This window comes from Spirosoma luteum DSM 19990 (assembly GCF_000374065.1).
Lineage (GTDB): Bacteria > Bacteroidota > Bacteroidia > Cytophagales > Spirosomataceae > Spirosoma > Spirosoma luteum.
This window is the reverse complement of record NZ_KB893248.1, coordinates 115,343-164,540: the sequence shown is the minus strand read 5'-3', so window position 1 is coordinate 164,540 and position 49,198 is coordinate 115,343. Positions and strand designations below refer to the sequence as shown.

38 protein-coding genes (1 of these 38 only partly in view) are annotated in these 49,198 nt (G+C 51.7%); 14 read left to right on the top strand and 24 right to left on the bottom strand.

What is annotated here, in order from left to right; translation table 11 throughout:
• Nucleotides 1–246: 246 nt before the first annotated feature.
• The 4 genes from B156_RS0108195 to B156_RS0108180 form a co-directional block, all read right to left on the bottom strand.
• Complete coding sequence (locus B156_RS0108195; RefSeq protein ID WP_026260692.1) at nt 247–648, bottom strand: Dabb family protein; 402 nt, start codon at nt 646–648, stop codon at nt 247–249.
• A gap of 83 nt (nt 649–731) precedes the next feature.
• Entirely contained in the window at nt 732–1,880 is a 1,149-nt protein-coding gene (locus B156_RS0108190) for a glycoside hydrolase 5 family protein (RefSeq protein ID WP_018619195.1), read from the bottom strand.
• A 202-nt stretch (nt 1,881–2,082) separates the two neighbouring features.
• On the bottom strand, nt 2,083–3,126 hold the full coding sequence (locus B156_RS0108185) for a glycoside hydrolase family 43 protein (protein WP_026260691.1): 1,044 nt from the start codon (nt 3,124–3,126) through the stop codon (nt 2,083–2,085).
• Between the two features lie 95 nt (nt 3,127–3,221).
• Nucleotides 3,222–7,904 carry a translocation/assembly module TamB domain-containing protein gene (locus tag B156_RS0108180; RefSeq protein ID WP_018619193.1) on the bottom strand — a complete coding sequence of 1,561 codons (4,683 nt, stop codon included), beginning with the start codon at nt 7,902–7,904 and terminating at the stop codon, nt 3,222–3,224.
• 133 nt (nt 7,905–8,037) lie between these two features.
• Here B156_RS0108180 and tsaD point away from each other — a divergent pair, with 133 nt between their 5' ends.
• The 3 genes from tsaD (at nt 8,038) to B156_RS0108165 (ending at nt 10,914) form a co-directional block, all read left to right on the top strand.
• On the top strand, nt 8,038–9,036 hold the full coding sequence (gene tsaD, locus B156_RS0108175) for a tRNA (adenosine(37)-N6)-threonylcarbamoyltransferase complex transferase subunit TsaD (RefSeq protein ID WP_018619192.1): 999 nt from the start codon (nt 8,038–8,040) through the stop codon (nt 9,034–9,036).
• 86 nt (nt 9,037–9,122) lie between these two features.
• Complete coding sequence (locus B156_RS0108170; RefSeq protein ID WP_018619191.1) at nt 9,123–9,992, top strand: MOSC domain-containing protein; 870 nt, start codon at nt 9,123–9,125, stop codon at nt 9,990–9,992.
• A 79-nt stretch (nt 9,993–10,071) separates the two neighbouring features.
• Nucleotides 10,072–10,914, top strand: coding sequence for a hypothetical protein (locus B156_RS0108165; protein WP_018619190.1), 843 nt, complete (start codon nt 10,072–10,074; stop codon nt 10,912–10,914).
• A gap of 348 nt (nt 10,915–11,262) precedes the next feature.
• On the opposite strand, the gene B156_RS0108160 is transcribed toward B156_RS0108165, so the two are convergent.
• From B156_RS0108160 to B156_RS0108125, 8 genes are all read right to left on the bottom strand, one after another.
• Nucleotides 11,263–12,774, bottom strand: coding sequence for a carboxypeptidase regulatory-like domain-containing protein (locus B156_RS0108160; RefSeq protein ID WP_018619189.1), 1,512 nt, complete (start codon nt 12,772–12,774; stop codon nt 11,263–11,265).
• 30 nt (nt 12,775–12,804) lie between these two features.
• The gene (locus tag B156_RS0108155) at nt 12,805–14,214 is read right to left on the bottom strand and encodes a CsgG/HfaB family protein (protein WP_018619188.1); all 1,410 of its coding nucleotides are present in this window, start codon (nt 14,212–14,214) and stop codon (nt 12,805–12,807) included.
• A 38-nt stretch (nt 14,215–14,252) separates the two neighbouring features.
• Nucleotides 14,253–14,690, bottom strand: a complete 438-nt coding sequence (locus B156_RS0108150; RefSeq protein ID WP_018619187.1) for a curli production assembly/transport component CsgF — start codon at nt 14,688–14,690, stop codon at nt 14,253–14,255.
• Between the two features lie 176 nt (nt 14,691–14,866).
• A complete protein-coding gene (locus tag B156_RS28915; RefSeq protein WP_018619186.1) occupies nt 14,867–15,358 on the bottom strand; it encodes a CsgE family curli-type amyloid fiber assembly protein in 492 nt (163 codons plus the stop codon).
• Between the two features lie 2 nt (nt 15,359–15,360).
• The gene (locus tag B156_RS0108140) at nt 15,361–15,804 is read right to left on the bottom strand and encodes a hypothetical protein (RefSeq protein ID WP_026260690.1); all 444 of its coding nucleotides are present in this window, start codon (nt 15,802–15,804) and stop codon (nt 15,361–15,363) included.
• A gap of 76 nt (nt 15,805–15,880) precedes the next feature.
• Nucleotides 15,881–17,053, bottom strand: a complete 1,173-nt coding sequence (locus tag B156_RS0108135; RefSeq protein WP_026260689.1) for a hypothetical protein — start codon at nt 17,051–17,053, stop codon at nt 15,881–15,883.
• 29 nt (nt 17,054–17,082) lie between these two features.
• Nucleotides 17,083–18,240 carry a hypothetical protein gene (locus B156_RS0108130; RefSeq protein WP_026260688.1) on the bottom strand — a complete coding sequence of 386 codons (1,158 nt, stop codon included), beginning with the start codon at nt 18,238–18,240 and terminating at the stop codon, nt 17,083–17,085.
• A 31-nt stretch (nt 18,241–18,271) separates the two neighbouring features.
• Nucleotides 18,272–19,234, bottom strand: a complete 963-nt coding sequence (locus tag B156_RS0108125; RefSeq protein WP_026260687.1) for a hypothetical protein — start codon at nt 19,232–19,234, stop codon at nt 18,272–18,274.
• A gap of 235 nt (nt 19,235–19,469) precedes the next feature.
• Here B156_RS0108125 and B156_RS0108120 point away from each other — a divergent pair, with 235 nt between their 5' ends.
• From B156_RS0108120 to B156_RS0108110, 3 genes are read left to right on the top strand one after another with little or no spacing between them, the layout of a single operon-like run.
• Nucleotides 19,470–20,150 (top strand): RNA polymerase sigma factor, encoded by a 681-nt coding sequence (locus B156_RS0108120; RefSeq protein ID WP_018619185.1) that lies wholly within the window; start codon nt 19,470–19,472, stop codon nt 20,148–20,150.
• Between the two features lie 2 nt (nt 20,151–20,152).
• Complete coding sequence (locus tag B156_RS0108115; protein ID WP_018619184.1) at nt 20,153–20,971, top strand: hypothetical protein; 819 nt, start codon at nt 20,153–20,155, stop codon at nt 20,969–20,971.
• Nucleotides 20,972–20,973: 2 nt separating this feature from the next.
• On the top strand, nt 20,974–21,807 hold the full coding sequence (locus B156_RS0108110; protein ID WP_018619183.1) for a C1 family peptidase: 834 nt from the start codon (nt 20,974–20,976) through the stop codon (nt 21,805–21,807).
• Here the strand turns inward: B156_RS0108110 and B156_RS0108105 are convergent.
• From B156_RS0108105 to B156_RS0108080, 6 genes are all read right to left on the bottom strand, one after another.
• Nucleotides 21,797–23,320: a hypothetical protein gene (locus B156_RS0108105; protein WP_157626946.1), complete on the bottom strand. Its 1,524-nt coding sequence runs from the start codon at nt 23,318–23,320 to the stop codon at nt 21,797–21,799. The genes B156_RS0108110 and B156_RS0108105 overlap by 11 nt on opposite strands.
• Nucleotides 23,321–23,367: 47 nt before the next feature.
• Complete coding sequence (locus tag B156_RS0108100; RefSeq protein WP_018619181.1) at nt 23,368–23,997, bottom strand: hypothetical protein; 630 nt, start codon at nt 23,995–23,997, stop codon at nt 23,368–23,370.
• 92 nt (nt 23,998–24,089) lie between these two features.
• Nucleotides 24,090–25,274: a caspase family protein gene (locus tag B156_RS0108095; protein WP_018619180.1), complete on the bottom strand. Its 1,185-nt coding sequence runs from the start codon at nt 25,272–25,274 to the stop codon at nt 24,090–24,092.
• A gap of 3 nt (nt 25,275–25,277) precedes the next feature.
• Nucleotides 25,278–26,408, bottom strand: a complete 1,131-nt coding sequence (locus B156_RS30225; protein WP_018619179.1) for a caspase family protein — start codon at nt 26,406–26,408, stop codon at nt 25,278–25,280.
• A gap of 7 nt (nt 26,409–26,415) precedes the next feature.
• Nucleotides 26,416–27,180: a hypothetical protein gene (locus B156_RS0108085; RefSeq protein WP_018619178.1), complete on the bottom strand. Its 765-nt coding sequence runs from the start codon at nt 27,178–27,180 to the stop codon at nt 26,416–26,418.
• On the bottom strand, nt 27,177–27,971 hold the full coding sequence (locus tag B156_RS0108080) for a LamG domain-containing protein (RefSeq protein ID WP_018619177.1): 795 nt from the start codon (nt 27,969–27,971) through the stop codon (nt 27,177–27,179). Before B156_RS0108080 ends, B156_RS0108085 begins: the two co-directional genes overlap by 4 nt.
• Nucleotides 27,972–28,243: 272 nt before the next feature.
• Between B156_RS0108080 and B156_RS32380 the strand changes: the two genes are divergently transcribed.
• On the top strand, nt 28,244–28,378 hold the full coding sequence (locus B156_RS32380; protein WP_281167494.1) for a hypothetical protein: 135 nt from the start codon (nt 28,244–28,246) through the stop codon (nt 28,376–28,378).
• A 15-nt stretch (nt 28,379–28,393) separates the two neighbouring features.
• Here B156_RS32380 and B156_RS0108070 read toward each other — a convergent pair whose 3' ends face one another.
• The 6 genes from B156_RS0108070 to B156_RS30220 form a co-directional block, all read right to left on the bottom strand.
• Nucleotides 28,394–29,359 (bottom strand): alpha/beta fold hydrolase, encoded by a 966-nt coding sequence (locus B156_RS0108070; protein WP_040585353.1) that lies wholly within the window; start codon nt 29,357–29,359, stop codon nt 28,394–28,396.
• A gap of 100 nt (nt 29,360–29,459) precedes the next feature.
• Nucleotides 29,460–32,036, bottom strand: a complete 2,577-nt coding sequence (locus B156_RS0108065; RefSeq protein WP_026260685.1) for a penicillin-binding protein 1A — start codon at nt 32,034–32,036, stop codon at nt 29,460–29,462.
• Between the two features lie 201 nt (nt 32,037–32,237).
• Nucleotides 32,238–32,738 carry a peptide-methionine (R)-S-oxide reductase MsrB gene (gene msrB, locus B156_RS0108060; protein ID WP_018619173.1) on the bottom strand — a complete coding sequence of 167 codons (501 nt, stop codon included), beginning with the start codon at nt 32,736–32,738 and terminating at the stop codon, nt 32,238–32,240.
• Between the two features lie 142 nt (nt 32,739–32,880).
• Nucleotides 32,881–33,717 (bottom strand): anti-sigma factor, encoded by an 837-nt coding sequence (locus tag B156_RS0108055; RefSeq protein WP_018619172.1) that lies wholly within the window; start codon nt 33,715–33,717, stop codon nt 32,881–32,883.
• Nucleotides 33,718–33,741: 24 nt separating this feature from the next.
• Complete coding sequence (locus B156_RS0108050) at nt 33,742–34,293, bottom strand: RNA polymerase sigma factor (protein ID WP_018619171.1); 552 nt, start codon at nt 34,291–34,293, stop codon at nt 33,742–33,744.
• 217 nt (nt 34,294–34,510) lie between these two features.
• Nucleotides 34,511–35,488, bottom strand: coding sequence for a fasciclin domain-containing protein (locus B156_RS30220; protein ID WP_018619170.1), 978 nt, complete (start codon nt 35,486–35,488; stop codon nt 34,511–34,513).
• Between the two features lie 138 nt (nt 35,489–35,626).
• On the opposite strand from B156_RS30220, the gene amaB reads away from it, so the two are divergent.
• The 7 genes from amaB to xylA all read left to right on the top strand — a co-directional run.
• Nucleotides 35,627–37,153, top strand: coding sequence for an L-piperidine-6-carboxylate dehydrogenase (amaB, locus tag B156_RS0108040; RefSeq protein ID WP_018619169.1), 1,527 nt, complete (start codon nt 35,627–35,629; stop codon nt 37,151–37,153).
• 843 nt (nt 37,154–37,996) lie between these two features.
• Nucleotides 37,997–41,125 carry a SusC/RagA family TonB-linked outer membrane protein gene (locus tag B156_RS0108035; protein WP_018619168.1) on the top strand — a complete coding sequence of 1,043 codons (3,129 nt, stop codon included), beginning with the start codon at nt 37,997–37,999 and terminating at the stop codon, nt 41,123–41,125.
• A 32-nt stretch (nt 41,126–41,157) separates the two neighbouring features.
• Complete coding sequence (locus tag B156_RS0108030) at nt 41,158–42,702, top strand: RagB/SusD family nutrient uptake outer membrane protein (RefSeq protein ID WP_018619167.1); 1,545 nt, start codon at nt 41,158–41,160, stop codon at nt 42,700–42,702.
• Nucleotides 42,703–42,830: 128 nt separating this feature from the next.
• A complete protein-coding gene (locus B156_RS0108025; RefSeq protein WP_018619166.1) occupies nt 42,831–46,202 on the top strand; it encodes a VCBS repeat-containing protein in 3,372 nt (1,123 codons plus the stop codon).
• 54 nt (nt 46,203–46,256) lie between these two features.
• Nucleotides 46,257–47,288: a LacI family DNA-binding transcriptional regulator gene (locus B156_RS0108020; protein WP_018619165.1), complete on the top strand. Its 1,032-nt coding sequence runs from the start codon at nt 46,257–46,259 to the stop codon at nt 47,286–47,288.
• Nucleotides 47,289–47,445: 157 nt separating this feature from the next.
• Nucleotides 47,446–48,147 (top strand): NUDIX hydrolase, encoded by a 702-nt coding sequence (locus B156_RS0108015; RefSeq protein ID WP_018619164.1) that lies wholly within the window; start codon nt 47,446–47,448, stop codon nt 48,145–48,147.
• Nucleotides 48,148–48,389: 242 nt separating this feature from the next.
• Nucleotides 48,390–49,198, top strand: the 5' portion of a protein-coding gene (gene xylA / locus B156_RS0108010) for a xylose isomerase (RefSeq protein WP_018619163.1). It continues 523 nt past the right edge of the window; the window shows 809 of its 1,332 coding nt (coding positions 1–809); its start codon is at nt 48,390–48,392; its stop codon lies beyond the right edge, outside the window.

The following is a 49,198-nucleotide window of genomic DNA, read 5'->3' as shown; positions in this document are numbered from 1 at the left end:
ACATACCCTGTGACCTAACCGAACAATGGGTACTTGGCTCTTGCTTGTACCTAAATTAACCACCCCAATCGGTGTAAATTGGTATATCATTACCATATATTATCCCCTGAGCATGCTTTTTACACCGAAGTACGTTTCAATTTCCGTTGACCTACTGACCACGAAAAAAATCTTGCCCCGGTTGAACATTAATCCAACTGGGGCAAGACCCATATTTATAGAGCGTGTACGGCTCTGTTGATTACATTATCGCTTTGGGCCAATGGAATCGTAAATAACTACCTTCTCCCACAGGTGGGCGTAGTTGTTACGGAAATCATCGTGGATGGGGTCTTTCTGATAGGCTTCCTCATCGGCGGGGCTATCGAAGAAACACAGCCAGGAGTAGGTGTACGTACGCTCGATAACGTCGCGGTTGGTGGTGGCGGGCTCGCCAATGTGAACCAGTTTGATAGTCCGGCATTTGGCCAGCATGTTCAGGCCTTCCAGCAATTTAGCTTTGTCGGCCGCGCTGTCGGCATTTTTCAGGTAAAAGAAAACGTGGTGTACAAACATGGTTTTTGGGGCGTTGGTAAAAGCGGGCAGGCTGGCACTCAGTCCGACTGCTACGCTGGTTTTGATGAACGTTCTTCTTGACGATTCAGGCATGTACTGGTTGGATTGTGGGGCAAAGTTGTTAAAGGATTCGTCGGTAGCCAAATTGAAACCCAAATCAATGGTTACCAGCTTCCCTATTTCCCGGTGGCCTGTTTAATAGCAGCTACTTCGGCCGGGTCAACGGGGGTACCGTCCTGTTTGAATACTTCATGGAACCAGATTGCTGGTTCACGCCCATTCACGTAGGGCTTCTGCCAGCTATCCCAGGGCAGAAAAGTCTGTGTTTTACCCGCCACAAAGCCCCAGTTAATCATACCAACTTTGGCCGCTTTGGCAATGGGCAGGTGAGTCTGAAACTTACTATCCACGCCCCGCGCCATGTATTCTGTACAGATAACGGGCCGTCCGAAGGATTTCAGGGCTGGTATTACCTTGGTCAACGCGTCGGCGGTTGAGTACTGGTGGAAGGTGATAATATCGGAGTTATTGAATTGTACGGTCTCCATCGGACTCCATTTTGCCGGGTTCTTCCAATCCTCCGGGCTGCGGTAAATCCATACGCCCGATGTGAGCGGCTGGGTAGCGCCTGCTGCCCGCGCCCACTGGAAAACGTAAGGCAGCAGGTTGGTGATAATGGCTATTTTTCGGGCTTTGGGCAGTTCCGTTTTGATGGTGTGATTCTGCCCGTAGCTATTGTCATTAGCGTTATCCGGCTCGTTCCAGATGTCCCAGGAAAGAATCCGTTTATCATTCTTGAACGCACTGACCACGCCCTTCACGTAGGTTTCCAGCCGGGGGTACTGCGACACATCCGTCAGGGCTTCGGCACCGGGACTTTGGAGCCAGCCGGAGTTATGGTAGCCCGGTGCGGGTTCGTGTTGCGTACCCAGTTTTGGCATCGGGTCCCAGCAGGAGTCGAATAGCACCAGCATAGGTCGGATTTTATGTTTGGCGCATAGGGTCAGAAACTGGTCCAGCCGTTTGGTGAAACCCGCGGGGTCCTGCCAGAGTAAATCGTGCAGAAAAACGCGCATGGTATTCATACCGATGCTTTCGGCCATTGCCAGCTCCTTGTCGATGGTAGCCGGATCGAAGGTGTCGGCCTGAAACATTTCCAGTTCATTGATGGCATTGGCAGGAGCGTAATTGGCGCCCACTAAAAACGGTTCTTTGGCATACCAGGCAGTGGCTTTAGCCGCCGACCAGCGTCCGGGCGCATCCTGTTGCTGCGCCAGTGTCAGGGTGGAAACAGAAAGGAGGAGGAGAAAAAATAATCGATTCATTGGTAAAAAATTAGGGTAAGCTGCGTAAAAAGGGTTTGGTTATCATTTTTAACATTCACTCAATGCACCGTAATACAGATCTTTAGCTATTATCTGTTATTACGACATACCATAAATCTCGAATTTCCCTGCTCATACGTTGATACGCCTGGGATTCCTTCTGCCTGCGTCGGAATGACAGAAAATTTTTATCACAGTACACTCAATCACCGGCGGGTACCGGCATGGGCTTCTTCGAGGCTGGGTTGCCAAAATTGGGTGAGCCATCGGTATTCCACGTAAAAGGCTGAATATGGGGAGCCCGTTTGTTGCCGCAGCCATCCGTAGCCGATGGATTGGCATGGTAAATCATCCAGTCCTGTCCGGCTTTGTCCCGGAAGAACCCACCATGACCTGGTGCCCATACATTATTCTCGGGCGCCTGAGTAAATACGGGGCCGTTGTGCTTGATCCAGCTTTTTGCATCGAGTAAATCACCTTTCCCGTTGTATGTCAGCAAGCCCAGACTATAGTCGAGCCAGCAGGCATTGGCCGAATAGACGATGAACAAACTATCGTTATGGGCCAGAAATTCCGGTCCTTCATTGACATAAATTTTGGGCACCTCACCATTCTTCTGCCACGCCTGCGGCACATCGCCATGCAGTTCCCAGGGCTGGTCGGGCTGGGAAATTTTCACCCGGTCACCGTCGAGGATCCAGGGATTTTTGAGCCGGGCTAGGTAAATATCCTGCCGGCCGTTGGTTTTGCCTTCCCAACCCGACCAGGCAGCATACAACTGCCCCTTGTAGTCAATAACCGACATATCTATTCCCCAATGATCGTCTTTGTCGCCGACTTTCCCTTTCATAGTCCACTCGCCCTGCATCGGATCGGGCGATGGGTTTTCGATGACCCAAACCCGGTGCGACAGATTATTGAGCGAATCGGCGGAGAAGTAGATATACCAGCGGTTATTGAAACTATGGATTTCGGGGGCCCACAATTCTTTGGAATAAGGTTGCCCGGCAGGGGGCGTATAAATGACTTTACTCTCCGCAGTGGCTAAATCGGCCATGTTCCGGGTTTTCCAGAGGGTCAGGTTCCGTCCCGTGGTGTTCATGTAATAATACCAGCCATCTTTTTGAACTACCCAGGGATCAGGACCGGAATCTTTGACTGGGTTCGTAAATGTGCGTTGGGCAAGTACTACCGGACCGGTCAGAATCAGCAAAACCAGCAAAGACAAACACCGTACTTGTTGCATAGGGACGGAAAAAGGGTACGAACAACAAAGAGTAAAAAAGTAATTTTTACCCTTCGCCGGTTGTTTGCCGGGACAGAAAGCAGGGAAGTGACGTATCAAAACGCTCCGCGTGCCGAACTACTGACAGTCGACACCGGTACCGGATCAGGTGTTGGAGTTACATCGTCCGGTCTGGCAGGGGTCAGGCCCGGCGTGGGGCGTTTGGTACTGAAAATATGATTAAAGGAGCGCGTATACAGCAAACTAACCCCACCGCCGGTGGTGATGGTGCTGGTCAGGTTGTACTGACTCAAAATACTTTGCTGATTTCGGTTGTATACCTTGGCGCGTAAACGGCCATCAGGCGTGAGAAAATACTCCAGCGTCCACTCGCCGAGTAAACTGGCGGCATTGTACTGGCTTTGCCCATAGGTGAATCCACCGTCTCGGCTGATGCGTAACCGGTCGTTCAGCAGGCGATACGAAAAGCGCAGTTGTAGGTTATTGAGCAGGTTTTCATTTTGCGTACCAGTGGTAAATCCGCCGAAGGATACGCCCACGTCCAGGTTTTCATTCAGGTTGGAAGCCAGTCGGCTAATCTGATTGGAAATCAGCTCACTGACACTGTTGGCTACGCCCGTGTTCACCTGCCCCTGGTCGAACAGGCTACTGCCTTCCGACAGTAACTGGTTAAACAGCAAAACACTGCTCACTTGCCGGGTCAGTTCCTGGTCATTGCTCTGAATGCGGGAGGCAAACGCAGTCACCGCCTGGCGAAAATCGGAGGTAGACGGGTAATCTTTGATGTCCAGATTGTAGTTAATCGTAGGTGTACCCAAATCGCCGGTTAGTTTGATAACCAGATCGACAGGGTACCGACGGGATTGATCGGCAGTAGCTTTCTGATTGATCAACAGCGGAGCCAGCGATGTATATTGTGTGTAAGCTGCCGTTACATCCAGAAGTGCTCCGTACGGGTCGCCGGTCCAGGTAATTCGGCTATTGGGCCGAATCAGGAAGCGTTTGTTAATAATGTTCTGGAACGTGAAGGTGTAATCTCCTCTCTGGATTTCGTAGTTGCCCGTCATGGAAAAATCGCCCCGGGTATCCACTTTCATGGCGATAAGCCCCTGCCCGTACGCTTTGATAATGTCACCCGTCTGGCGGTCCAGCTGGATTTCGCAGTACGCGTCGGGGGTAATATCGAAGTTAAAATCCATCTGAATCCGCGACAGGTCAATATCACCGGCGGCCGTACCCGATTTGTTGGCTGTTTGACTGGCCACGCCATCCAGTGTGGCACGGCTCAGATTAACGAACCGGATCTGTTCATCATTAGCGACCGTGGTGGCTCCATCCAGCGGAATGTAAATCCGGGTGCCTTTATTACTGGCTACATTAGCCCGGATTGTTAGGTTGTCCGTCGGCCCGTTCAACTCTGCTTTTCCCGTTATAACGGCCTGCCCATAGAACGCATCGTTGTCTTTAGCCGCCGTATTCATGATTCTGAAGTTCCTGAAATCGGCATCGAAAGCCAGGTTGAAATCCCGAAATCCATTATGGAATACGCCCCCTCTAAGTTGGGCTGTATTGCCCTGCGGATCACGCAGGGTTAGCTGGCGGGTAATAATCTCGTTTTCGCCGAAATAAATAGTATCATCAAAGGCAAAATCGGCCTTCAGGTAGTCGAACTGGCCACGCCCGCCCTGGATGGCGACTTCCCCTTTCAGCACCGGAGCCGCCGGTTTTCCCGTTATGTCAATCACCCCATTGGCCGTACCACCCAGGTTGGAAAAAAGCCCGGTTGTAAATGGCTCCAGTAAGTTCAGGTCGGCCTTGTTTACGCTGGCTTTCACGGCTAGTGGATCCGTTTTCAGCTGGGGCGTGTACGTACCAGCCAGGGTCACTACATCGGCCCCTTGCTGGTTAACGAGAGCATTCACGTTGAGTCGCTGGGTTTGCTGGTCCCAGATACCCTGTCCGCTAACATCCCCGAGTAGTATCTTCTCGTACGACAGCGCATTGACCGTTATCGAACTCTCCACAATGGGGGTATCATACAGGTTCCTAACCGTTAATGAACCGTTCAGCGTACCACCCAGATTGGTCTTCAGGACCGAATTGAGCGATGATAGCAGGAAATTGTGCGACTCCAGCGCCAGGCGTTCTACCGAGTCCGGCGAGATAATACCCGATGCCTGAATGAGTTGATTTTCGTTCAGTAATGATAGATTACGAATCGTATAGGTGTTGCCCACTTTCCGAATCAGGCTTTCGGGATTGAGGGTCCAGTCGCCGTCCAGCACCCGTACTTTCGATTTTCGGAAGGTGAGGTCAATGGCATCCCCTTTAAACTGTAGTTCGCCATTCAGTTCGGCGTGATTCGTGTACAACCCGCTGCTGTCGGCCTGGTCAATTTCACTCGTAAAATCAATATGGTCCACCGCCCACGACGCTTCTACCTGTAGGTTTCGGGTGGGTAGCAAGGCACTGAATAGCTGCCGCCTGGAGGAAACAATGGCCGACGCCAGTACATCTTTCGTAGTGGTAAACTTGGATGTAGTCAAATCAAGATCACTGGGACCAAAACCGACGGTACCGAATTTTACCGAATCTGTCTTAACGATTGCCGTCAGAAAAGCCGTGCTGCTTTCCGTAAAGCGACCTTCCAGCCGGGTAGATGGAGCTATATAAGCCGACGCGCCCAGGAAGGTCATTAACGGTACACTATTCTTGGTAATTATCTGATAGTCGATGCCGTAGCGCAGTGGCTGGGCATTTTTCCCGGCTCCGTATTCCAGCCAGCGCTGTTTCTGAGCATAGTAGGCTTCCATGCCAGCCGCGTCGCCCATAAAATAGAGCCGGTATTCCTGGGCCAGCTGGGTCAGATCATCAATGGTGCGTTTGGGCTCAAAGTTTCCCTGCAACCGGGTAGTCAGAAAATCAGAATCGAGGTAGAAGTACCGTTGCGTCGTGATAGAATCGACCGGTTGCTGAGCCAGTCTTTCCACAGATGACGTCAGGGTCAGTTTGTCTATTGGTAGCTCCCTGCCGTTTAAACGCAGGGTAGCATTACTAAAGGCGGCACTCCCCACAATATCATCCAGCTTACTACCCTCCAGCTGAACATCTAAATTTGTTTTAACCGTCAGTGAATCAGGCAGGTAGCCCAATGCCCGCAGGTCGGCGTGTTTCAGGATGCCACTCAGGTCATAGCGTTTCCGGGGGCCGCTCAGGTTAAACTCACCGTCGAGGTCAAAGGCAATGTTCGGGTCATTGATGTGCAGCTGCCCCTGGAAAACGGTTTTTTGCAGATTGCCGCGTGCCGCCACATTCCGGTAACAGTAATGCTGCCAGCCAAATCGGTTAAACGTACCGTCGAAGTCAATGACGGCCTGCTCCAGACTTGTTCCTTTTCCGGTAATTTTTCCTGCACCATCTAGTTTTCCGAATTGCTCAGGTTGATTTAGTAGTTGTCCCAGGTCCAGGTTATCAGCTTTTAGGTTGGCCGTATACGTGGTCTGATTCGCCTTATCGGATAGTTTCAGTGCCAGCTCGCCGGCTACGGTGCCGATGGCCGTTTTGAACGTCCCTTTTGTTTTGAAATCATCGAACGACCCCACAAAGGTGGCGGCAAAAGCAGCCGTCCCTACTTTCTGGATAGTCCCGTTGAAGGACGAATCGGGATAATACTGCCGAATATCGGCCATGTTGACAACGGACGGGGTAAACGCAAAATCAACCGTCGTTTTATCCATATCAGGCAGCCCTTTCCAGGCCATAGAACCTGCCAGGCGGCTGCGACCGTTGGCACCAAACCGAAGGTCTGTATTCCGAAGCCGGAAATCATTGACCGTCCCGCTGAAGTTGCTCGTTAGCAGCCAGGTTTCGTTCAATCCGCGGAGGTAGTCGGAAAAATACCCTAAGTCGGACGACTGTATTTTACTGTTCCGAAATTGCGCCTTTATTCGTACCCGGCTGTTAAAATCGCCAAAAGCCGAAGGTTTGTCGTAATAAAAAATCAGTTCGTCCCGGATAATGGAATTGCCGATATAGGCATAAAGCCCGCCCAACTCCATTTTGGTATTGCAATATAAAAAGCGGGTATCCAGTCGGCGGATTTTTATTCGTGAGTTCCGGTCGACGCCCGTCAGTCCCTTACCGTCAAACGCGATGGTATCACCCAAGACCATAAAATCGCTCACTTCGGCCGTCAGATGCTGGAGCGTGAAATGGTTATGGTCGAAGCTTTTCCGGTCGTTCATCAACGGCTCGCGGGGGTCTTCGAGCGTGTAGGCCCCATCCACCAGATGGATACGCCCAACTGTAAACGGAACATTTTGATTGGGAACACCCGGATGGAGTGGGTCCGTTGTTAGTTGCTCAATGCGGGCAATAAAGTCGTCAAGGTTCGTATCGCCGTTTTTGGGATTTTTAATCATCCTGACATCGGGCTTGTAAAGCACAATCTCGTCCAGATGAATATTATGAGCCGACGAATCGATCAGGTAGCGCAGGTTGTAGTCGACATCGAGCCGCCCGACCATAATCATCGGCCGACCCTCGTAATCCTTAATCGTAAGTTGTTTGAGGGAGAGCGAGTCGAACCATTTGATGGAAACGCCCTGAATGTCGACGGGAAATTTCAGTTTTTCCGAAAGCCACTCGGCTCCTTTCTTCGCCAGCTGTGTTTGCACGGCTGGCACCTGAAGACCCAATAAAATCGCCAACGACAGTGTCAATACCGTGATGCACAGGTAGAGCAGTGTTTTAAGGAGTATGGCGAAAAACTGACGCATCCAGGGTGGAAATGCCTAAGGTACAACGAATAATAGAAATAGAATGCCGATTAGACTACTAACTGAGTGAACGGTTTAGCGGCAACTTCCATTGTTTATTCTCAAAGAAATCATTATCCATTAATTTTGCGGTGTGAATATTCTAGCCATTGAATCATCCTGCGATGAAACATCGGCGGCTGTTTTGGCCAATGGCCATATGCTGTCGAACGTAATTGCTACCCAGTTAATTCACGAAAAGTACGGAGGAGTTGTGCCTGAATTAGCCTCGAGAGCGCATCAGCAACATATTCTACCCGTGGTTGAACGCGCATTAGCCGACGCAAATTTACCCAAAAATGCGTTATCGGCCATTGCCTTTACCCGAGGCCCCGGTTTGCTGGGATCGCTGCTGGTAGGGGCTTCCTTTGCAAAAGCACTAGCCCTGGGACTGAATATCCCGCTCATTGAGGTGAACCACATGCAGGCGCATGTACTGGCTCATTTCATTGAAGCCCCCAGACCCGCGTTTCCCTTTTTGTGCCTGACCGTGAGTGGCGGACATACGCAGCTTGTGCGCGTGGATAGCCCGTTGACCATGACCATTATTGGCCAGACGATGGACGACGCCGTGGGCGAAGCCTTCGATAAATCGGCCAAACTGCTGGGCCTGCCTTACCCCGGTGGGCCGCTGATTGATAAGTACGCCAAAGAAGGGAACCCATTGGCATTCAAGTTTCCCATGGGGGAAATGCCCAACCTGGATTTTTCGTTTAGCGGCATAAAAACGGCCATCCTTTATTTTCTGCGCGATAATAAAAAGGTTAATCCTGACTTTGTTGATCAGAACCTGCCGGATATTTGCGCGAGCATTCAGCATACCCTGATTCAGATGTTATTGACGAAATTAAAGCGGGCCGCCCGCGAAACGGGGATTCGTGATATTGCAATTGCCGGGGGCGTATCGGCCAACAGCGGCCTGCGAACGGCATTGACCCAACTGGGTACGGCACAGGGATGGAACGTTTATATTCCTTCCTTCGACTATTGTACCGACAATGCCGCTATGATTGCCATGGCCGCTCAGTTTAAATATGAACAGGGCGATTTTGCCGATCAAACCATAAGCCCACTACCCAGAATGAGTTTTTGAATCAGCTAATCAGTTGGAATCGGTTATTAGTTCGCTGATAATCACCCGCCAATCAACGAATTAACCACTCAGCTAATCAACTGCCCATGACCATTTCAGAACTATATATCTATCCCATTAAATCGCTGAGCGGCATCGCTGTGTCAGAGGCTGTTGTGGAAGAAAAAGGCTTCCGGTACGACCGGCGGTTTATGCTCGTTTCGCCCCCCACAAACAACGGTGTCTGGTCATTCATGACGCAGCGAACCAACCACCAGATGGCCTTACTCGATGTGGCCATTCGGGAGCAAAAACTACTCGTCTGGCATCGACATCACCCGGATAATGTACTGGAACTACCCCTGACGGTAGCGCCATCGTCATCGGCCGAAACGATGCTGGTGACTATCTGGGATAGCGAAAATGTACCGGCAATGCTCGTTAACGCCGAAGCGGATCAGTGGTTTACAAACGCGCTGGGAAAGCCCTGCCGCCTTGTTTTTATGCCCGAAACGACCCACCGGGCGGTTGACCCGAAATACGCACGGGCTGCCGATGCTGTTAGCTTCGCCGATGGGTATCCGTATTTGTTTATTGGGCAGGCTTCACTCAATACGCTCAATCAGCGATTAACCGAACCCGTGTCAATGCGTCGGTTCCGGCCAAGCGTGGTGGTTGAGGGGGGGTTGCCCAACGAGGAAGATGCCTGGGCTGAGTTCGCCATTGGTGACCTGCATTTTTACGGTGTCAAACCCTGCGCCCGCTGTGTGCTGACAACCATCGACCCGGCAACGGGCGAGTTAGGGAAAGAACCGCTCAAAACGCTGACTACCTACCGTAAGTGGAAGAAAAAAATTCTGTTCGGTCAGAATGTGCTGGTCAACCCGTTGGGTGCTACCCCGTTGGGCACAATACGCGTTGGGCAATCCATCGAGGTTAGAAGCCGTCAGGAACCCTGGCTGGCTCCGCCCATATAAGGTTGATTGACGAATTTTTTTCAGTAAAGTCCACCCCCGAACGACCAGACAGGTTTTACACGCCGTTACCCATTACACTTTGCTTACTTACATCCGTACCGTTTACTACCTGAGTTTTCCCGTTGTAATCGGGGCCGTTCTGTCGAACCGAATGGTTATCCGACTGTCTGGCGTTGATCCTGTTCACTGGACTACCTCACTGATGCTGGCGCTGGTGGTGTTTATCATTTATACCGTCGACCGGTTACTGGATGTCAGGAAATACGCAATGGACAGCACGGGGCAACGCTTGACCGAACGGCATCGATTCCATTACCAATACGCTTCCTTGTTATGGCGGCTGGTGGCTGGAGTCGCTGTTCTGGCGGTGATTTTACTGTTTTTTTTACCACCCGCTGTAATCAGATTCGGGCTTATACTGGGCGGCATCTGTGTAGCGTACGTAGGAGCCGTTTTTCGGCTTCCGGCGCGTCATCCGGCGTTATTATTAAAAGAACCGTTGGTAGCAGCCCTCTACGCAACGGGCGTGTGGGGCAGCGTGTGGGTACAACGTCCGGTTATCACCTATGTTGACCTGACGGAATACCTAATGTTTGTGGGAATTGCCTTCCAGAACCTGCTCCTTTTTGCGGTGATGGAGCAACTCGAAACCCCCGATCAATCTCTTTTTTCGCTGGCTACTCAGTGGGGTAGCGAACGATGCAATATGATACTACGCTGGCTTACAATCGCCATCGTTGTGGCTGGACTGCTACTTTGTTTTCTGGCTAAAGACCGGTTTGCCCAACGGTCGGCCCTGGTGCTGGTCCTGATGAGCATCGCCCTGTACGGCATTCAGCGGTACCCCGCTTACTTCTTAAAAAACGAACGGTACAGATGGCTGGGTGACGGCGTATTCTGGATGCCGGGGCTGGTGTTGTGAAGCATTTCAGTTGTTGTCCCGTACTTGTTATCCAATACGAGTACTACTGCGGCCAATGATAGATCATCAACTCCCATAAGGGCTTTTTTTCTGTTTCATCGCTTTTCCCGACGGTGAACCGCACTTGACACTCAAGCAGATGCCGGTCGGAGCGGCTAGATGGAGCAACGAGACTGGTCAGTTTATCGGGCTAACCCATCTGGCCTTTTCGGTAAGCAGGGCGGAGCGGTTTTAGGATTGGTTACGCCTTAGAAGAGAACAACAAAAAAAACGCGGCCAGTCGGCTGCGTTTTTTCCTGACTACTTATTTTCGCCTGTATATACCGGTGTTGGTTTAGCCAACTTGGTTTAGCGCCAGGAGGGCATCTCGGCTCCTTTTATGAGCGCAGTGCGGTTTTGCCCTTTCGTTCCATCAAAATCAGCGGTCATGACTGTACATTCGCCCGTTCCGGTGTTGCTAGTATTGATGAAGATGATTTTCGAGCCGTTTGTCGAGAAACGGGGATCCAGGTCGTTGGTGCCGATGGGTTTATTGGAGCGGGCATCCGTGCCGGTCGTGCCCATCACTATCCACGGCATCCGCGTGGCAATTGTCAACATGGTTATCTGCGCGTTCAGCTGGCGGCCCTCCTCATTCTGAAAGCTGTCTTTATCGGAGGTATAGAGAGCTTCTTTCCCCGTAATCGAAAAAACCGGATTGCCTACCCGACTCGCTGGTTTGTTGAGCACGGTAGTGGTATCCCTGCCCTGCGGAGACATAACCATAAACCGATTGTCGTAGATACTGGCTCCTGTGGTGCGGGCAATGATGCGGTCGCCCTGCCCTGTCCAGTCGCAACCCGCAAAACTGCGTCCGTAGGGAGCCTGTGCCACCACCCGCAGGCCATTGCCCGACCCATCGGCATTGACGACGTACAATTTGTTAGTACCAGGATAGAGCAGTTGCGTACCATCGGGCGACCAGCAGAACGACAGGTCGGTTGGCATCAGGCCTGCCACCGGCACGGTGGTGGCCCGGTGCAGATTGCTACCGTCGTAGTTCATCACAAAGAGGTGAAGGTCGGTCTCGGCGTTTGAGATAAAGGCGATCTGCTGCCGGTTAGGGCTGACCACGGGCCGCCAGTTGTTACCCGACTGCGTTAGCTGAATGGCCGTGGTTCCATCCGTCGATACGAAAATCTGGTAGCGGCTGCCCATGCGCCGGGCAAATGTGTATGCTATATTGGGAAATGGAACGGTACGGAAACTCCATGTTTTACCCGTCACGGTGTTTACTCCATCCGACACGGTCACCTGCCAGTAATAGGTGGTTCCGTAGGCCAGGTCGTTGAGCACGAGTGAATCGGCAGTGAGTCCCGTCAGGGTCTGGGTGGGCAGCGTACTGCCTTCGCGGGTGATAACTACATCGTAGGTGAGGGGGTCATTGCCGGGGTCGGTGGCTTTCCACTTCAGCACGGCGGTGGTCGACACGGCCGTGAGGCCGGTGGTGGGCGAAATCAGGGCGGGCTCGGTAGGCAACGGGTTTTCGTTGACCATATACAGCACCGTAGCGGTTCCATACATACCGGATACCTCAACCGTCGTCAGTTCGTCGCGAAAGGATTCCCGGCTGGCCTGTAGTGTGTACTTACCAGCCAGCACCGTATCGAAGCGGAACCGGCCGGTGGTGTCGGTCTGTACCGTCCGGCCCGAAGGACTCAGCCGAACGGCGGCCTTCTGAATGGGTTTGCCATCTTTCTTGTTCAGCACCTGACCGTTGACCGATCCATATTGCTGGGGTTCGACAAATACTTCTTCGTTACAGCCCCACAGGCTGGCCAGCAGCGCAATAAGCAGGATACTATTTAGTAGGTTTTTCATGGCTTTAGGTAATTTGTGTGTGATTCCTGTTTATTGATGAATGGGAACAGACCGGCGCACGGAGCGCCCGAGATGAAAAGATAGGCCCACGGACCCGCGCAGGTAGTAATCGTTATGACTGCCGGCTGCGACACCGTCGAGGATATCGGTCATGGGTTGCTGGTAATCGACCGTTGTGCGAATCCCCATAAGCTGATTCAGGGTATATTCGGCTCCGACACCACCCGATAACGAGGCATACCGTTTCCCGCCGACATCGACGGGCGACGTTCCCATGCGGTAAGCGATGACGCCAGCGCCGACATACACCAGCGGGGTGATGCGCCGGAAGGGCAGCGAGCGATACACGAGGTTTGCCTGGAGGGTGCTGACCGGGCAACTGAATTTCTGGTCGCTGGCGAGTGTACCGACGGAGCCATTGATCTGAATACCGAAGGAGCTGGACAGGTATACGTCGGCGGTCAGCCCGTAGCCGGTTCGGATACCACGGGTGGGCATATCGCCGTGGTACTGCCAGACCGATGCGTAGGGCTGGATGGTCAGCCGCGACGGCTCCACCGTGTTGCGGGCCCCGTGGAGATCGGTTTGGCTCATGGCTGTTTTCTCCTGGTTATACTCCGCCAGCATTTTCTGGGTCTTCTCGGCAGCCTGCTCGTCGGCGGTCCAGAGGTTGTCCTGAATACCTTCCAGAATGAGCGCTTTAACGGCTTTTTCAATCGCTTCCGTAACGGCCATCTGGGCGGGCTCGTTGGTGGCGTAGCCGGTTTCTACTTCCAGCAGGCGTTTGAAACTCACATACCGGAATGTGCCCGCATCAATAGCCTGCGACAGAATGGTTTTGGAGGTGTACACCGTTTTGAGAATCTTGCCCGATTTGGTGGCTACCGCCCGCAGGTAAACCGTTACCCGATCCTGGCGGTACTGGCTGGAACCGCCGGTGCCGAAGAACCGAAGCCCCGCTCCACCCGTAATGGTGTTGGCATCGTAGGAAACGATACCACCCTCCAGAATGACGCCCGCAAACAACAGCGGAGGGAGTTTTTCACCCGCTTTATAATGGGCCACGCTCTGGTTAATAAACTGCCGTTCATTCAGGAGGTTGGCTATATTTTCCCGCTCGATGGGTACAAACCAGCCGCTTTCTTCCAGCGCTTTCAGGAGTATGTTGGTGGTGCCCTGCGATACAGCGGTCGAGAACCCCGAGCCGGTTTCGGTATGTTTGTACTGACCGGTCTGGTCCCGGAATTTGTAGACGGCGGCCACTATTTTCTCGTGGGGCGTGGGCAGCTTGCGCAGCTCGGCGGTGATGGCAGTTTCTTCGCCCAGGCGGGCCGACTGGGTGCGGGTAGGCTGGTTGAAGTAGGCGCTACAGCCGGTCAGTAGCCAGGCGAGGCCAATGAGTACCGGAATCGTGAGACTGATTTTTAAGGACTGGTTCATGGCGAAAAAGTGTATTGCGTGAAGAGATAAAGACGAATTCAGAAGTAGGGAACGGTAATGGAACTTTCACCGCCTTTGCCGTCGGTAATGCGGATAATGACCCCGTCGGCGGCATTGCTAATAACAACCTGCATGTCGCCGATGGTGAACGTACCTTCCTTGAGTCCATCCTCGCCAAACTGTTTGCCGAGAATGTTCTGCGAGAGTCGGCTGAGCAGTTGCCGCTGCAGGTTGTCGGAAAAACTCTGGAGCGACGAGCTGTTGCCCAGCCCGCTCAGGCTACCGGCGGTATTACTTTTGGCCGTCGGGTCTTTGTGGGTGTCCTGCGCCTGGGCCGAACTGAGCATCCACTGGTAGTTGAAGGTGTTGCCGCCAAACGCCGGGTTGTTGGGCCGGTACGTTAAGCCCTGCGCCCGAAGTTGATTGAGGGCTGCGGGGGCCAGCAGCAGGAATCCGAGGGTGAATAATGTTTTCATATACAGTTAGCCATTTAAGGTGATCTGACTGTATATCGCCGGAATCAGGAAAGGTTAACAGCCGGTGGCTGATTCGTTAAAAAAAGGCGTGCTCCCAACGTCTGAACGGACATTAGGGGCACGCCTTTCCAGGTGGCCGATCTTCGTACTGATTCGATCACAGGAGCATTGGGGTGCTAGTACACCCCCGACCCTTTCTGGTCCTGACTGCCGAGTAGCTGAAGCATTTCCTGATAACTTTTCAGGTAGTCCCGAACGGTTTCCACCGCATAGAGAGCGTCGGTTTCCAGCAAATCGTAGCGGGCCTGGACAAACTGCTGCCAGACGGGTTGATCGCTGATGCTGATCAGTACCTGGCTGGCGGTGCCGGGGGCTGGAATTTCTTCCACCATAATCACTACCAACCCCATTATGTGTTGCTGAGTGCTGTCGGCCGGGGGCGTTCCCGGCTGAGCCGATTCGGCAGTCAGGTACTTGTAGAACAGGTCGTAAAAGTCCTTACCGACTTTAGTGCGGGTATTGTCCAGTATTAACCGGGTGCCGTTGGGTTCATCGGGCAGGCTTTCCTCCACCTGGCGATTCAGCCCTGAATCAGTAGCTGGGGTTGCGTTCTGGGCCGCTCCCACTAGTGGAAGCATTGCCAGCAATAAGAGCAGGAAGGCGTTCATGGTCAGGGATTGTTTTTAATGATTAACTGCATACCGCCGGTCTGCTCAATGCGCATGGGTACCCCTGCAGCCGGGCTGCCACCCTCCTGAACCAGCAGGTTGTTATTGCCCCGCTGTAGTACGTCCAGTTGGCCATTGTTCTGCCGCGCCCGCCACAGGGTCGCGTTATTGTCGCCCTGTTGGGCAAACGAATACCGGTTGTTGGACCCATCAACGTCGACATCCAGCAGGTTGTTTGTGCCCTGCTGCGACAGGCTGACGGCATTGAAACGGCCGGTTTCTTTGTATTGCAGCTGGTTGAGTTGCCCCGACTGGACCAGCGTGACCTCACCGGACGTCAACCCGGCCAGATTTCGGTCGGCCATCGGCTGGCGGAAATACACCTCCGACTGGGCCGATACCAGCAACGGAAGGCTGACGAACAGGAAACTCAGGAGTCGTTTCATGATGCAGGCGCTTTGTTTGTTGAATGGGAGTTGATTGAACCGCAAGCCCGAAGTGTTTCCGGGCTGGCGGTTCCGCTTAGTTCGGTGATTGCGTAACGGTAGCCGTGTTGTTATTGCCGGTCTGACCGAAGCGAAGCAAATTACTATCGCCAGTTTGAGTAAGGGTTAGCACGTTACTATTACCATACTGAGTAGCAGCCCCTTCCAGCCCTCGCAATGCATTATCACTGCCATTCTGGGTGGCATTAATAGCGTTAAATGAGCCAAACTGGAAGGTAGATACGCCCGAATCATAGTGTATGCCTTCGCCTTCCTGCGAGACTATAACCGTATTGGAGTTTCCGCCCTGATAGCTATTTACCTGAAGGTTACGGCCAGTTTGCGTAGCCTGAACCGTATTATTATTTCCCGACTGAAGAAGCCGAAGGTCATTTGCGTAACCGGTTTGGGCCGATACCAGTGAATTGTCGTTGCCATTCTGGTAAGCATGACCAATGTCCAGGTAATCGCCAATACCTCTTACCCGGTTGCCATTACCCTCCTGCGTAACCATACTGGTGTTGTTGTCACCGTTTTGCTGCCAGAAATAAGCCATATTAGCTTCTCCGGTTTGGGAGAGCGTTATCTGATTTACATGGCCATAAGCCTGAGAGGAAAGGGCATTGTTATAATCGCCAATCTGGGTGAAACTGGTCTGGTTCGAACTTCCATTGCTTATACGGGCCGTGCCCTGATTATAATCGCCGGTTTGTACCAGATTAAACTGATTGACGTTGCCATTATAAATAGAGCTATAACTATGGTTGCTTTGACCAGTCTGACTCATGAAGACCTGGTTATTGAGACCAGTTGACAGAAAAATATCGGCATTATTGTTGATTCCGGTCTGAGCAATGTTGGTGTTGCCTTGGCTACCCCCATCGTCTATTAAATTTTTTGCCACGTTATCATCGCCGGTAATAGATACGGTTCCGTTGTTAGTGTTCCCATATTGGCCAAAATAAACCTGGTTGTTATTCCCGCTTGCGCTGATGGTACCTGTATTACCCATTCCTGCCTGTACAGCGGGCCCATACAAAATGCCATTACTATTACCAGCCTGACTTAGCGATAAGGTGTTCCCACTCCCAAATTGGTTAACCGGTGCATTGTTTCCATCGCCCTGCTGGCTAAGGGATAAGGTGTTGGACTGGGCCTGGGCGGCATACACCGATGCCAGCGCCAAGGCGGATAAGATGAGCTTTTTCATGAGTGCTAAAAAGTAAAAAAGATGATTGTTTAGTTTGGCGATTGCGTAACGGTAGCGGTGTTGTTGTTGCCCTGCTGACTGAAACGCATCAGGTTGCCGTCGCCCGTTTGGGTCAGGGTAAAGGCGTTGCCTATGCCGCTCTGGACCGCCGAAGTTCCCGCCTGCAAACCTTCCAGCACGTTGCGGTTACCGTCCTGCCGGATGGTAGCTGAATGGTCGCTGCCGCTTTGGGTAAACTTCATCAGGTTATCGTTGCCGGATTGGTCTAACAAGGCCGTACTAAAGTCAGCCGTTTGCACAAGCTGAATCGCGTTGTTGTCACCAGTCTGGCTGGCCGTGGCCGTTGAGAAATCTGTATACTCCTGGCTGAACGTGATCTTGTTATTATCGCCGGCCTGCGTCAGTGTTGCCACGCTTTGATTGGCCATCTGAACAAATTGAATTTCGTTATTGTCTCCACTTTGGCCTGCATGGAGCGTATTGTCATTTCCTCCCTGATACGCAATTCCACCTAATGTGGGTGCTCCGCCCCCATAATTTATACTCCCTGGGCCATTCAGTCTATTGTTGGTACCATACTGATCGATGGTCGCGGAGTTTCGGTTTCCCTCCTGGTTAAAGTTCGATACGGCGTTAGACTGCCCTTCCTGTGTAATTGATAGTTTATTACCCTCCAGGTTGCCCCCGAAGTAACGAAACCATCCGAGTGTGCCGCCATCGGCCCTGTTGTTATCGCCAATCTGCCTGATGCTGTATTCACCCCCGGTGGAACGGCTGGTCGAACTGAAAATCGAGGACTGGTTACCCGATCCCGTTTGCGACATACGACTCAGATTCTGATCGCCCGTCAAAGAGATAGAACTAACGTTACCATCGCCTGACACGAGCAGTTCGCTGGTGTTATTGCTACCCAACTGCCTGAAAGTTTGTTGATTACTGTTACCATTTACTGTAATGGATCCGGTATTGGCACTCCCCATCTGCGACACCGGGTCGTATAGCCATGATTCGGTATTCAGCCGGTTGTCGTTTCCCGACTGGCTAACCGTTAGCGCGTTGTTACTTCCACGCTGGCCAGTTCGAGCATTATTGCCATCGCCCTGCTGGCTAAGCGAGAGGGTGTTGGACTGGGCCTGGGCGGCATATACCGATACCAGCGCCAAGGCGGATAAAAGGATATTTTTCATAAGTGATAAAAGTTAAATGTATGATTTGGGATTAGTTGGGCCGTTGTGAGACAGTAGCCGTGTTGTTATTGCCGGTCTGGCCAAAGTGCAGGGTGTTGCCATCGCCGGCTTGGGTTAGGGCAAAGCTGTTACCATACCCTTGCTGGACAGCGCCAAAGTAGCGAGTACGATAACGAACATTAGGATCTCGCTCTAAGTCTGTCAGTGTGTTATTATCACCATCCTGCACAACTGAACTTGTGTTTAGGTAACCTACTTGTGAAAGCTGAGCGTTATTATCACTCCCTGTCTGGCTGATGTGCCCCTGGTTGTAACTACCATCATTGGCCGTTATTAAACCAATATTGTTATCGCCATTTTGGGCTAGATCAATCTGATTCCGGTCACTACTTGCCGCAATAGCAAGACCCGTATTTCTATCTCCGGCTTGAGTAAGGCTAATTTGATTTCGATCACTATTATAGGTATAGGCCGTACCCGTATTCCCGTCTCCGCTTTGACTTATGTTGATACTATTATGTGTACTATGGTACGCAGAATAAGCTTCTGCGGTGTTGCTGTTCCCGCTTTGGTTAACGCCAATATGGTTATCGTCACTATGATCCGTAGCATATACATAGCCAGAATTTCCATCGCCAGCCTGATTGAGCGTAACCTGGTTATGGTCGCTGCGGTACGTAGTCAATACTATACCCGAGTTATCATTCCCCATTTGCGTAATGGTGGTTTCATTCAAATAATGATCAGCTTGACTAAATGCACGGTTTCGGCTACCAGCAATTGAGATAGTGCCAGTCAGGCTGTTCCCTAACTGCTCGAAGGACGTGTAGTTATTATCACCAGCTACGGTAATCGCACCTACATTCCCATTCCCACGCTGGGTAACTGGGGCGCTGTTCCCATCGCCCTGCTGGCTGAGCGACAAGGTGTTGGACTGGGCCTGGGCGGCACAGATAGACGCGGCCGCCAATGCGGATAAGATGAATTTTTTCATGAGTGACATTCGGTTTAAGGTGAATTAATTGTGCATTTGTTTTCCTGTGTATCGCAGGAATAGAGGTGGGTTATCAAACTGGTGAAATAAATTTTGGGGAAACGGATAACGAAGCGTTGAAACCGCGATAGTTAAGCGTACTGAGTCGTGGCTAACTATCTGACTCACTGATTGATTTTCGCGATATAAATCACTAACTATGCCCTGCGCACGGTTGCGTTTAACGCCGGCTTGTATGACCACAGATGTGAATAACCCTTGTCTTGATTTCGAACAGCAGGGGCACCTGGCGTTCTATCAGGCGCTGCTGGCCGACTACAAACTGGCCTGGGAATGCCTGTACATCCGGGCTGCCCACAGTTTCGTACCGTATGCCCGACAGCGCAGTGCCGTATCTACAGACGATGCGTTGGACATTTTACAGGATGGTATGGCCGAATTTGCCCTTAACCTGAAGACCGGCAAATTCGTTTTTCAGGGAAAACCCGTAGCAGCCTATGTGTTCACCATTTGCCGGAATCAGTGGGTTAGCTTTCTGCGAAAAAACAACATCCGTAAGGTTGATGTCTTTCAGGAAACGGACGACGATGGCACCTACACTGGCCGAGAAACGGTATCAACCAGTGAACTAACTGACGGCCAGACCGGTACTCTGGCCCATGAAGAACCCAACCGCCCGGATGTCAGCGCCGATTCAATCTGGGAGAGCAGCGAAGTAGACTGGAAAGCCGTTGGCCGCGCATTTGCCGAAGTAGGTGCCGACTGCCAGGCCATGCTGCACTGCTTTTACGTAGAAGAAAAAACGCTGGGGGAGTGCGGAAGTCGTATCGGCCTGCAGGAAAATTCGGCCAAGGTAAAGCGGTTTCGGTGCGCCCAGCGCCTTAAAGCCTTATATAGCCAGTACAAAACAGCGTAACGATGGAGCTATCCGACGAACTTCTGGAACAGATTGGGGCCTACCTGTCAGGAACGCTCTCAGCCGATGAAAAAGACCGGTTCGAGACCCAATTGCGGCAGAACGAGCCACTGCGACAGGAGGTAGCCCTGCAACGTGAACTGAAACAGGGCCTGACCTTCCTGGCCCAGAAAGAGCGATTCCGACACATGCACGCTGACCTCGACAAGCGGGGCCTTCTGGCCGATCTTGACAAACCAACGGCAGAACAGGAAACACCGAAATCCCTGTTTCCGGAGCCAGTTGTCGTGCCGTTCCCAACGAATTCCCCACTTGAAGAAAGCCGCCCGGCTGTTCAGTTCGTTCGGGCGAGTTGGGTTATGGCCGCTTCGGTGGCTATGCTGCTGGGCGTAGGCTGGGTATTATACCAGAATCAGCAGGAAAAGCGGGCCTTGCTGGCGCAGGAGCAGTTATTTACCGATTTCTACTCCACAACGCTGAAAGCGGCCCCGTCCCGGCCAACCGACCCCGACCGGGTGGCGGCACCTATCCCCAACAGTCAGTCATTTACGGACTCGGTGCGTCTGCAAGCGGCCATCGCTGGTTTGCAGCGCCCCAACCGCCAACCTGCCATCAACGACCTGGTTGCGCTTTCGGCCGGACAACCGGGGCACTGGCGCGCTAGTGCACAGTGGTATCTGGCACTAGCCTACCTGCAGAATAATCAAATCGCCGAAGCGCAGGCACTGCTGCAAACCATTGCCCGGCTCAATGGCCATCCCTATCAGCAGGAAGCCCGGCAGCTTCTTACCCGGCTGCCTGGTTCCACAACCGCACACTGACCATGAAAGGCGCATGGCTCATCGGATTGCTACTCTGCCTGCGGGCCGCTTCAGCTTTGGCCCAGGTAGACATTAAGACGGGTTTACTGCTGGAAGATGACCAATACGAGCAGGTATCCTATCTGACCATTTTGACCAAAGAACCGCTCCCGCCCCGCGTTTCGTTCGAGCAATTCTGTCCATCGGTGCAGGCCCAGGGAGACTATGGCACCTGCGTGGGCTTTGCCTGCGGCTATTACCTCCGCACGATTCTGGAGGCCAGGGCCCGAAAGCTGACCAATAAAAGTGCCATCAATAAACTGGCGTTCTCGCCAAGCTACCTGTACGAAAAAGCCAAAACCAACGGCGACTACGCCTGCACCGAAGGCGCATACCTGACTAAAGCGTTTGGCGTGCTGAAAAGCGTGGGGGTGGTACCTTTCCATCGTTTTCCATATCCGGCCTGCGGCCAGCAGACCGGCACCGTCGATGCGCTGGCGTCCCGCTACCGTATACCAGCCTTCGAGCGGCTATTTAGTGTGCAGGATGACAACCAGAAAATTGAGAATATCAAAAAAGCCCTAGCTGGAGGTAGTCCCGTGGTGGTTGGCATGGTTGTGCCAGCGTCGTTCTTCGTAGCCGGGAAAGTCTGGGAACCGTGGCCGCAGGACGACCCAAAGGATACCCAGCTGCGGGGCCACGCGCTGTGCATCGTCGGCTACGATGACGGGCAGTTTGGGGGTGCCTTTCGGGTTGTCAACAGCTTTGGCAAAGGCTGGGGTGACAATGGTTTTTGCTGGATCAGCTACGGGGTGATGGCCCGCTTTACGCGCTATGGTTACCGCATTAGTTCCTGAGGCTGCGGGTGGTGATCTGAAGTCGGTCCTGGGCTACCTCGCGCTGGTTTTTGGTACAGGTAACGGCCTCGATCATGGCCAGCATTGAGCCAACAAAAAGCATGTTGCCAGCCTCTTTTCGAATGTAAAGCGTTGGGTTGGGGGTAGTTGGTAAGGGGCAGAAGGCTTCGTCGGCCGCATAGGCCAGCAAATGCTCCATGCCAAAGGGAGCGGCACACTCGAAGGAGTCATTGGGTGCAATGCGGACGTACTGGTTCTCCTGGCCGGGTTTAATTTCGAAATCATTTTCGAGCAGGGTCTTTGAGCCATCGGCCTGCAGATAGACCACCCGCACATGGCAGGGCCGGTTCGCTTTTGCTTCCAGAATAAGGATATTTCCTTCCCAATACTCGACGCTCGACCGGCCCCGATCCGTCCTGACCGATACGCTCAGGGCCGTTTGAGGGGCCGGGGGCTTTTGCCGGAGAGTATCGCGTATGGCCGTAATCTGCTGGTAGTTGTCGGGTTTCAGGGTTAGGTTTTGCTGACTAAGCCACGTCAGTGGCAGGTCGGCATTAACAAATGTTTTGAATACCATGCCGGTACGCGGCTCATACAGATCGACCACTAGTCGCAGATTATTGAGTGTCTGCTGGTATGAGCCCCGCAATGCCAGCGCGTTTTCCCGGCTTTGAGCAGGCGACAGCACGTTGACCCTTGTCTGCTTCTGTAGACAACGGCTGAGGGTAGCAAAAATCCGGTCCGACAGGGCATCCTGTACCCCGCAGCCCTGGTAGGTAAACACCTCAACAGTCAGTTCCCTTGCGTTGACCGGTAGTTGACTGTTTACCTGGTCTGCCAGTGCGGTCAGTACGGCCGGTAGGTCTTTCTGCCCATTTGCCGCCTGCTCCACTTCGGCAGCCGTAATGGTAAAGGCCGTTGATGGCCAGCTATCGGCTTTGCCGATGCCCGCTATCCGATAATTGTGGTAGGTGTTCAGTTTCCGGTCGAACAGGAAGGAAATTCGAAATTCGGCCAGGTATTGAAACTGAAAGGGCCGTCCCTGCCGATCAGTTCCCTCCATCTGTTTTTGCAGGTACAGGTTGATAAACGACTGTCCGTCCTTTGTTTGCTGAAGATCATACCGGCCATCGTTCAGGCTCATGGTATTAACAATGGGCTTACCCCCCGTGTAAATGCGGCTGTCTTTTACATACTCATCAACAGTCGTATAGTTCGCTCCCGTCTGCCTGAATTCGTTGAACACCAGCACATTCCGGCTCCGAAAGGCATCCCGTATCAGCCCCCGAATGTGATTTTGCAACGCTTCGGGGGGTTGATGGGCTTCGTAGTGCGTCAGGATTTCCAGGTTCGTCAGGTACTTTTCTTCCACCAGCCGACGAGCGTCGTCGGCAATTCGTAGCCGGTCCTGCTGCGTGTAGACCTGCGCTGTAGCCGGGAAAGCAACACCCAATAACACCCCTGACAGCAGGAACAGGGGTATTAGGGTGTTTAAGCGGGTGCATCCAATCATAACAAAGGCCTGCCAACAGGCAAAAAATAAGGAAAGCAATGATTGCCTTACCGCCCAGTAGCGGGTGCCGTTTCGGAGAGCCGGACGTTGCCCAGAAGCACCGTCCAGCGGTTTTCATCGTAAAACGGGTCTTTTCGGTTGCGCAGGTCTACCGCCATTTGTTTGGCAGTTTTAGCCCTGTATACCGGCTGTCCTTTGCGATTAAAAGCCTGAAACCGCTGAAAATAGGTCGCCGTAGTCAGGTAGCCCTGATTCGTTTTGGCCCAGTCGCCCACCAGTGCCAGGTCGTAAAAGGTGATGGTAATGTCGGCGTATTTTTTTTCCATGTTTTTCAATCGGCGCAGATAAATAGCCAGGGGATATTCCCGGACCACGTTGTTCGAACCAACCTCCATGGTGGCACCGGGCAGAAACAATAGCAGTGTATTCTCGATGGCCAGTTCGCGAATGTTACTCTGCTGATCGGGATCGGCCACAACGGTCAGATACCGTTGAAACTCGGCCACTTTCTGTTTAGTCAACTGCCGGAAGTCGCGCAGTTGATTCTCGCTCAGCCGACTCTCTATCACCACCTGATTATCGTCGAGTGGCAGGGGGCACTCCTGTCCCTGCACCCCGGAAGCAAGCGCGCACACACCCGTCAGTATACAGTAAATTATTGTTAGTCTGTTGTTCATGGGAATATACTGCGGATACGGTTAACCCCTTACCAAGAAGTAATTCGGTCGTCAGGGCTTGGTGCACGTGGGCAGCTCACCGGTCCGTCGTTTCACCACACCTCCTGAATAGCCGCTCGTTTATAGTGTTTACCATCGGCGGACACTTCCGAGAGCCGTTCGATGAAGTTGATTTGCTGGATATGATTGGCATTAACATACAACCGCCGAACAAAGGTTTCAATGGGTTGCACCTCAACCAAGGTCGAATTAACGTAAATATCGATCCGTGCCTGCTTCGAGAAGAAAGCTCTCAACCGTGTCATGGCAGCCCGTCGCTGCTGGTCGGACAAGGTTGTGTCGGTCAACTCGTTCAACTGCCGGTTAATTAAGTCGAAACTAAGCCCAGAATCGGTGACCGTGGTCACGGCGGTTTCCGGGCGGTCAGTCCGTTCGTCCGTTGCCCGTATCTGGCCGGTTGCCTGTACCGGCGCTACCGCTACGTCGTAAATAGACTGCTTGAATCGGGTTGCCTCGTGCCGTACTAGCCGGGTCTGAGTATCCCGGAGCAGGGTTTCCCAACTAATGGTTTTGTTGTACCGACTAGCCAGATCGAGGGCTTCATCGAACGAGCGGGTGTAAAAACTACCGGAATCGGGATGCGCACAGGACTGCTCCGGGGGACGGCTACTGGCAATGAGGGCATCCCCGGAAACGTTCAGAAAAAGCTGCCGGTAAGCGGCCTTCACCGAGTCGGTGGCCAACGGTAGAGCATCAGGCGAACTCGTTTTCTTGACCATACCGCGCATAGTACTCACGGCTTTATTACAACAGTCGCCCAGGGTAATACACAGCCGGGCGCGCTTCGCCCTGAGGGTAGTGTGAATGGCCATCAGGCCGGGATTTTGCCCGCTGGTAGCCGCTGCTTTTTCGAGCCACAGCACCGGGAAACGGCCAGCGCGCGCGTGGGCGTTGTAGCCATGTCCGGTATAGTACAAGAAGATAATATCTTCCGAGCCGGGTGTTAACCTGTTCAGTACCGCATCGAGTTGCTGATGGCGGAACGAATCTCCCGCAATGATCTGTTCGCTCAGCTGGAAATCAATAGCTCTGGTAACCTGAACAATCCGGCGGTGCATGATATCGATATCCCGTTTGCACACCGATGCCAGCACCGGATCGTTGGTGTCCGCCACCAGAATAGCGTGAACTGTCTGAGCGTATCCCGACCCTCCCCACGGGGTCAGCCCCAGGACTAACCCCATCAGCAACACCAGGTATTGGCGGAGCGCAGGCATGACCTAGTTGATATTAAAAACGAAGCGGCCTTTCAATCGACCCTCGTAGTAGGGTGGTTGTACAAAGCCACGATCTTCCAGGCCCTGGTCAATGCGGTTAACCAGCTCAATTACATCGACGTCGGGCTGGCTGATGTGCTTCACCAGCTCGCTGGTAAACAACCCGTTTTCCTGATCGCCGTCGTACGCCTGCTTACCCGGTTCGGTTGCATACACAATCATGGTTCCAACGGCGGGATTAACGGGAGGAAACATCCGCTCTCCAGCCCCCCGACGCCACGACCGATAGGGATTGTTGCGGCAGGCATCCCAGAAAACCAGGTTAGCACCTTTAGGGTTGGCATACGCCATTTTCTCGACAATCTGCCGCAGGGGGTAACACACGTAACTAACGTCGGGCTCAGTTTTAGGCTCTGCATCAATGGGTTGCACGAAGGTTTCGCCACTTACCATTAGCCCGTGCCCGGCATAGTAGAAGAGACCAACATTGTGGGTGCCGAGGGCCTCCATAAAGGCATCGAGGGTTTGTGTGAACTCCGGCCGCGACAGATTTTCCTTAAAGATCACCTCAAAGCCTAACGTTTCCAGTTGCTGCTTAACCGCCCGACCATCATTAGAGGGATTCATGAGCTTGTACTGTTTATAATTGCCGTTGGCAACAATCAGGGCCAGCCGCTTCTGGCCCTGAACTCCTTTGCTGGCTATAGCAGGAGGGGCGTTTTCGGGCTGGCAGATGATGACCCGCAACTCGGAGGTGGTACTACCGGCGGCATTGGTTGCTTTTACCTGAATTTCGTTGCGTCCCGCAACCAGCAAGATGACATCTGAGAACTCTGCCCCGTTATTAACGCGTTTGAAGCCCCGCATTTGTCGGTTCAATTCCTTACCATTGGCAAAAAACTGTACCTGGGTGGCAGCATCGCCCGATTGAACATGAACGGTTACGCTGGTCGTGAGCCTGTATTGCGTTACCTGCTCGGTCTGGGGGATTTTCCAGGTAATGACCGGAACAGTAACGGCCTGTTTTTTCGGGAAGACCCAGTCGCTACTGGCCGTAATCGTTGTAGGGGGCTGAGCCACCAGCGGGCCCGTAGCCAGGCAAATCAGAAGAAGGAGAAATAAACTGTTTTTCATGGCTATATCAAAAACGGAATTGAAAACCAATGGATGGAATAGTGCCCGCATACGCCATGACGACACCTGTTTGGGCAAACTGCTTTTGCTTCTCGTTTTTTCTGCCTTTCAGAAACGTGTACGTTACATCCGTTAACAACAAGGCCACGGCCGTCCAGGTAGCCGCCAGATAGTAATGATTTAACCGGTTGGCCTCCGCATAGTCGGAATCGTTCAGCAGAACGACGTATTCGTCATAAGCGCGGTTCGACCGGGCGTTTTGCACCAACCCATAAATGAGTAGCCCGGCATACGCCCCCGTTAGCAGGGGGCGCAGCCCGACTTTATGGTTAGGCTGCACAAAAATGTTTCCGATGCCGGGTGCCACCACCGACAACAGCGCGTAGGCAGGCCCTCCCCCCAGAGCCAACCGTTGATAGGGGCGTTTCAGCCGGATGCTTACCTGGATACCATCGTCGATTCGCAGACCATCCAGCCGGTAATCCCAATAGATCGTTTTGTTTTTGCCCGGCACCACCGACAGGCCAAGGTCGCCAGTTACGGTAACGACGTTCAGCAGACCCCGACTCTGGCTTTCCACCAGTAGGTAAATTGAATCGCGACTGGTTATACCCACGGCATCATACAGCACTTTCACCCGCTCACTGTCGAGTTCAACCCGAATGTTTGTAATCGGGCCACTACCTGCTGACTGACCCTGAGCTGTGCTCAAAGAGAACAGAACGACCAGCAGCCAGGCAAGGCCGTGGGTATGATAAACGAGGGGCTTCATCGATTGTATAGTCTTCTTATTTCCACCTCCGTCAGGCCCCGGTTGTAAATACGAATTTCATCCATTTGGCCACCAAAATTGTTTGGATCATAATCAGCCTGTGCACCAAAGCGCAGATTCCCCCCGGCACACCTGTCAATCGGGTTTACGGAGGGCTCTTTCTGCACTTTTCTTAATTCGCCGTTGATGTAGAGCCGATGGGTCTGTCCGACAAAAACGCTGACAAAGTGGTACCATCGACTTAGCGCGTAAGCAGGGTCGTAATAAACCACTGCATTCTGAATGGGTTGCTCAATGGTACAAAGGCCATCGTTATTGATGTCGATAACGAATTCGTATCCCGGCGTGGGAGGATTAGGGGTCTTGGGAGGCCTTACAAATGCACTGTACTGCTGATTTTCGTGACTCTGATAATTGCTTTTATTATAAATATGACTCGTGCTGACCAGTCGACTTACCTGCAACCAGAGACTTATGGAGATCGAATCGGGGCGTAATTTGACATTATCGGGTATTTCGAAGTAGTCATCTACCCCATCCAGCAACAAAGCCGCCTGATTGACATCCCGACGGTCCGGCCCAAACGTTGCACCATTTATCAGTTGTCCGTTCAGGTTGTTACCGCTTGCATCAAACACACTTCCATTGAATGGATAGTACGCAATTAACCCATTCAGCAAACTATCAGCCTGAACCGGCAAATCCCACTTTTTACAACTTAGAAGCAGCGTCAAGCTTAAAAACCAGGCGTAGCTTCTGAGGATACGCGCACCAACCCATTCCCTGTTCATAGTCCAGTTCTTTTAGTAGCCTACTCGGGAAAATCAAATGAAATTAACTATTTTTTCTTAAAAAAAGCTAATTTTGCAGGCGGATATAGTGAGCTTATGAAATATTAGCCAGAGAAGAGAATCTTTCTTATTAAACGGCAAACCGCTGATAGTCATTTGGATTAGACAGTATGTCTCCCAATTATGTCACTGCTCTCACTGAAGTACCTAAGATTCGTAAGAATATTACGGCCATTATAGCCTTTCAAAGATGCTTCTCAAACTACTTGCCAATGCACTTTTGTAACCAATTGGTCATGGAGTTGACGGACCAAATTCTGTTTGGCCCACTGGTAGAAACACCAGTACGGGCGACGGCTATTACGAAAGTGTGGTGCTGGACCCCGAAGAAAACCAACTGGAACTGACGGCCTGAGCCCGCTCTACAGTTTAACCGGCTCGTCCGTTAATTTGACAGCCATCGTCTTCGTTTTTGTTTCCTCCTTTCGCTCGCGCCGATTAAGAATATCAAGGATTATCTGCGTCATGTATTCACGCTTGTTGAACACGATATCGTGGCGATTCTCGGGCAGCAAAAACTGCTTCACCCGGGCATTGACCAAATGATGCTCGGCAAATGATACATTGGTGGGATAAACCAGCTCATCGCGCTGGCCGTGTAACATCGTGATATTTGCCCGAATCTTGGGCCAGTCGGGTAATATGGCTTCCAGCGCTTCCCGGTGCGCCAGCTTCTCATCATTAGCCAGGCGGAGGAGCGGGGAGACACACCAGTAAATTAAGGGGCTGTCGGCCAGATAACTGATTGAATACGTCCGCTCCAGACCCGGACCCAGGGCCGAAGAAACAAAAACGACATGATCAACCAAATCGGGGTTATTCATGGCCAACCGGGCCGAAACGGACCCTCCGTACGACGAGCCGACAATCATTAAAAAAGGCGCTTTCCGAAACCGGTCGATGAGGGGTTGCAGGAACTTAGCCTGATTGATAATTGAGGTTTCGACCCGACCGAAATCGGAGTAACCATATCCTGGTCGATCTACGGCCACCAACTGCGCCTTATTCAGCAACAGGGTATCCTTAAAAAACTTGTCGAAAAAGGACAGGGAACTGGGAGCACCGTGTACGAATAGAATAACGGGCTGGGCCGAATCGCCTTTCAGCGCAGGAGTTTCCAGAAACCGAATGGTACGTGGCTTTTCTCCCGGTTCGCCAGCAATGTGGTAGTAGTGTACGGTGGGCCGAATGCGTTGATTTCTGAATTCTTCCGCTAACTCTTCGTCCGTTTTTCGGGAATCGACAAACCAGGCTGCTCCTACCACGCAAATGACCAGACCAAATGCACTGAGTAAACTCCAGCAGGCGATTCGTAAAAAGCGTTTCATACCAAACATCATCTGTAAACTTCTTCAAGCAACCTATTCGCCAAAGACTCATTTTTCGTCAGTGTATAAGCGAACAACTCCCCGACTGACGTGCACCTACCTACTGTCTCTTCGTTGTGTCGATTGGCACTGGTGGAGCAAAGGGCAACATCTCGATAAAGGTTGAGTCTGCTGGCTCTTCGGAGGAACTGGTAGAGTCAGACTCTTCAATGACTTCTTCGTCGCCGGAAGGACCGCAGTTTAAGTAATTTTTTGCGATGCCTTCGGGTTTGGGAAAGGGCGCCTGTAGATTCTTAAACTTCGGGTCGGCATACACCTTCTCCAGAAATCGACCGACCAGTGGCAGCGCGGTCTTAGCCCCTTCGCCCAGGTCAGTTGACCGGAAGTGAATACTTCGATCATCACCCCCTACCCAGGCGCCTACCACCAGGTTGTTGGAAACACCCACGAACCAGCCATCGGAGTTGTTCGACGTGGTACCGGTTTTGGCTCCCATCTCGTTATGATTCTTAAACAAATTATAAGACCATAAGCTTTGCGATGTGCCGCCGGATTCCTGCAAACCGCCCTGCAGCATATAGCGCATCAGGAAGGCCGTTTCGGAACTGATGGCCCGTTTATGCTGACTCGTAAACGTTTCAATAACGTTACCATCCCGATCTTCGATGCGCTGCACAATGATAGGCTGGGTCGATTCGCCGTCGTTGACAAACGTGCAGTAAGCACTTACCAGCTCGTATAACGACACGTCAGATGAGCCCAGCCCAATGGATGGAACGGGGTCCAGGCGACTCTGAATACCCATCCGGTGGGCATACTCGGCCACCCGTTCGGGGCCAACGTCATCCGTCAGGCGAGCCGTTATGGAGTTGACCGAGCGGGCCATAGCCCGGCGCAGCGTCATGTTCGCGTATGTGTAATATCCCGTTGAATTGCGGGGTTCCCACACTTTGTCCTCCTTATTCTCGCGATATTCCTTACGAAACGGGCGGTCCTGAATCCGGTCGCAGGGGCTAAGGTTAATCAGGGTATCGTCAATGGCGGTGGTATATACAAACGGCTTGAAGGTTGATCCAGGCTGTCGTTTGCCCTGCTTCACGTGGTCGTACTTGAAGTAGTCGTAATCCAGCCCCCCTACCCACGCCCTGATGTAACCCGAGCGCGGGTCCATGGCAACCATGCCCGATTGCAGAAAATGTTTATAATAAGCGATTGAATCGTAAGGGGTCATGGTGGTGGAGTCGTACCCGCGTTTACTGTTCCAGCTAAACACCCGCATCTTGTACTTCTTGTTCTTCATGTAGTACATGATTGAGTCCGGGTACAGCGGCAAAAAACGCTTGCTCAGGGTCTTATAACGTTCGGTACGCCGGGCCACCGAGTCGATGAAGCCGGGCAATTCGTTCCCATTTTCATCCGTCCAGGGGTTACGCCCCTGCCAGTGATCATCGAACGTGCGCTGCAACTGCTTCATTTTCTCACTTGTCGCTTCCTCCGCGTACCGCTGCATCCGGGAGTCTACTGTTGTAATGATACGCAGGCCATCCGTGTATAAATTATACCCGTCTTCATTCTTGTCAGCCCATTTCTTCACGAAATCCTCGACGGCGTTTTTGAGGTAGCTGGCCGGGCCTGAGTACGGATTCTCGGGTGTGAATTCCGTTTTAAGCGGCAAGGAGCTGACAGAGTCTGCCTCTTTTTGGGTCAGGAAATCATACTTGGCCATTTGCCCCAGCACAATGTTTCGGCGCTTAAGGGCGTTTTTAGGATTTTTTAACGGGTTATAATAGGTAGTCGCTTTTTGCAACCCGACCAGAACGGCTCCCTCCTGCACACTCAGGCTATCGGTATCCTTGTTGAAAAATATACGGGAAGCTGTTTTCAGCCCAAACGCATTACTACCGAAATCAACCGTATTGAAGTAGTAGGTGATAATTTCGTTCTTGGTAAAGTTGCGCTCCAGCTTCAGGGCCATCAGCCACTCCTTTGATTTGTAAATAACCTTCCGAATGACCGGAATTCGCGTTAGTACGCCACTTTGTGATTTTCGACGCGTTTTAAAAAGATTTTTGGCTAACTGCTGCGTAATAGTTGATCCTCCCCCATCGCGTCCCATACTGATAACTGCCCGGCCAATGGCCCGGGGGTCAATCCCCACGTGGGAATAAAACCGGGCATCTTCCGTCGCAATCAGCGCATTAATAATGGACTTCGGAATGTTTTCAAATTTTATCGGGGTTCGGTTTTCTTCGTAGAACTTCCCGATCATTACCCCATCCTGCGAATAAATTTCGGAAGACTGATTGAGTTTGGGATTTTTAAGCTCCTCAACGCTAGGCATCTCTCCTGTCAGATATAGGAAATTGTTGTTGAGGATGAAAACGTAGATACCTGTCAGCAGAAATACCCAAAAAATGAGCTTGGTGGCATTTTTGAGGTAAGGGTAATATCCCGAATCAGGATCGATGTACTGAAAAACAAACGAGCGCAGGCGATTGCGGTACGCCTGATACGTGCTAAGCAAGGCACCAACCCGTTCTTCACCAGCAACCCGTACGATTTGTCGGCTCACTCCGCGTCTGACATTGCCAAGTTGTATACGGCGTTGTCGAATTCGTTGTCGGAATGTCCCAAAGGCGTGCCGAACAGCGCGGAATCGCTTCCTATGTTGACTCATGCGTATTTTTCTAAAAGACTCTCATTTATTTCTCAATGGACTGCCGAAGGATACACGATTACCCCCCGAAAGAAGGGTAACGACATGCATCCGGTACGGGTGCCAAAGATACTAATTTTCAGCCGATGTGACGTACAAAAGCCGGACTGCTACAGGCGGTCCGGCTTCTATATAACGGCTCTGACGCCGTTTTGTGTTAGTTTATTTCTTTTCAAATGTCATAGCTGCACCATTCATACAGTACCGGAGTCCTGTTGGTTTAGGACCATCCTCAAAAACGTGACCCAGATGACCGCTGCATACACTACATAGTATTTCGGTACGGACCATTCCGTACGCTCTGTCCTTTTTTTCGCTCACTGCATTCTTGGCAATGGGCGTGTAAAAGCTTGGCCAGCCGGTTCCAGAATCAAATTTAGTATCGGCCGAAAACAGTGGATTATGACAACCCGCACAGTAGAACGTACCTTTTTGGTGGATGTCATTCAGCGGGCTCGAGAAAGCCCGTTCAGTACCATGATCGCGCAAAATAGCGTATTGATCGGATGTCAACAGCTTCTTCCATTCCGCTTCGGTTTTAACAACTTTGCGGGGCTGGTCGTCGTCTGAGCTGCTTTTGGGTTTATCGTCATACCGTGCATACGTAAATGCAAGACTGACGAGTATCAAAACGGGCAGGGTAATAAAAAGGATGTATTTCATACGTTTGTTGGTGAAAGTTAATAATCGTTCGTTGAGCTATCGGCCTAAAACACTGAGGGTGTTTAACCACATAAAAAAATGTCAGCACAGGCCATATATGGAGGCTGTGCTGACTAAATAACAAAAAAGAAGCATAGCTCGTTCAGGCCTTCACCGGCGATATGGCCAACAGCGTAGACATAGTTGGCGCCGGACTACCACCCCGTTTCTCAACGGTTACCGCAAAGGCATCAGCCCGGGCAATCGAGCGATTCAGGGGCTGCGTAGCCGAATTAGTACTACCTGCGTCAAATACCCCTGCATCAACTGGCTTACCATCAACCAGTGCCCAAAGCTGATACTGTTTATCAGTAGGCAGGACCGGTAATGACTTGACAGTGACCGCAACCTGCTTCGTATCAGCATTCCAGAAAACAAACAGATCACCTTCCGGAGCCTGCTTATTGCCTTTTAGTTCGATCCTCTTCAACGCTGGCTGACTTAACAGGGCAACAACCTGCTCGGACTGTGCCTGATCTGCCTGTAATTGGCTGGCTACTGTTTTCAGGCTATCGTTTCTACTGCGAACGGAGGCCAGTGCATTCTGATTGGTGCGCAGTTTCGAGATCAGAAAAAACGAGAAGAGCAACATAGCAAGTCCCATACAGGCTGCTACAATCCAGGTAGTCCGGTGGGCGTGGGACGAAGACATATCCACCGGCATTGGCCGAACAATGGCATCACTCTCCTGTTCGTCGTCCTCTTCTTCATGGTTGCTAAAGCTAAGCTGCTGAAGCAGTTTAGCCTTAATGGAGGCCGGCGGCTCAACACTATGCAGCATGGCATACTGTTCAATGGCCTCTGACAGTTGGTCAAGTTCCCGCCCTACCTCTGGATAAATAGACGAAAGGCACTCGACCTCGCGCCGTTCCTGGTCGCTTACCGCCCCCATGACGTAAGACTCCAGTATTCCCGACGCTATATACTCAGTAACGTTCATATTCAGATTGTTCAAGTACAGTTGTTATCGAAACAACTGCTTCAGTTCCTGCAACGCGGCCCGCACCCGGGTTTTCACTGTTCCAAGGGGCAGATTAAGTTTTTCGGCAGCCTCTTCGTGGGTATATCCCCCAAAGTAAACCAGGTCAATAAGTTCTTTACGTTCAGGTCTTAGTTGGTTTACTACATCCTTAAGACCGATATGCTCGGGTTTGGGTTGCTCCGTGTTGTGTTCCTGATCGACAATATGTACGGTGTCAGCGTCTGTTCGGATTTCGGCGTAGGGTTGTGTTTTACGGGCTCTTAGTGAATCGATGGCTGTGTTACGGGCAACGTTCAGCATCCAGGTAAACAAACGGCCTTTAGTAGCGTCGTAGGCATCCAGGTTTTTCCAAATTTTGATGAAGATGTCCTGCAGGAGGTCAGCCGCCTGATCGTCGTCACGCACGATGCGTAACACGACGCCATACAGAGCGGGTGAGTATTGATCATAAAGCCATTGGAACGCCTGCTGATCGCGCTGGATAAGCTTTTCGATCAGAACGCTTTCTGATACTAAAGAGGATTGGCGTTTCACGCAGTGAAGGTTAAGGTGGTCAAATATAGAGAGAATTTAAAAAAGTAGGAATTTATACGGGCCAATAAGCTGTATAAATCAGCATTGTAGTCGGCTTGTGGCCGTAAACCGGGCCAGCCATTAACGATAGCTGGCCCGGTTTACGGCATAAAAAAAGACTGCTGAATCGTTAGCAGCAAAATAACTCTCTGCCCTATACGATCGCACTGTGTTTCTTTTACCTGAAAGCAGCCGCTCCTTCTTTCGTCAGCAGAACGGCATCAATTTCGTAAACAACCCCATTCTGCTGGCGACTTCCTTTGTCGGCCACATGGACTACACCGCCGTGTTCATCTGTTAGCTGAATACGGCCATTTGAACCGAGTTGAGCAGTAAGGGTACTACCCGACAGCGTTTTGAGCTGCGCCTTGCCGTCACCTGCTTTTATCTTCTGCGCTAAGTCATCCGAATTCATTAACCCGCTTACCACATGTCCGGATAGTAATTGCTTCAGGGCATCCCGATTACTACCATCCAGCAAACCACCCTGCACGGCAGTAGGCAGTTTTTTGAACGCATCATTAGTAGGTGCAAACATGGTATAAGGGCCGGTTCCTTTCAATACATCGGACAAATCTGACGACTGAAGGGCGTTTTGGAGCGTAATGTAGTTAGGTGACGAAGCCACAAAGTCGCCAATACTCGTATTCCGAACGGTGCTGCCCGATTTTACAGCAGGCTCTTCGGTCGTTTTTGCTCCCTTAATAGCCTCAATGGTGCCCGCTCCGGAATTGGTCGTGCCCGTTGTTGATTTTGAGCCGGTTGATTCCGTCTGAGATTGCAGCGCCTTATCCGTGTTCGGGTTACTACCTACGCCCGTAGGCGCATTCATCACGTTGTTGCTGTTATAATTCGTTACGTTACTGTTATTGACCGCTGTGCCATCACTGGCCGAACTCTCCCGGTAACGGGCGTTCTGTACCGACGTGTTGGCGGGTGTGTCCTGAGCATTAGCCCGCTGGGCTTTCCGGTTCCGTTTCATGGATCGTTTTTGCTTACGTGTCGATTCGTTGGCAGCCCCGGAATCGGGTGCCACAGCGCCCTGGGGCCGGGTGGTCCGGGAAACCGTTCCGGTGGGCGTTGTCTGTGCCATCCCCGGCGTAGTGATCAGCGCAATTCCCAGCGCGAGCAGGCCATAAATTGGGTTGATTTTCATAACGTTGTCGTTTATTATAACCTTATCTGAGTATTATTTCCTAACCGTTGTTTACCCAAAAAGTTTGTTGACCGATGCATATGTTTACGCAAAGCCCGGTAGATTTGCCTCCGTCTCAACAAACCAAAAACCAGGTTTATGCAATCCATCCTGCCCTTACCGACGCAACCGCTCAAGCCTGGCACCAGCACCGGGCAGCAATTCTGGCACGCCGACGCGGCCAAAACCATCGACTCTTATTCCCCCGCCGATGGTCAACTGATTGCCCGCGTAACCGAAACGACCCGCGCCGATTACGACCGGGTTGTGGAAACGGCACAGGCCGCTTTTGCCGAATGGCGGCAGGTTCCGGCACCCCGCCGGGGCGAAATAGTACGACAGATGGGCGAACAGTTCCGGCACTACAAACGCGAACTGGGTACGCTGGTTAGCTACGAAATGGGCAAATCATTGCAGGAAGGGCTGGGCGAAGTGCAGGAAATAATTGATATCTGCGACTTTGCCGTAGGCCAGTCGCGTCAGTTATATGGCTTGTCCATGCACTCCGAACGCCCCGCGCACCGGATGCTCGAACAATGGCATCCATTAGGCGTAGTCGGCATTATATCAGCGTTTAACTTTCCGGTGGCTGTCTGGTCCTGGAATGCCATGCTGGCCTGGGTGTGTGGTGATGTGTGCATCTGGAAACCTTCCGAAAAAACGCCCCTCACGGCACTGGCCTGTCAGCAAATTATCGGGGAGGTGCTCCGGAACAACAATGTGCCGGAAGGCGTATCGTGCGTGATCACCGGTGGACGAACCACGGGTGAATGGCTGGCCCGCGACCCGCGCATTGCATTGCTATCGGCTACGGGCAGCACCCGCATGGGCAAAGCCGTGGCCGAAGCCGTAGCCGGACGCCTAGGCAAGAGCCTGCTCGAACTGGGCGGCAATAACGCCATCATTGTATCCGAACACGCCGACCTCAATCTGGCGATTCCGGCTATTGTGTTCGGAGCAGTCGGCACAGCCGGACAGCGGTGTACCAGCACCCGCCGGATTATAGTACAGGAGAGCATTTACGATGATGTGAAAAATCGGCTCAAAAACGCCTATAGCCAGCTGCGTATAGGAAACCCGTTAGACGAATCGTTTCATGTTGGCCCCCTCATTGACAAGGTGGCTGTACAGGGCTACAAGGCAGCCATTCAGGAAATTAAGGAGGCAGGTGGCCGTTTTGTGATGGAACCAGGCGTTGTTGACGGACTTGGGTTTGAATCCGGCTGCTACGTAAAACCCTGCATTGCCGAAGCGGAGAACAACTGGCCCATTGTGCAGCGCGAAACCTTCGCGCCCATTCTATACCTGCTTAAGTACACCACACTGGAGGATGCAATTCAGCAACAGAACGGCGTGCCACAAGGTCTATCTTCCGCTATTTTCACCCTGAACCTCCGCGAAGCCGAGCAATTCCTGTCGGTGGCCGGGTCGGACTGTGGCATTGCCAACGTGAATATCGGCACGTCGGGCGCCGAAATAGGCGGGGCCTTTGGGGGCGAAAAAGAAACGGGCGGTGGTCGCGAATCCGGCTCCGACGCCTGGAAAGCCTACATGCGCCGACAAACCAATACCATCAATTACGGCACTACCATGCCCCTGGCGCAGGGCATTACGTTTGAGTTGTGAGAACAGGGATGTGTAGGGTATGAATAGCCAGTAACTCCATTTCATTACAGGCAAATAAGCTGTCACTATGCCAGATCACTGGCATAACTGAGGACGGGCAGACAGGGGCCAGTTAATACTATTTAATAACCCATAATCTCATATTTTTGAATACTTTGAGTTAATCTCAGCTCAGAGCATTCTCAAATACCTCCTTTGTATTTTTATGGCTGTCAGTTTTATCTAGCTAAGGCCTACCCTAAGACGATTCATGCAGTGACTGAAGCTGGATTTTTGAGCAAGATCGTACTGTTTTTGTTGGCCTACTCACTCAAAACAAACTTGTAACATACAACTTAGATTAATTACAAAAAAAATAATTGCAACCGATTGCAACTATGGAACTCATACTGTTAATTTGTCCCAGTATTAAATTCTTCAAAGAATAAATAGTATTCATCTACAGCTAAACGATAGTAACTATCCTGTTTTCAAGGTATCGAACCTTCATCTGGTTATAAGCTGCATTACTCATGAAAATGATAAGAGCAAAGCATCAGTTGCTTGTCGATGACGCCCGATACAAGGCCTCATCGATTCCAAATCGGTACTAATGCTTACAAACAGACTAGTTGAAACATATTTCACCTTTTTGTTTCGTCAATTCCTTCCACCAAATGCCATCAATTAGCTTATGCCTGATTCAGCCTCACTTTCGCAAATGAAGTAGTAGTATTACTCTTACCATCTATACACTATTGCCTCCCATTCACCCGCAGAAAAAGAAATCCAGAAATGGAGGGGAGAACCCATTGCCCTGTATAAACAAATAACCTGACAACCAACTCTTTAAACCCTACATTTATGTCAAATCAACTACAGTTAAAATCCTTTTTACCTAAAATTCTGCATCCATTGTGTTGCCAGCTACTGGTGTGTATTCTGTTAACGACTACCCTATGGGCAAAAGCACCCGCCGACCAATCCGTAACTGGTACCGTACTTGATGAAACAGGTAGCGCGCTGGTGGGTGTCAATATCCAGATCAAAGGCACAACGCGCGGTACCACCAGCGACAGTCGGGGTGCGTACCGGATTGATGTACCTAACGGTAATGCCGTATTGGTATATAGTTTCATCGGCTATAAGAGAAAAGAGGTTACGGTAGGTAATCAAAGCACCATCAACGTATCGCTGGAAGCCGATGCGGGCTCCCTGGACGAGGTCGTGGTGGTAGGGTATGGTACCCAGAAACGTTCATCACTCACGGGTGCCGTATCGACGGTAACGACCAAAGAACTTACGGCCTTACCTGTACCGAACGTATCAGCTGCCCTTCAGGGACGGGTTCCCGGCGTATCGGTTGTCAATAACGGTGGGCCTGGTACGGCACCAACCGTACAAATCCGGGGTGTTGGTTCAATCAACTACGGGTCTGGCCCATTATACGTGATTGACGGTGTACCAACTGGTGACCTCAACAGCTTTAATACCAATGACATCGAGTCGTTGGAGGTGTTGAAGGATGCCAGTTCAGCCGCTATTTATGGTTCACGGGCAGCTAATGGCGTCGTGCTCATTACCACCAAAAAAGGAAGCCGGGATAACCGGGTGCGGATTACCATCGACTCGTACGTGGGTACGCAAAGTGCCTGGAAAAAGATCGACGTGCTTAACCGCGATCAGTACGTTCAGTATGCCACGGCACTGACATCGAACGCTGGTTTTCCGCTGCCAAGTCGTCTAGGCAACCTGAACACGCCTATCTATCCTGGTGCTACCCAAACGTTTGCCCAGACAGAAACCAACTGGCAAAACGAGCTGTTCCGCAATGCGCCTATTCAGCAGCAGCAGCTATCGCTTTCGGGCGGTAATACTGTTTCCCGGTTCTTTGCCTCCGGAAACTATTTCAACCAACAGGGTATTCAGCAGGGTACCAGCTTCGAGCGGGGGTCGCTGCGACTTAATTCGGATCACCAGGTAGCCAAGTTCCTGACGATTGGCCAGACACTGACCGCATCTTACAGCAACCAGCGCCCTGAAACCACGGGGAACCGTTCCCAGTTGATGAACGCCCTGCGGATGGTGCCTTACTTTCCGGCAACAGACCCAACGAAAATGGGCGGCTTTAGCGCGCCAACCGCGCTGGATGGAACCGACCCTGAAAATCCGCTCCGCGCTCCCGCATTGGATATCACCAGAAACAAGTTCCTGAAAGCGTTTGCAACCGTATATGCCGAAGTGAAGCTGACCAGCAATCTCCGCTACCGCTTCAACTACGGAGCTGATCTGGGCTTCGGAACAACAACCGGATTTTTGCCGATTTATAATGATGGGTATAGCGGCCGCACGTCGGCTACTATTACCGATAACCGCAGCACCAATATCTCGCAGATATTTACCAACCAGCTTACATTCGATAAGACATTTGGTAAGCACGAGTTTAATGTGCTGGCAGTGGCCGAAAACCAAAAGTCAACATTTACCAATTTGAACGGTTCCGGCACCCGGCCAAACAATGACCTGAACGTGATTCAGGGCGTAAGCAATCCATCGGTAAACAGTGCTCGCTTTGTGACGGAATTAATTTCGTATGTAGGCCGTATCAACTACGAATATGCCGGTAAGTACCTGCTTAGTGCCTCCATTCGACGCGACGGTTCTTCGTTGTTTGCTCCCGGTAACAAGTGGGGTAACTTCCCATCCGCATCGGTCGGCTGGCGCATTAATCAGGAAGGATTCATGAAAGGATTGCCCCAATTTTCTGAACTGAAATTACGAGCCAGCTATGGCAAAACCGGCTTTAATGGCATTGGTAACTATGCCTGGCAGTCGCTGGTAAATGCCGATGCAACGGCTTATCCCTTCGGCTCAGCCAATAGCCTGGGTTCGTATTTCAATGGGCTGGGAAATACAGACCTGAAATGGGAAACGACCGACATGGTCAACCTGGGAATAGATGGCGGCTTGTTTAATAACCGTATCACCTTCTCGGCTGAAGTATACAATCGGAACACAAATGGTTTGATTCTGGCCGTGCCAATTCCGAACTCCATTGGGTATAGCAACGCGCCGGTGGCCAACATTGGCAGCATGAAAAACTGGGGCTATGAATTCCAGGCAGGATACAACTTCGCTAAGGGTGATTTCCGCGGAAACGCATCGGCTAACGTCGGTATTACCCGCAACCGGGTACTAAGCCTGGCGACACCAACGGCCTCCATCTATGCTGGTCAGGACGCTGATTACGGTGGTTACGACATAACAAAAACCGAAGTTGGGCAACCCGTTCAATCGTTTTACGGCTACCAGGTCGATGGCATTTTTCAGAGTCAGGCAGAAATTAACGCTGCCAATGCTATTGATGGTAACGACAAAACGCCTTATCTGGCCAATGCAGCCCCCGGTGATATCCGGTTCAAAGACCTCAACGGCGATGGTAAGATCGACGCCAATGACCGAACCTACCTGGGCAGTTACATACCGAAGTTCAACTACGGCGCCAATCTTTCCGGCACGTATAAAAATTTCGACTTTACGCTGTACCTGCAGGGAGTACAGGGTAATAAGATTTATAACGGTACCAAAGTTGTTACGCAGGGCCAGCTGCGGCTGTTCAATGCAGGACCGGCCGTGCTAAATGCCTGGACGCCTACCAATTCGAATACCGACGTTCCGCGGTCGATTAGTGGTGACCCCAACAATAACAGCCGTACGTCAGACCGTTTTCTCGAAGATGGTTCGTACATGCGCATCAAGAACCTGACTATTGGTTACTCAATCCCGGTTAAAACACTCGGCAGTTTGACTAATAATGTTGTTAGCAAAGTCCGGGTGTACGTATCAAGCCAGAACCTGCTGACCCTGACCAAGTACACCGGCTACGATCCCGAAGTCGGTTCCCGGAATGGTACGTTGCTGCGGAATGGTATCGACTACGCTAACTTTCCACAATCCCGGACAGTTTTGGCTGGTCTTCAGCTTACTTTCTAATCGATTTTTCAACACCCTAAAATCATAGTTTCATGAATAAATCTTATCTGCTGGTTAGCGCGCTGATATTGGGCGCAACAGTTGGGTGTAAAGAGGAAGGCTTAAATCAGCTTAATCCGAATGCTGTTACCACCGACAGCTATTTTCAGAATGATGTTCAGATCAGGAGTGCGATAAATGGCGTGTACGCAGCGCTTCAATCAACAAATCTGATAGCACGGGAGTGGTGGTTTACCCAAGACCTGCGCTCCGACGATATGGCGCCGGGCGGTGCGGGGCTCGAAGTTCCACGCAACCAGTTGCTAATAGGTACGTACGATGCCAGTAATGCATTGGTAAGTTCCGTCTGGCAGGGAAACTATCGGGTCATTCACCGGGCCAATGTGGTTATTGACAAGGCTGCTACGGCAACCGCCTTGTCAGCAGCGGTCTCTACTCAGGCAGTGGGTGAAGCAAAGTTTCTGCGGGCCTGGTCTTATTTCGACCTGGTTAGCATGTGGGGTGGGGTTCCGCTCTATAAAAGTTACGTAACATCGCTGGATGGTTCGCTTGCTCGTTCACCGGAAGCCGATGTATATGCATTTGTTATTGCCGATCTTAAGGCGGCTCAGAATGCGTTACCCGCTACCTACGATGCGTCCAACCAGGGCCGGGCAACAAAGGGAGCGGCTACTATGCTATTGGCCCGCGTGTATATGCAGCAGGGTGATTATGCGAATGCTAAAACCGAATTGCAGAAACTGATAACGTCCGGTACGTACCAGTTAATGGGCGAATTTTTCGACAATTTCACGGAGGAAGCCGAGTTCAACAAAGAGTCAATCTGGGAGATCAATTTTCTGCCATCGGGTGGCTCATTCAACTGGAACGGCGATGCCGATGGCGCAGCAGCCGGCGAAGAAACCGTTCGGACGCAGGAGTATTCGGCAATCGGATGGCGCAACCTCATTCCATCCAACAGTCTGCTCAACGAATTTGAGCGGCCCAGCAAGGGCGATGCAAAACTCGACCCCCGGTATACCAAATCGTTCTATTCAACGGGCGACCTTTTCAACAGCGGTAAAACCGTACTCACTGCCGCAGCGCAGGCTGGTAACACGTCCATCGTAGATGGTGTAGAGCAGAAAGTGAGCTGGCGGAAATATAGCCTGATGTACCGAATTGACCCCGGCGGGTTCCTGACCGGTGGAATCAATCAGCGCATCATGCGGTATGCCGAAACTCTGCTGGCTATGGCCGAGTGCGAAAACGAACTGGGAAATCTGGCCAGTGCCGTTACGTACCTGAACATGACCCGTGCCCGCGCCAGCGTAGCCATGCCCTTGTACCCAACCGCCAACTACCCCGTGTCGAATAAAGACCAGGTATTTGCCGCCATTGTTCACGAGCGTCGGGTTGAGTTTAGTGGCGAAGAAATCCGGAACCACGACCTTCTGCGGTGGCGGAAGCTGGGCAAACTAAAAACGGAGCCTCTTGCCTATTTTGTGAAAGGAAAAACCGAGCTGTTGCCTATTCCTCAGCAGGAAATCGATAATAATCCGTCTATTGGCGTGAAAGGACAGAACCCCGGCTATTAATCGTTTTACATACGTTAGATTTACTGACCAATGACACCGGGATACCCGGTGTCATTGTCAATTATAGCATAATGCGTTTACGGGTGATGATAAATACTGACTGGACAATAGTACGCTGTATTGCTCTGATGAGTAGCCTGTTAGGGGCCTGTCATCCCTCTACTCCTACCCTGTTCGAGCAACTTCCCGGTAGCCAGACCCACGTAACGTTCGCCAACAATCTGACCCCCGGCGAGAAACTGAATGGGTTTACCTTCACCAATTTCTACAACGGCGGGGGCGTAGCCGTGGGGGATGTCAATAACGACGGGTTTGCGGACGTATTTTTTACCGGTAACCAGGTCAGTTGTCGGCTGTATCTGAATGAGGGTAGCCAGGAAAACAACGCATTCGTCTTCAATGACATTACGGAAGCGGCCGGACTAACTACGGACCGCTGGTGTTCGGGCGTAGTCATGACCGATATCAATCAGGACGGCTGGCTCGATATCTACATCTCCGTAGCCAGCCACTCAGCCCTGAAACAAACTGAAAACCTGCTGTTCGTGAATCAGGGCCTTCGGGCTGGGAAACCCGTATTCAGGGAAATGGCGAAAGCCTACGGGCTGGCCGACCCGGCCTTTACCACACAGTCTGCTTTTTTTGATTACGACCTCGACGGCGACCTCGACGTATTTCTGCTCAATACGGCCCCCGATTTTCAGAACCCGTCCCACGTTCGGCCAGTCGTGTCGAACGGCACGCACCCCAGCACGGGCAAACTGTACCGAAACAACGGTACTGGCCCGGCGGGGCATCCGGTGTTCAGCGATGTATCAGCCGAAGCGGGCATCACCTACGACGGGTTAGGGCTTGGCCTGGTTATCAGTGATATCAACAACGATGGCTACCCGGACATTTACTGCTCCAATGACTTCACCAGCAGTGATATTCTTTACCTGAATGATGAGAAGGGGAACTTCACCAACGTAATCAAACGGGCCATGGCCCACACCAGTATGTATGGTATGGGCGTTGATGCGGCTGATGTCAATAACGACGCCCTGCCCGACCTGATGCAGGTAGACATGCTGCCGAAGGAGAACAACCGGCTCAAAATGATGCTGGCCGGTCAGGACTACGACCGCAAGGAGATGAGCGTGTCGCCCCAATACGGCAACCAGATGCAGTACATGCGCAACTCGCTTCAACTAAACAGGGGCAATCCGGGCGGAATGAACGTACCGCTGTTTAGCGAAATTGGGCTGCTGGCGGGTGTGGCGCAAACCGACTGGAGCTGGGCACCCTTGCTGGCCGATTTCGACAACGATGGCTGGAAGGACATGTACATCACCAATGGCTACCGTAAAAATGTCACCGACCGGGATTTCATCAATTTCAGCGAGGATTTTTCCGGCTTTGGCACCACCGAATACAACACGCAGAAACGACTCGATTTACTAGAAAAAGTGCCCGAGATCCCGCTTGAGCACTATGCCTTTCGGAACGTGGGCGGTGGTTCCTTCTCCGATGTTTCTAAAGCCTGGGGACTTAACACAAAGTCGTTCGCCAACGGAGCCGCCTACGCTGATTTCGACCACGACGGCGACCTGGATCTAGTGGTGAACAACGTTGATGCGGAGGCTCTCATTTACCGGAACAATAGCCGGGAGCAGCATCCGGCACAGCATTACCTGACCATTCAACTACAGGGCGATTCGGCCAACCGGCAGGGTATCGGGGCCAACGTAACGGTCTGGTCGGGGGGGCAAATTCAGTATTGTGAACTGAACGTGGTGCGGGGCTATCTGTCTTCCATAGAACCGGTGTTGCATTTTGGGTTGGGGAAAGCCCGCGCGGTTGACTCGCTGCGGATTCAGTGGCCGGGGGGGTGGGTGGAAATCCGACGTGCCGTACCGGTCGATACGGTCCTCACACTCGCCTACAAACAGGCACAGAAAATAGACAAGCTTAATCCGGCACTGGTGGCCCAACCGCTTTTCGCCGATGTAACGGAGAAATATCCAATCAACTTCACACACCGTGAGTCGGATTATGTAGATTTTAAACAGACGGCGGCCATGCACAAAATGCGCTCGCGGTCGGGTTTTGCGCTGGCCGTTGGCGACGTGAATGGCGATGGGCTGGACGACTGTTTTGTGGGTGGTTCGTACCGGGGCAGCGAAGCCGCTTTATTCTGGCAGAATGCTGCGGGTAGATTAACAAAGAAAGCATTCCCGACGCAGGGAAGCCGGGAAGCAACCAATGCCTTATTTTTTGATGCTGATGGTGACAAGGACCTGGACCTGTACGTGGTATACGGCGGAAACGAACGACCCGTTACCGACAAGGCTTTTTACCAGGACCAGCTTTACCTGAACGATGGCCAGGGTAATTTTATGGAAGCCTCTGCCGGAACGCTACCCGACTTATCAGGCAGTGGTTCATGCGTGGTTGCGGGCGATTTCGACCACGACGGCGACCTGGATTTATTTGTCGGTGGCCGCCAGATTCCCGGCCAGTATCCCCTACCTGCCCGTAGCTACCTCCTTCAGAATGACACATCACTAAAGGGCATTCACTTTACCGATGTAACCCAACAACGCTGCCCATCACTGATGCAGGTGGGTATGGTTTGCTCGGCACTCTGGTCCGATTACGACAACGACGGCTGGGACGATTTACTGCTGGCCGGGGAGTGGATGCCGTTGACCATCTACAAAAACCAGAAAGGAACATTCAATACAGCCGCATCGCCCTTGCAGGTTCTGAATTCGGCAGGGTGGTGGAACTGCCTGGCGCAGGGCGATTTTGACCACGATGGCGATATGGACTATATGGCTGGTAACGAAGGGCTGAATACCCTGTACCATGCTTCGGCCGATGAACCCGTCAGGATTGTTGCCAAGGATTTCAATAGTGACGGCACGATAGACCCGCTTATGGGCTACTACATCAGTGGCATCTGCTACCCGGCCCTCCCGCGCGATGCCCTAAACCAGCAGGTTATCCAGTTTCGGCGGAAGTATAAGCGATTTGACGAGTACGCGGCCGTTACGTTCGACGAACTCCTCTCGGCTGATGAGCGCAAAGGTGCGTACCAGACGCAGGCCACCTACCTGAAGAGTGCGTACATCGAAAATCAGGGGAATGGAAACTTTGTTCTCCACGCCCTGCCCCTACCGGCCCAGGTAGCACCGGTGTTCGGCATTGTGGTGCATGACGTCAACCACGACGGGCATCTGGACGCCGTGCTCACGGGGAATTTTTACCCTAATGAAGTAAACATGGGTCGGGAAGATGCTTCTGTGGGCACAGTGCTGCTGGGCAATGGCAGGGGGCAGTTCAAGTCGCTCAACCCGGTAGCCAGTGGCCTGATAATTCAAGGTGATGCCCGGTCGTCGGCGCTGCTGCGGAGAAAAAATAATCAACTGCTGTTGGTAACAGCGGTCAACTCGCAGGGGTTACGACTAAACCAGTGCTTACTATCGGGTCGCGCAAATGCATCGGGGAATAAGTAGCATCATCAGCATTCTACTTTTCACCCGGGTTTACATACTACCATTCCAATTACCATGGAAACCAGAAAGGAAATTACCATATACGATATTGCCCAAAAACTACAACTTTCCTCATCAACCGTTAGCCGTGGCTTACAAGACAACCCGACCATAAATTTAAAAACACGGGAGCGTATTCACGAAGCAGCCCGCGAACTGGGGTACCGGCACAATACATTTGCGAGCAGCCTGCGCAAACAAAAAACGAACACGATTGGAGTCATCGTGCATGAGTTGAATAGCAGTTTTATTACGTCCGTCCTGGCTGGCATTGAACGGGTTACCTACAAAACCGGATACGACATCCTAATTGCGCACTCATCGGAAAGCTTCGAGAAAGAAGCCGCCAATGCGCTCAACCTTTTTCACAAACGGGTAGACGGTCTGATTGCGTCGTTATCCTTGGAGACGAAAGGCCTGGATCATTTCAAACAATTTGAGGAAAAGGGTATCCCTGTGGTATACATCGACCGGGTTGAAGAAAAATCAGCCAGTACAAAAGTTATCATTGATAATTACAGTGGTGGTTATCAGGCTACCCAGCATCTGATCGATCAGGGGTGTGAACGAATTGTATTAGTGACCGCCAACTTGCAGCGAAATGTGTATGAGCGACGCCATAAAGGCTATAAAGATGCCCTTTCTGCCAATGGAATACCCTTCAACAGCAAGTACGTTCTCATCAAAGATTTGAGCGAACAGAGCGGTAATGAAGCGGCTTTACAAATACTGAAAATGACCCCCATGCCAGACGGGGCCTTCTTCACCAATGACTTTTCAGCTGCGGTTTGCATGAAAACCCTAAAAGAGTATGGTCTCAATATTCCGGATGATATTGCCATTGTAGGGTTTAACAATGACACCATTGGAAAAATTATCGAGCCTCAACTCACAACGATAAACTACCCTGGCACAGAAATGGGTGAAGTGGCAGCCCGTCATTTAACCAATCACCTGCGGGGCCTTTCGACTCTTAATGATATAAGTACCATTATTATCCGGTCTGACCTCGTTATCCGGAAATCATCGCTAAAAAAAGGGATTTGACCCAGGCCGCAAACACCTAACATAAAGGTTACGAGCGGGTAGTCAATTCTGGCCAAGGTGTTGGTATGCCAAACTAGAGAAAGAGATGGGAATATGTCAGCGAAAAAATCTATTGATTACCTTCGTGGGCAATATCTGGCGTAACAAGTACCACCGAATGTTAGATCAATATACACAGCAGCAACCTTATTTACTGGCCTTAGATTCAATCATATTCGGTTTCGATGGCGAGATGTTAAAAGTTCTGCTCGTAAAACGGGGGGTAGAAGAAAGAACCTGGTCGCTGATGGGGGGATGGCTGCGGCCCGACGAAGGGCTGGAACAGGCGGCAGCCCGAATTCTGTTTGACCTGACGCGCCTGACCAACGTGTATCTGGAGCAGTTGTACACCTTTGGGGATCCCCACCGCGACCCCATCGTCCGAACCATATCGGTTGCTTATTTCTCCCTCGTCCGGATCGCCGATTACGAAACGAAAATTTCGGGAGAGTTTCAGGCCCGCTGGTTTTCAATCTACGATTTGCCCACGCTGTTATTCGACCACGGGGATATGGTTGAGCTGGCTATAAAACGCCTGCGCTACAAAGCCGCCCAGCACCCAATCGGCCTTGAACTGCTTCCCGACAAATTCACCATCCCCCAGCTCAAGAAACTGTACGACGCTATTTACAATACTGAATTCGACAAACGGAATTTTAGCCGCAAGATTCTCTCCACCGATCTGCTCATCAAACTGGATGAGAAGCAGAAGGGCTTCTCCCGCCGGGGCGCTTATTATTATCAGGTTGACAGGTGCAAATACCAGGCAATAACCAACTCTTTCCTGAACTTCATCCCCAATTCAGAACTTGGCCTTTAGCCTCGTAGCCAACCCATCGTGTTGCATACCGCTTTAATCCTGACTAAAGGATACGGAAATTTCTAAAAAAAGATAAGTGTCATATTGACATTGAATAAAATAAGTGTCACTTTTACATCAATTATTCATTACCCGTAGGATACCGCTAAACCGAAACTTACGACACAGGCCACTCACGCCGAAGCCTTCGACCAGTGGCAATCACACGTACAATTAACCAACGCATAAAAACAAGTCAGTTCATGTCAGCAATCACGTTAGGCGACCAGGAATACTTCAAGGGTATTGGCGCTATTGGGTACGAAGGCCCTAAATCTAAAAATCCGTTAGCGTTCAAATGGTACAACCCCGAACTGGTAGTAGGTGGCAGAACCCTGCGGGAACAACTCCGCTTTTCTATCAGCTACTGGCATACCTTCTGCGGAACCGGTGGTGACCCCTTCGGACCCGGCACCCGCGATTTTGCCTGGGACCAGGATAATGACGCCAACGTTCGTGCCCGATTGAAGATGGATGCAGCCTTCGAATTTATCACCAAAATGGGGGCGCCGTACTACTGTTTTCACGACATCGACCTGGTAGACGAAGGCCCGTCGGCTGGCGATTACGAAAAGCGGCTACAGGCCATTGTTGACTATGGCCAGCAGAAACAGAAAGAAAGCGGAGTAAAACTGCTGTGGGGCACAGCCAACGTGTTTTCAAATCCGCGCTACATGAACGGCGCATCAACTAATCCCGATTTTTCGGTGCTGGCCTACGCCGGTACGCAGGTTAAAAACGCCATCGATGCAACCATTGCGCTGGGTGGCGAGAACTACGTTTTCTGGGGTGGCCGGGAAGGCTATATGTCACTGCTCAACACCAATATGCAGCGCGAAGTGGAGCACCTGGCCCGGTTTCTAACCATGGCCCGCGACTACGCCCGTAAGCAGGGCTTCACCGGCACGTTCTTCATCGAACCAAAGCCCATGGAGCCCACTAAACACCAGTACGATTACGACGCGGCCACGGTAATTGGTTTTCTGCGGCAGTACGGGCTGGATAAAGATTT

Bases quoted from the DNA above. Each gene is read 5' to 3' on its own strand.
- B156_RS0108195 (WP_026260692.1), bottom strand. From the start codon at position 648: ATGCCTGAATCGTCAAGAAGAACGTTCATCAAAACCAGCGTAGCAGTC.
- B156_RS0108190 (WP_018619195.1), bottom strand. From the start codon at position 1,880: ATGAATCGATTATTTTTTCTCCTCCTCCTTTCTGTTTCCACCCTGACA.
- B156_RS0108185 (WP_026260691.1), bottom strand. From the start codon at position 3,126: ATGCAACAAGTACGGTGTTTGTCTTTGCTGGTTTTGCTGATTCTGACC.
- B156_RS0108180 (WP_018619193.1), bottom strand. From the start codon at position 7,904: ATGCGTCAGTTTTTCGCCATACTCCTTAAAACACTGCTCTACCTGTGC.
- B156_RS0108170 (WP_018619191.1), top strand. From the start codon at position 9,123: ATGACCATTTCAGAACTATATATCTATCCCATTAAATCGCTGAGCGGC.
- B156_RS0108160 (WP_018619189.1), bottom strand. From the start codon at position 12,774: ATGAAAAACCTACTAAATAGTATCCTGCTTATTGCGCTGCTGGCCAGC.
- B156_RS0108155 (WP_018619188.1), bottom strand. From the start codon at position 14,214: ATGAACCAGTCCTTAAAAATCAGTCTCACGATTCCGGTACTCATTGGC.
- B156_RS0108150 (WP_018619187.1), bottom strand. From the start codon at position 14,690: ATGAAAACATTATTCACCCTCGGATTCCTGCTGCTGGCCCCCGCAGCC.
- B156_RS28915 (WP_018619186.1), bottom strand. From the start codon at position 15,358: ATGAACGCCTTCCTGCTCTTATTGCTGGCAATGCTTCCACTAGTGGGA.
- B156_RS0108140 (WP_026260690.1), bottom strand. From the start codon at position 15,804: ATGAAACGACTCCTGAGTTTCCTGTTCGTCAGCCTTCCGTTGCTGGTA.
- B156_RS0108135 (WP_026260689.1), bottom strand. From the start codon at position 17,053: ATGAAAAAGCTCATCTTATCCGCCTTGGCGCTGGCATCGGTGTATGCC.
- B156_RS0108130 (WP_026260688.1), bottom strand. From the start codon at position 18,240: ATGAAAAATATCCTTTTATCCGCCTTGGCGCTGGTATCGGTATATGCC.
- B156_RS0108125 (WP_026260687.1), bottom strand. From the start codon at position 19,234: ATGAAAAAATTCATCTTATCCGCATTGGCGGCCGCGTCTATCTGTGCC.
- B156_RS0108120 (WP_018619185.1), top strand. From the start codon at position 19,470: ATGACCACAGATGTGAATAACCCTTGTCTTGATTTCGAACAGCAGGGG.
- B156_RS0108115 (WP_018619184.1), top strand. From the start codon at position 20,153: ATGGAGCTATCCGACGAACTTCTGGAACAGATTGGGGCCTACCTGTCA.
- B156_RS0108110 (WP_018619183.1), top strand. From the start codon at position 20,974: ATGAAAGGCGCATGGCTCATCGGATTGCTACTCTGCCTGCGGGCCGCT.
- B156_RS0108105 (WP_157626946.1), bottom strand. From the start codon at position 23,320: ATGATTGGATGCACCCGCTTAAACACCCTAATACCCCTGTTCCTGCTG.
- B156_RS0108100 (WP_018619181.1), bottom strand. From the start codon at position 23,997: ATGAACAACAGACTAACAATAATTTACTGTATACTGACGGGTGTGTGC.
- B156_RS0108095 (WP_018619180.1), bottom strand. From the start codon at position 25,274: ATGCCTGCGCTCCGCCAATACCTGGTGTTGCTGATGGGGTTAGTCCTG.
- B156_RS30225 (WP_018619179.1), bottom strand. From the start codon at position 26,408: ATGAAAAACAGTTTATTTCTCCTTCTTCTGATTTGCCTGGCTACGGGC.
- B156_RS0108085 (WP_018619178.1), bottom strand. From the start codon at position 27,180: ATGAAGCCCCTCGTTTATCATACCCACGGCCTTGCCTGGCTGCTGGTC.
- B156_RS0108080 (WP_018619177.1), bottom strand. From the start codon at position 27,971: ATGAACAGGGAATGGGTTGGTGCGCGTATCCTCAGAAGCTACGCCTGG.
- B156_RS32380 (WP_281167494.1), top strand. From the start codon at position 28,244: ATGCACTTTTGTAACCAATTGGTCATGGAGTTGACGGACCAAATTCTG.
- B156_RS0108070 (WP_040585353.1), bottom strand. From the start codon at position 29,359: ATGAAACGCTTTTTACGAATCGCCTGCTGGAGTTTACTCAGTGCATTT.
- B156_RS0108065 (WP_026260685.1), bottom strand. From the start codon at position 32,036: ATGAGTCAACATAGGAAGCGATTCCGCGCTGTTCGGCACGCCTTTGGG.
- msrB (WP_018619173.1), bottom strand. From the start codon at position 32,738: ATGAAATACATCCTTTTTATTACCCTGCCCGTTTTGATACTCGTCAGT.
- B156_RS0108055 (WP_018619172.1), bottom strand. From the start codon at position 33,717: ATGAACGTTACTGAGTATATAGCGTCGGGAATACTGGAGTCTTACGTC.
- B156_RS30220 (WP_018619170.1), bottom strand. From the start codon at position 35,488: ATGAAAATCAACCCAATTTATGGCCTGCTCGCGCTGGGAATTGCGCTG.
- amaB (WP_018619169.1), top strand. From the start codon at position 35,627: ATGCAATCCATCCTGCCCTTACCGACGCAACCGCTCAAGCCTGGCACC.
- B156_RS0108035 (WP_018619168.1), top strand. From the start codon at position 37,997: ATGTCAAATCAACTACAGTTAAAATCCTTTTTACCTAAAATTCTGCAT.
- B156_RS0108030 (WP_018619167.1), top strand. From the start codon at position 41,158: ATGAATAAATCTTATCTGCTGGTTAGCGCGCTGATATTGGGCGCAACA.
- B156_RS0108025 (WP_018619166.1), top strand. From the start codon at position 42,831: ATGAGTAGCCTGTTAGGGGCCTGTCATCCCTCTACTCCTACCCTGTTC.
- B156_RS0108020 (WP_018619165.1), top strand. From the start codon at position 46,257: ATGGAAACCAGAAAGGAAATTACCATATACGATATTGCCCAAAAACTA.
- B156_RS0108015 (WP_018619164.1), top strand. From the start codon at position 47,446: ATGTTAGATCAATATACACAGCAGCAACCTTATTTACTGGCCTTAGAT.